The organism is Secundilactobacillus mixtipabuli (assembly GCF_002217925.1).
Taxonomy (GTDB): Bacteria; Bacillota; Bacilli; order Lactobacillales; family Lactobacillaceae; genus Secundilactobacillus; species Secundilactobacillus mixtipabuli.
This window is the reverse complement of record NZ_BCMF01000004.1, coordinates 114,650-172,320: the sequence shown is the minus strand read 5'-3', so window position 1 is coordinate 172,320 and position 57,671 is coordinate 114,650. Positions and strand designations below refer to the sequence as shown.

The 57,671-nt window shown below is 44.1% G+C and carries 60 protein-coding genes and 1 riboswitch (2 of these 61 running past the window's edge); of the genes, 41 read left to right on the top strand and 19 right to left on the bottom strand.

Translation table 11 applies throughout. The annotated features are described in order from the left end of the window. From IWT5_RS04725 to IWT5_RS04705, 5 genes are all read right to left on the bottom strand, one after another. Positions 1–191 carry the beginning of a GNAT family N-acetyltransferase gene (locus tag IWT5_RS04725; RefSeq protein ID WP_089108810.1) on the bottom strand. Its footprint begins 295 nt before the window's first position, so the window shows 191 of its 486 coding nt (coding positions 1–191); its start codon is at positions 189–191; the stop codon falls past the left edge of the window. Between the two features lie 144 nt (positions 192–335). Beyond that, positions 336–965, bottom strand: a complete 630-nt coding sequence (locus tag IWT5_RS04720; RefSeq protein ID WP_089108809.1) for a BglG family transcription antiterminator — start codon at positions 963–965, stop codon at positions 336–338. Between the two features lie 236 nt (positions 966–1,201). After that, complete coding sequence (carB, locus tag IWT5_RS04715) at positions 1,202–4,282, bottom strand: carbamoyl-phosphate synthase large subunit (protein ID WP_089108808.1); 3,081 nt, start codon at positions 4,280–4,282, stop codon at positions 1,202–1,204. Next, entirely contained in the window at positions 4,275–5,345 is a 1,071-nt protein-coding gene (locus tag IWT5_RS04710) for a carbamoyl phosphate synthase small subunit (RefSeq protein ID WP_089108807.1), read from the bottom strand. Before IWT5_RS04710 ends, carB begins: the two co-directional genes overlap by 8 nt. Positions 5,346–5,891: 546 nt before the next feature. Continuing rightward, positions 5,892–6,122, bottom strand: a complete 231-nt coding sequence (locus IWT5_RS04705) for a P8 family protein (protein ID WP_089108806.1) — start codon at positions 6,120–6,122, stop codon at positions 5,892–5,894. Positions 6,123–6,319: 197 nt separating this feature from the next. On the opposite strand from IWT5_RS04705, the gene IWT5_RS12305 reads away from it, so the two are divergent. Continuing rightward, positions 6,320–6,466, top strand: coding sequence for a hypothetical protein (locus IWT5_RS12305; RefSeq protein ID WP_089108805.1), 147 nt, complete (start codon positions 6,320–6,322; stop codon positions 6,464–6,466). An 86-nt stretch (positions 6,467–6,552) separates the two neighbouring features. On the opposite strand, the gene IWT5_RS04695 is transcribed toward IWT5_RS12305, so the two are convergent. After that, complete coding sequence (locus tag IWT5_RS04695; protein ID WP_089108804.1) at positions 6,553–6,957, bottom strand: glycine cleavage system H family protein; 405 nt, start codon at positions 6,955–6,957, stop codon at positions 6,553–6,555. A gap of 111 nt (positions 6,958–7,068) precedes the next feature. Between IWT5_RS04695 and lplA the strand changes: the two genes are divergently transcribed. Next, positions 7,069–8,109 carry a lipoate--protein ligase gene (gene lplA / locus IWT5_RS04690; RefSeq protein ID WP_089108803.1) on the top strand — a complete coding sequence of 347 codons (1,041 nt, stop codon included), beginning with the start codon at positions 7,069–7,071 and terminating at the stop codon, positions 8,107–8,109. Between the two features lie 7 nt (positions 8,110–8,116). Next, complete coding sequence (locus IWT5_RS04685; RefSeq protein WP_089108802.1) at positions 8,117–8,425, top strand: DUF7671 family protein; 309 nt, start codon at positions 8,117–8,119, stop codon at positions 8,423–8,425. Between the two features lie 64 nt (positions 8,426–8,489). Here the strand turns inward: IWT5_RS04685 and dapF are convergent, their stop codons facing one another. Together dapF and IWT5_RS04675 are read right to left on the bottom strand one after the other, a co-directional pair. Further along, on the bottom strand, positions 8,490–9,503 hold the full coding sequence (gene dapF / locus IWT5_RS04680) for a diaminopimelate epimerase (protein ID WP_089108801.1): 1,014 nt from the start codon (positions 9,501–9,503) through the stop codon (positions 8,490–8,492). Between the two features lie 83 nt (positions 9,504–9,586). Further along, on the bottom strand, positions 9,587–10,951 hold the full coding sequence (locus IWT5_RS04675; protein WP_089108800.1) for an aspartate kinase: 1,365 nt from the start codon (positions 10,949–10,951) through the stop codon (positions 9,587–9,589). A 361-nt stretch (positions 10,952–11,312) separates the two neighbouring features. Beyond that, positions 11,313–11,492, top strand: a riboswitch (Lysine riboswitch). Positions 11,493–11,598: 106 nt separating this feature from the next. On the opposite strand from IWT5_RS04675, the gene lysA reads away from it, so the two are divergent. From lysA to recQ, 8 genes are all read left to right on the top strand, one after another. Beyond that, on the top strand, positions 11,599–12,915 hold the full coding sequence (gene lysA, locus IWT5_RS04670; RefSeq protein WP_089108799.1) for a diaminopimelate decarboxylase: 1,317 nt from the start codon (positions 11,599–11,601) through the stop codon (positions 12,913–12,915). A gap of 47 nt (positions 12,916–12,962) precedes the next feature. After that, positions 12,963–13,673, top strand: a complete 711-nt coding sequence (gene dapD / locus IWT5_RS04665) for a 2,3,4,5-tetrahydropyridine-2,6-dicarboxylate N-acetyltransferase (RefSeq protein ID WP_089108798.1) — start codon at positions 12,963–12,965, stop codon at positions 13,671–13,673. 4 nt (positions 13,674–13,677) lie between these two features. Beyond that, positions 13,678–14,829: an N-acetyldiaminopimelate deacetylase gene (locus IWT5_RS04660; RefSeq protein WP_089108797.1), complete on the top strand. Its 1,152-nt coding sequence runs from the start codon at positions 13,678–13,680 to the stop codon at positions 14,827–14,829. Between the two features lie 42 nt (positions 14,830–14,871). Further along, positions 14,872–15,780, top strand: coding sequence for a 4-hydroxy-tetrahydrodipicolinate synthase (dapA, locus tag IWT5_RS04655; RefSeq protein ID WP_089108796.1), 909 nt, complete (start codon positions 14,872–14,874; stop codon positions 15,778–15,780). Between the two features lie 18 nt (positions 15,781–15,798). Further along, a complete protein-coding gene (gene dapB / locus IWT5_RS04650; RefSeq protein WP_089108795.1) occupies positions 15,799–16,578 on the top strand; it encodes a 4-hydroxy-tetrahydrodipicolinate reductase in 780 nt (259 codons plus the stop codon). A gap of 55 nt (positions 16,579–16,633) precedes the next feature. After that, the gene (locus IWT5_RS04645; protein WP_089108794.1) at positions 16,634–17,818 is read left to right on the top strand and encodes an aminotransferase class I/II-fold pyridoxal phosphate-dependent enzyme; all 1,185 of its coding nucleotides are present in this window, start codon (positions 16,634–16,636) and stop codon (positions 17,816–17,818) included. 88 nt (positions 17,819–17,906) lie between these two features. Further along, positions 17,907–18,998: an aspartate-semialdehyde dehydrogenase gene (gene asd, locus IWT5_RS04640; RefSeq protein WP_089108793.1), complete on the top strand. Its 1,092-nt coding sequence runs from the start codon at positions 17,907–17,909 to the stop codon at positions 18,996–18,998. A gap of 173 nt (positions 18,999–19,171) precedes the next feature. Continuing rightward, the gene (gene recQ / locus IWT5_RS04630) at positions 19,172–20,935 is read left to right on the top strand and encodes a DNA helicase RecQ (protein ID WP_089108791.1); all 1,764 of its coding nucleotides are present in this window, start codon (positions 19,172–19,174) and stop codon (positions 20,933–20,935) included. Between the two features lie 118 nt (positions 20,936–21,053). Here the strand turns inward: recQ and IWT5_RS04625 are convergent, their stop codons facing one another. Continuing rightward, positions 21,054–22,715, bottom strand: a complete 1,662-nt coding sequence (locus IWT5_RS04625; protein ID WP_089108790.1) for a peptide ABC transporter substrate-binding protein — start codon at positions 22,713–22,715, stop codon at positions 21,054–21,056. 96 nt (positions 22,716–22,811) lie between these two features. Between IWT5_RS04625 and IWT5_RS04620 the strand changes: the two genes are divergently transcribed. The 6 genes from IWT5_RS04620 (at position 22,812) to IWT5_RS04595 (ending at position 27,687) form a co-directional block, all read left to right on the top strand. Next, positions 22,812–23,633 (top strand): MerR family transcriptional regulator, encoded by an 822-nt coding sequence (locus IWT5_RS04620; protein ID WP_089108789.1) that lies wholly within the window; start codon positions 22,812–22,814, stop codon positions 23,631–23,633. Next, a complete protein-coding gene (gene mutY / locus IWT5_RS04615) occupies positions 23,630–24,736 on the top strand; it encodes an A/G-specific adenine glycosylase (protein ID WP_089108788.1) in 1,107 nt (368 codons plus the stop codon). Before IWT5_RS04620 ends, mutY begins: the two co-directional genes overlap by 4 nt. A 55-nt stretch (positions 24,737–24,791) precedes the next feature. Then, the gene (locus tag IWT5_RS04610; RefSeq protein ID WP_225360223.1) at positions 24,792–26,258 is read left to right on the top strand and encodes an MDR family MFS transporter; all 1,467 of its coding nucleotides are present in this window, start codon (positions 24,792–24,794) and stop codon (positions 26,256–26,258) included. Next, a complete protein-coding gene (locus tag IWT5_RS04605; protein ID WP_089108787.1) occupies positions 26,259–26,762 on the top strand; it encodes a DUF4811 domain-containing protein in 504 nt (167 codons plus the stop codon). Between the two features lie 86 nt (positions 26,763–26,848). Then, positions 26,849–27,166, top strand: a complete 318-nt coding sequence (locus tag IWT5_RS04600; protein ID WP_089108786.1) for a hypothetical protein — start codon at positions 26,849–26,851, stop codon at positions 27,164–27,166. A 320-nt stretch (positions 27,167–27,486) separates the two neighbouring features. After that, a complete protein-coding gene (locus IWT5_RS04595) occupies positions 27,487–27,687 on the top strand; it encodes a cold-shock protein (RefSeq protein ID WP_054736490.1) in 201 nt (66 codons plus the stop codon). A gap of 78 nt (positions 27,688–27,765) precedes the next feature. Here IWT5_RS04595 and IWT5_RS04590 read toward each other — a convergent pair whose 3' ends face one another. Both IWT5_RS04590 and IWT5_RS04585 read right to left on the bottom strand, forming a co-directional pair. Beyond that, positions 27,766–29,178, bottom strand: a complete 1,413-nt coding sequence (locus IWT5_RS04590) for a PH domain-containing protein (RefSeq protein ID WP_089108785.1) — start codon at positions 29,176–29,178, stop codon at positions 27,766–27,768. Then, on the bottom strand, positions 29,168–29,641 hold the full coding sequence (locus tag IWT5_RS04585; RefSeq protein ID WP_089108784.1) for a PH domain-containing protein: 474 nt from the start codon (positions 29,639–29,641) through the stop codon (positions 29,168–29,170). Before IWT5_RS04585 ends, IWT5_RS04590 begins: the two co-directional genes overlap by 11 nt. A 394-nt stretch (positions 29,642–30,035) precedes the next feature. Here IWT5_RS04585 and IWT5_RS04580 point away from each other — a divergent pair, with 394 nt between their 5' ends. Genes IWT5_RS04580 through IWT5_RS04570 form a run of 4 tightly spaced genes read left to right on the top strand, consistent with a single transcriptional unit; the run spans position 30,036 to position 31,707 of the window. After that, the gene (locus tag IWT5_RS04580; RefSeq protein WP_089108783.1) at positions 30,036–30,740 is read left to right on the top strand and encodes an NAD(P)H-dependent oxidoreductase; all 705 of its coding nucleotides are present in this window, start codon (positions 30,036–30,038) and stop codon (positions 30,738–30,740) included. A gap of 3 nt (positions 30,741–30,743) precedes the next feature. Next, positions 30,744–30,920, top strand: coding sequence for a hypothetical protein (locus IWT5_RS12300; RefSeq protein ID WP_191981281.1), 177 nt, complete (start codon positions 30,744–30,746; stop codon positions 30,918–30,920). A gap of 56 nt (positions 30,921–30,976) precedes the next feature. Further along, positions 30,977–31,312 (top strand): DMT family transporter, encoded by a 336-nt coding sequence (locus IWT5_RS04575; RefSeq protein WP_089108782.1) that lies wholly within the window; start codon positions 30,977–30,979, stop codon positions 31,310–31,312. 11 nt (positions 31,313–31,323) lie between these two features. Then, positions 31,324–31,707, top strand: a complete 384-nt coding sequence (locus IWT5_RS04570; RefSeq protein ID WP_089108781.1) for a DMT family transporter — start codon at positions 31,324–31,326, stop codon at positions 31,705–31,707. Positions 31,708–31,796: 89 nt separating this feature from the next. Here the strand turns inward: IWT5_RS04570 and IWT5_RS04565 are convergent, their stop codons facing one another. Both IWT5_RS04565 and IWT5_RS04560 read right to left on the bottom strand, forming a co-directional pair. Then, on the bottom strand, positions 31,797–32,474 hold the full coding sequence (locus IWT5_RS04565; RefSeq protein WP_089108780.1) for a potassium channel family protein: 678 nt from the start codon (positions 32,472–32,474) through the stop codon (positions 31,797–31,799). After that, a complete protein-coding gene (locus tag IWT5_RS04560; protein WP_089108779.1) occupies positions 32,467–33,810 on the bottom strand; it encodes a TrkH family potassium uptake protein in 1,344 nt (447 codons plus the stop codon). Before IWT5_RS04560 ends, IWT5_RS04565 begins: the two co-directional genes overlap by 8 nt. A 183-nt stretch (positions 33,811–33,993) precedes the next feature. Here IWT5_RS04560 and codA point away from each other — a divergent pair, with 183 nt between their 5' ends. Continuing rightward, positions 33,994–35,250, top strand: coding sequence for a cytosine deaminase (codA, locus tag IWT5_RS04555; protein WP_089108778.1), 1,257 nt, complete (start codon positions 33,994–33,996; stop codon positions 35,248–35,250). A 138-nt stretch (positions 35,251–35,388) separates the two neighbouring features. Here the strand turns inward: codA and IWT5_RS04550 are convergent, their stop codons facing one another. Further along, complete coding sequence (locus IWT5_RS04550) at positions 35,389–35,844, bottom strand: hypothetical protein (protein ID WP_191981280.1); 456 nt, start codon at positions 35,842–35,844, stop codon at positions 35,389–35,391. Between the two features lie 185 nt (positions 35,845–36,029). Between IWT5_RS04550 and IWT5_RS04545 the strand changes: the two genes are divergently transcribed. Further along, positions 36,030–36,878 (top strand): ribonuclease H family protein, encoded by an 849-nt coding sequence (locus IWT5_RS04545; protein ID WP_225360222.1) that lies wholly within the window; start codon positions 36,030–36,032, stop codon positions 36,876–36,878. Between the two features lie 21 nt (positions 36,879–36,899). On the opposite strand, the gene IWT5_RS04540 is transcribed toward IWT5_RS04545, so the two are convergent. After that, on the bottom strand, positions 36,900–37,493 hold the full coding sequence (locus IWT5_RS04540; RefSeq protein WP_089108776.1) for a DUF2179 domain-containing protein: 594 nt from the start codon (positions 37,491–37,493) through the stop codon (positions 36,900–36,902). A gap of 102 nt (positions 37,494–37,595) precedes the next feature. Between IWT5_RS04540 and IWT5_RS04535 the strand changes: the two genes are divergently transcribed. The 5 genes from IWT5_RS04535 (at position 37,596) to IWT5_RS04510 (ending at position 43,160) form a co-directional block, all read left to right on the top strand. Then, positions 37,596–38,147 (top strand): sugar O-acetyltransferase, encoded by a 552-nt coding sequence (locus tag IWT5_RS04535; protein WP_089108775.1) that lies wholly within the window; start codon positions 37,596–37,598, stop codon positions 38,145–38,147. A gap of 442 nt (positions 38,148–38,589) precedes the next feature. Then, the gene (locus IWT5_RS04525; RefSeq protein ID WP_369688568.1) at positions 38,590–40,212 is read left to right on the top strand and encodes a BCCT family transporter; all 1,623 of its coding nucleotides are present in this window, start codon (positions 38,590–38,592) and stop codon (positions 40,210–40,212) included. A 232-nt stretch (positions 40,213–40,444) separates the two neighbouring features. Then, positions 40,445–41,548, top strand: a complete 1,104-nt coding sequence (locus IWT5_RS04520) for a GGDEF domain-containing protein (RefSeq protein ID WP_159459286.1) — start codon at positions 40,445–40,447, stop codon at positions 41,546–41,548. A gap of 75 nt (positions 41,549–41,623) precedes the next feature. Further along, entirely contained in the window at positions 41,624–42,565 is a 942-nt protein-coding gene (locus IWT5_RS04515) for a phosphoglycerate dehydrogenase (protein ID WP_089108771.1), read from the top strand. Positions 42,566–42,734: 169 nt separating this feature from the next. Then, entirely contained in the window at positions 42,735–43,160 is a 426-nt protein-coding gene (locus tag IWT5_RS04510; protein WP_089108770.1) for an OsmC family protein, read from the top strand. A gap of 58 nt (positions 43,161–43,218) precedes the next feature. Here the strand turns inward: IWT5_RS04510 and IWT5_RS04505 are convergent, their stop codons facing one another. Then, positions 43,219–43,881: a DUF6198 family protein gene (locus IWT5_RS04505; RefSeq protein ID WP_191981279.1), complete on the bottom strand. Its 663-nt coding sequence runs from the start codon at positions 43,879–43,881 to the stop codon at positions 43,219–43,221. A gap of 84 nt (positions 43,882–43,965) precedes the next feature. Between IWT5_RS04505 and pgmB the strand changes: the two genes are divergently transcribed. Beyond that, positions 43,966–44,658: a beta-phosphoglucomutase gene (pgmB, locus tag IWT5_RS04500; RefSeq protein ID WP_089108769.1), complete on the top strand. Its 693-nt coding sequence runs from the start codon at positions 43,966–43,968 to the stop codon at positions 44,656–44,658. Between the two features lie 15 nt (positions 44,659–44,673). On the opposite strand, the gene IWT5_RS04495 is transcribed toward pgmB, so the two are convergent. Continuing rightward, a complete protein-coding gene (locus IWT5_RS04495) occupies positions 44,674–45,033 on the bottom strand; it encodes a DUF488 domain-containing protein (RefSeq protein WP_089108768.1) in 360 nt (119 codons plus the stop codon). Between the two features lie 54 nt (positions 45,034–45,087). Between IWT5_RS04495 and IWT5_RS04490 the strand changes: the two genes are divergently transcribed. Beyond that, a complete protein-coding gene (locus IWT5_RS04490) occupies positions 45,088–45,729 on the top strand; it encodes a DNA-3-methyladenine glycosylase (RefSeq protein ID WP_439959081.1) in 642 nt (213 codons plus the stop codon). On the opposite strand, the gene IWT5_RS04485 is transcribed toward IWT5_RS04490, so the two are convergent. Beyond that, a complete protein-coding gene (locus IWT5_RS04485) occupies positions 45,726–46,451 on the bottom strand; it encodes a demethylmenaquinone methyltransferase (RefSeq protein WP_089108766.1) in 726 nt (241 codons plus the stop codon). The two genes, IWT5_RS04490 and IWT5_RS04485, sit on opposite strands and share 4 nt — an antisense overlap. Before the next feature lie 97 nt (positions 46,452–46,548). After that, positions 46,549–47,340, bottom strand: coding sequence for a type I methionyl aminopeptidase (map, locus tag IWT5_RS04480; protein WP_089108765.1), 792 nt, complete (start codon positions 47,338–47,340; stop codon positions 46,549–46,551). A gap of 557 nt (positions 47,341–47,897) precedes the next feature. Here map and IWT5_RS04475 point away from each other — a divergent pair. The 11 genes from IWT5_RS04475 to IWT5_RS04430 all read left to right on the top strand — a co-directional run. Further along, positions 47,898–48,605 (top strand): zinc metallopeptidase, encoded by a 708-nt coding sequence (locus tag IWT5_RS04475; protein WP_089108764.1) that lies wholly within the window; start codon positions 47,898–47,900, stop codon positions 48,603–48,605. A 48-nt stretch (positions 48,606–48,653) separates the two neighbouring features. Continuing rightward, positions 48,654–48,824 carry a hypothetical protein gene (locus IWT5_RS12295; RefSeq protein WP_179211618.1) on the top strand — a complete coding sequence of 57 codons (171 nt, stop codon included), beginning with the start codon at positions 48,654–48,656 and terminating at the stop codon, positions 48,822–48,824. A gap of 216 nt (positions 48,825–49,040) precedes the next feature. Beyond that, complete coding sequence (locus tag IWT5_RS04470) at positions 49,041–50,417, top strand: MFS transporter (RefSeq protein ID WP_089108763.1); 1,377 nt, start codon at positions 49,041–49,043, stop codon at positions 50,415–50,417. A gap of 194 nt (positions 50,418–50,611) precedes the next feature. Then, positions 50,612–52,309 (top strand): phosphoenolpyruvate carboxykinase, encoded by a 1,698-nt coding sequence (locus tag IWT5_RS04465; protein ID WP_089108762.1) that lies wholly within the window; start codon positions 50,612–50,614, stop codon positions 52,307–52,309. 283 nt (positions 52,310–52,592) lie between these two features. Further along, complete coding sequence (locus IWT5_RS04460) at positions 52,593–52,823, top strand: YbaN family protein (RefSeq protein WP_089108761.1); 231 nt, start codon at positions 52,593–52,595, stop codon at positions 52,821–52,823. 231 nt (positions 52,824–53,054) lie between these two features. Continuing rightward, the gene (locus IWT5_RS04455; RefSeq protein ID WP_089108760.1) at positions 53,055–53,858 is read left to right on the top strand and encodes a transporter substrate-binding domain-containing protein; all 804 of its coding nucleotides are present in this window, start codon (positions 53,055–53,057) and stop codon (positions 53,856–53,858) included. A 26-nt stretch (positions 53,859–53,884) separates the two neighbouring features. Then, the gene (locus IWT5_RS04450) at positions 53,885–54,553 is read left to right on the top strand and encodes an amino acid ABC transporter permease (RefSeq protein WP_089108759.1); all 669 of its coding nucleotides are present in this window, start codon (positions 53,885–53,887) and stop codon (positions 54,551–54,553) included. Continuing rightward, positions 54,537–55,271, top strand: coding sequence for an amino acid ABC transporter ATP-binding protein (locus IWT5_RS04445; protein WP_089108758.1), 735 nt, complete (start codon positions 54,537–54,539; stop codon positions 55,269–55,271). The genes IWT5_RS04450 and IWT5_RS04445 overlap by 17 nt, the downstream gene beginning before the upstream one ends. A 38-nt stretch (positions 55,272–55,309) precedes the next feature. Continuing rightward, positions 55,310–56,038, top strand: a complete 729-nt coding sequence (locus IWT5_RS04440; protein ID WP_159459285.1) for a UTRA domain-containing protein — start codon at positions 55,310–55,312, stop codon at positions 56,036–56,038. A 2-nt stretch (positions 56,039–56,040) separates the two neighbouring features. Beyond that, on the top strand, positions 56,041–56,877 hold the full coding sequence (locus tag IWT5_RS04435) for a PfkB family carbohydrate kinase (RefSeq protein WP_089108756.1): 837 nt from the start codon (positions 56,041–56,043) through the stop codon (positions 56,875–56,877). A 23-nt stretch (positions 56,878–56,900) separates the two neighbouring features. Next, a protein-coding gene (locus IWT5_RS04430) for an SIS domain-containing protein (protein ID WP_089108755.1) crosses the window boundary here: on the top strand, positions 56,901–57,671 show its 5' portion. It continues 219 nt past the right edge of the window; 771 of the gene's 990 nt are visible here — the first part of the coding sequence; it begins with the start codon at positions 56,901–56,903; the stop codon falls past the right edge of the window.

Here is a 57,671-nt window from a genome sequence, read left to right as displayed (position 1 = left end):
TTCGATGCTGGCCCCACGATGTAGCCTAGTACGCGTTGATGCCGCGAGGCCACAATAAAGGTGTCACTGATGCAGGTGATTCGTTGGGCCATACTCTTTCGGGTTGCAGCCTCGTCAGGATTGAATCCCTGATTTTCAATTGTCATAATGGCATCAAGTTGGTCTGGTTCAGCAGGTTGAAAGGTTAGCATAAGTATCCTCCGGTTAGTCGTGATTAAAACAATGGTCCCATTATAGCCGGAGTTTTGACGAAAGAAAAGAAGCAGTGACGCAGTCTAAAAACAAGCGCTGTCCCGTGAAATCGGCGAGACGGCGCTTGTTTGCGTTCAATGTGTCTAGTTCGCGTAAAGCCAGACTCTTAAGGTCAATAGATAAGCCTCTACCAGAGGCAGGTCTTCGTTAGATGGCAGGTCATCTTCTAAGATTTCAATCGTTTTTTGTGACCATGGATGGATGACTTTTTCGTTTGAAATGAGGGCAAGTTGACCGGGCGTGAAGAGTTCAGCCAGCCCTAACCGCTTAACTCGGCCGTATCGGTAGCGCATCGCAACGGTCCATAGGTAATCGTAAATCGACTGTTGCGCGGTGATATCTAGTGGCGTTGTCTTAACTAATGCTGCAACCTGGGTTTTTAATTGATCCTCTAATTTTGCATCCCCAACCGGGAAGGTCGTCACAAGTTCTCCTGACTTTGAAAATGATTTTAAAAGATCAATGGTGGCACGAAAGAGGTTGTTTTCCTGACCATAAACGGCTACCGCTTGGTCAACTGTGGGGTCGACAACTAAGTCGTAATGTGCGAGAAAATCAGAGACCCAGTTCAGATCATGACGGACGGTATCAACGTCAGAATTTAAGGCTTGAGTCAGATCTTCTAAGGGGACGTGTTTAGGAGCATGAATCACTAATAAAAGGGTCAAATGGGTGAGCCTTTCAATTGTTTGCGGATCTTGATCTTTGATCATTTTCAATCCCTCCAGTGTAGGTGTCGTCTATCGGTTTGATATCTTTAATTCAATCATCGCAGGTTAAAAGGTGAGTGTCAATCAGAAAGTAAACGGTTTCACCAAATAAAACTGTCAGCTAAATCTGTCGCTCAATTTAGGCCGTTTAACGCAAAAATGCCTATTCCGCAAAATCGCAAAATAGGCATTTTTCACATTCCAGAATCTAGCACGTTTTGTCGCAGTTTGTTGATAACTTAACCCGCTTGTTTGGCACGGGTAATTTGGACGTTTTTTACCAGTGAAGCAACAGTATCAACGGCCGTAAATAGGGTGACTTCATGACTAAGTGCACGAGTCGTCAGCTGTTTAGCAAGACGGCTTTCATCCTCTGTTGCTAGTACGAAAGCTAAGCATTTAGGCCATTTTTGACCCATTTTGTAGACCTGGTGCGGGTAACCGCCGGCATCAAGTGCTGCCATTAAATCGGTGTTCTTAGCGTCAGTTGGCGTGACCAGAACTGGCCCAGTTTTGTTACTATCGAAATGGTAACTGTCAAAGAAGGCTTTGTGCAGTGCCTCAGCCAAAGTATGACCATGACCAAGGTCTTCACCAGTTGATTTCATTTCTGGACTCAGCGCGGTTGGCGCTCCTGGTAACTTAGCAAATGAGAAGACTGGCGCTTTGACGTAAACGCTGTCCGGTTCAGGATGCATTCCCGAATGCAGACCAATTTCTGTTAAGGATTTGCCAATGATCAGCTGAGTGGCTAACTGGGCTAAATGCAAGTGGGTGATTTTACTCATGAACGGAACGGTCCGAGAGGCTCTTGGGTTCACTTCGATGACATACACTTGATCGGCAACGATAAACTGAATGTTCATCATCCCTATACAGTGAACAGATTTACCGATCTTAGTGGCGATTTGAATGATTGCTGATTTTTGTGAAGCCGTTAATGTTTGCGGCGGATACATCGCAATGGAATCACCCGAATGCACGCCGGCGCCTTCCAGATGCTCCATAATTCCTGGAATAAAGACCTGCTTGCCGTCGCTAAGAATGTCGACTTCACATTCGGTTCCCTTGATGTACTTATCGATTAAGATGGGTTCACCATGACTATGCTTGAGTGCTGGAACAAGATAAGCATTGAGCTCATTTTGATCATGCACGATGGCCATTCCCTTACCACCGAGAACAAAGCTTGGCCGTACCAAGACGGGATAGCCAAGTTTGCTGGCAATTTCGTGGGCACCGGGAATATCAGTAGCTGTATCACCAGCTGGGTGTTCAATTCCCTGATTGATCAGCAACTCTTCAAAGTCGTGCCGGTTTTCGGTTTGTTCGATTCCTGCCATGTTGGTCCCAAGGATCTTGACCCCACGATCGGTTAATTGCTGAGTCAAATTAATGGCTGTTTGACCACCAAATTGAACAATCACACCAATTGGTTTTTCTAGATTGACAATGTTCATCACCGAGTCAATTGTGAGCGGTTCAAAGTACAGTTTATCGGAAATCGAGAAGTCCGTTGAAACAGTTTCCGGATTATTATTAATAATAATGGCATTATAACCGGCTGCTTGAAGGGCCTTCACTGAGTGAACGGTAGTGTAATCAAACTCAACGCCTTGACCGATCCGGATTGGACCAGCACCAAGAACGATGACACTGTTGCCCAGCGGCTTACTTTCATTTTCATTGCCAACTGTACTGTAGAAATAAGGTGTGAAACTTTCAAATTCAGCCGCGCAGGTATCGACCATTTTATAGACGAGATGCTGATTTGTCATACTATGCAATTTAGCAAGTTCTTCGTCAGTAATTGTGGCCACTGCTTTGATCATATCATCATCAAAGCCAAGTTTCTGAGCTTTTAAGATGGTTTCAGCAGTGAGCATACTGGTCATCAGTTCTTTTTGCATGGCAATAATGTTCATTAATTTTGCTAAGAAGAATTTGTCGATCTTAGTTGAATCGTGCAGCTGATCGATTGTTGCCCCTTTACAAATGGCAGCAAAAATTTCAAATAAACGGATGTCCGTCGGGGTTTTGATGGTTTCCAGCAGGTCATTCAGTGATTGTTTTTTGGCACCTTCAGGTAAAAGGGTGGTCTGCATTTGAGTATCAAGTTCCAGTGATTGTACAGCTTTTAGTAAAGCTTCTTCAATGTTGCTCCCAATGGCCATCACTTCGCCAGTGGCTTTCATCTGGGTGCCTAACTTACGGTCAGCATGGTAGAACTTGTCAAAGGCAAAACGTGGAATTTTAGCGACCACGTAATCCAAGGCGGGTTCAAACAATGCATAAGTTGTTTGGGTAATTGGGTTGATGATTTCATCAAGGTTTAAGCCAACCGCAATTTTAGCGGCGATTTTGGCGATTGGATACCCGGTGGCCTTTGAAGCCAACGCGGAAGAACGGCTGACCCGAGGGTTAACTTCAATCACATAATAGTGCTCACTGTATGGATCCTGAGCTAACTGAACGTTACAGCCACCCTCAATTTTAAGGGCGTTAACAATCGTCAATGAGGCATCCCGTAAACGCTGATATTCTTTATCTGTCAATGTTTGCGTTGGGGTGAAGACAATGGAGTCGCCAGTGTGAATCCCAACTGGATCGAAGTTTTCCATGCCGGCGACAATAATTGAAGAACCATTATGGTCCCGCATGACTTCAAATTCAATTTCTTTGTAGCCGGCGATACTCTTTTCGACTAAGCATTCGGTTTCTGGTGACATGGTTAACCCACGGCTAAGGACGGTTTGCATTTCGTCATCATTATGGGCGAAGCCGCCGCCAGTGCCGCCAAGCGTGTAGGCTGGTCTGATAATGACCGGATAGCCAATTTCATGGGCAAAATCGAGCCCAGATTGAAGATCGTAAACCGTCTTCGAAGGCGGAATCGGCTGGTTGAGATCGTTCATTAAATCTTTGAAAGCTTCACGGTCTTCTGCTTGGTTGATCGTGTGCAGGTTAGTTCCCAGCAGTTCAATGCCAAGGTCGGCTAAGATGCCTTTCTTTGCCAGTTCAACGGCTAAGTTAAGACCGGTTTGACCACCCAAAGTTGGTAAAATGGCATCTGGCTTTTCCTTCTTTAAAATAGCGGTGACACTTTCTAAGGTTAACGGCTCTAGGTAGACCTTATCGGCAATTTCGTCGTCAGTCATGATCGTGGCAGGGTTGGAATTGATCAGAACGGTGTCGTAGCCTTCCTCCTTTAAGCTTAAGCAAGCTTGGCTACCAGCATAATCAAATTCAGCTGCTTGACCAATGACGATCGGACCGGAGCCAATGATGACGATCTTATTTAAATCTGTTCTTTTAGGCATGCTGTACTCCCCCATTCGTATTCATTAAACCAACAAACTTGCTAAATAAGCGCGTTGCTTCGTGAGGTCCCGGTGCGGCTTCTGGGTGATACTGGACCGAGAAGACCGGTTTGCCAGGATAGCGCAGGCCTTCGCAAGTTTGATCGTTAATTTCGATGGCTGTCACTTCAAGGGGTGTTTCAGAGACGGAATCGATATCGACAGCGTAACCATGATTCTGGGAGGTGATGACCACTTCTCCGGTAAGTAAATTCTTAACCGGATGATTGATGCCACGGTGGCCGAACACCATCTTATAGGTACGGGCGCCGTTTGCTAACGCTAACAGTTGGTGTCCTAAACAGATACCAAATAGTGGGTAGTGATCTTGCAGTTCCCGAATAACGGGGAGAAAATCAGCGTAATCTTCAGGATCGCCAGGACCGTTAGATATTAGGACACCATCCGGATTTAAAGCAGCGATGGCTTCAAAATTAGCTTCTGGCGTCACAACCGTTACGTTGGCACCAAAGTTTTTGAGCGATTTTACGATGTTCGCTTTGACACCGAAATCGACAAGGACAACGTGATTCGGATGTTCATCTAAAGCGTGGGCGAACGTGGCTGATTTGACCACCATTTCCACGGCCTTTGCCTGGTTAAAGCTGCTGTTAGCTAGTGGCTGATTAGTTAAGCTAGCCTTCATCGTCCCGTGCTTTCTAATAATCTTAGTTAATTTACGCGTATCAATGCCTGCAATACCAGGAACGCCAGACTTTTTTAAGAATTCGTCCAAAGTCATGACACTCTGGTAATGAAAAACCGTCGTTGCAATTTCTTGCATAACAACGGCTGATGCGGCAATTGTCGGTGATTGATTAGCATGAAGGGAAATCCCGTAATTACCAATGAGTGGGTAGGTAAAGGTGATGATCTGGTTAGTGTAGGAAGGATCGGTTAGGGTTTCTTGATAACCCACCATACTCGTAGTAAAAACCAGTTCGCCCTTAATTTCCTTGGTCAAATCGCCAACTGCAGTGCCAATAAATTGTTCTCCGTTTTCGAGTGTTAAATATTTTTTCATATCTGATAGCCTCCTCAATGACCGCCTCGATGGACGGCTTTAATTGCTTTTTGTATAAGATAAGAGTTTTACTAATAAATGTCAAGGAACTTTATACACAAAAACCGCTATTTTCAGTTAAATATAAGTTATTTAGTAAGTATATGAATACTTATAGAACTTAAACGTAAAATTATTTTATGCATTTAACTTTTTAATCATCCTGCCATTTTTCTCTTAAACCTTGATACAAAAGGGTTTCAAATAAACAGTGGGAAAATCAGTGAACCGCAAGCAGGAAACTGATATACATTAAAATGAATATACAAAAGTTTTTTATGAATATTGAAGATTTTTCACTGCTGGCGATGACGTGACTTTCATTGATTTTAAACTATTTTAACGAACAAATCCAGTGTATGGCGCATATTTAATTCGTGTTTATTTGATAATATCAGATATGTTATTGAACATATCACTTTGAGTGTAGTAAATAACAAACAATAAAAATAGGGTGGCCTGTCAATCAATGACAGGTCACCCTATTTAAAAGTTTATTATGCTAAGTTACTTTGCAGCTGCAGTCTTCAAGTTGTCTTCGACATACTTGCGGATGTCAGCTTCGGATTTGGTCATGAATGGTTTCATTTGCTCTTCGGTCTTCATTGTATCGTGACCGTTGTGCTCCATGAGGTAATCCCAAATGGCGTCGCGAACTGGCATTTCTTCATCGCTCCAGTCAAAAGCGTCATTCATATTGTAATCTAAGAATAAAGTCTTATCTACTGATTCTGCCATATTGAATTCCTCCTTATAGTTATATTCTAGTCCTTTATTTCTGAGTGTTAAATTATTAGCTTATGGATTTCATCAAATCTGCCAGCAAGTGCATAACGGTGGTCATTACATTTAACATTGGCTATGATTAGTGCTAGCATAAAGATGTTAGGAAATCCTAACAATTAAGCTAAGACAATAAAGGGAGCGCGATTTAAATGGCTAACAAGTTAAGTAAAGAACAGCGTAAGGCATTGATCGAAAAGGCAGAGGAAGACCGTGCTAAGCACCCAAAGGCTAAGAACGCTAAGTCAGGTTTCGCTACAATTGACGAAGCTGCCGAAAAGCTAGAAAACCAAAACTAATCAAAAACGGCTTTGGCTGTTTCCAATAGATGAAAAAGAACGTGATCGCAGTTTTCTTAAACTGTTGGTCACGTTCTTTTTTAAGTTTAGGCGGTTTTAACATCGACGAGCCAATTCTCCTGAGTCGTATGTTTAGCCAGTTGATCGCTTTGCTTGAGTAAATCGTTATTGCGGGCAATAATGGTTCCCTTAACGGGGGACTTTAACGTTTCAACGGCTTTGGCGCCCTCCATTTCAAGCAGATCATCATCGATGTCCAGCTGATTATCGGGTGACGAAAAATCCATGAAAGTAATATCGCCTAAATCTTCATAAACTTGATCCGTCATGCCAATTCGCACGACACCGGGTTTTGTTTCTTGGTACCAAACGCCATCTTTTTCTTTGGGGTCAAATTTGGCCGTTTTACCACTGAATAATTGCTTAATACGATTAATTAACTTGTTCCAAAATGACATGCCTAACCACTCCTCTTCGTTCGTTTCATACATTCAGTATACCGAGCTTTGTGAAAGAAAGAAAGCGTTTCACGTTAGGCTGGTATCGACAGTGGAAAAACCGTAAAATAGAGGTATCAAAACTCAGAGTAAAGGGGCTGCAACATGTTCTTAATCGATACTAGCCGAGATGGCCAACCAGTTTACGATCCAATTGTGAATCAATCACTGGATAATTATCTGATCAATGATCTTAAATTACCCGGGCATGGGCTGATCATGTATATTAACGAACCGTCCGTTATCGTCGGGGTCAATCAAAACGTTTTTGCTGAGGTCAATGTGCCTTATTTACGTGAGAACAACATTGCGCTAGTTCGCCGCACGTCTGGTGGTGGCGCTGTTTATCATGATATGGGCAACTTAATCTTTGAAAATATTGTGGTGGGTGACACTGATGACGGCGCAGAGTGGGGGAACTATCACGTCTTTGCACAACCCATCCTCGATGCACTGCACGAACTGGGTGCGACGGATGCCGTTTTACGGGGCCATTCTGATTTAGTGGTTAATGACCATAAATTTACTGGCATGACGATGGTCAAGTCAGGAGATGCCTATGCAGCAGGCGGAACCCTGATGTATGATATGAATCTGGATGCTGCCAGTCAGGCACTTCATCCGGTTGAAACGCGGATTAACGGGTCGTGGGTTAAATCCAATCGTAGTCAGATTGAAAACATTAAGCATCATTTAGCGCCAAAATACCAAGGATTAAACAGTGAACAGTTTAAAGAACAACTTTTAAAGGCGCTTTTTCACGTTGAGCGGCTTGAAGACATTGAGACCTATCATTTAACTGATCACGACTGGCAGATCATCGATGAACGATTGGCTGAGCAATACCGGACAGATGATTGGAACTTCGGTGCTAATCCTGGCTTTAACCGGTACCGGTTTAAACAGTTTGACGCGGGTTCAGTGGCTTTGAACTTGATGGTGACAGGTCAGCAGATCACGAAAGTTGCAGTTTACGGCAACCTTTTGGAGGATAAATTGGCGCGCAAATTAGAGGCTCAGCTGACGAATGCCAATTTAGACAAAAAAGAGTTGCAAAAAAAGCTTAGCAAACACTGGTTACGCAAGCTACTAAGCGATGCAGATATTGAAGCATTAGTCAACGAATTATTAATTGAAAAGCAGTAGGTGAATCATGGCAAAAGCAAAGTATCCGGTACAAGAATACATTGGTGTACCAGTTGAACAAGATGATAGCGGACAGTATATTATTCGCGATAAGCAAAATTTTCAGCTGCATTCCTGGCGAACAGGTCGGCATACAAAGGGCAAATTAAAGAAAATCGGGCAGGTTTTTCTGACTGAAAACCATCTAACGGTTGCGGTGGTTGCAACGCAACCAGTAGCCTATAAAGATCGCCATTCAATTACGCCGATGCAGCGGTTTACCAGTGAATATGTCAGTGATGAACTGATTCAACTGGCAAAAGCAAAATTAAAATAAAAGAGCTGCTTGCTCGACCCATTTTGCGGGTTGAGCAAGCAGCTATTTTGAATACATATGCAATTTATTTTTTAACAGCAATGGCTGAAACCTTAGGCAACTGATCAACAAATTTAAGATAAGCTGCTTCCTCAGTCGTTTCTTGAATCGATGCGGTTGCATTGGTGACGTTAGCATTGTGGAGTTCTGTCTCATCTACGTCAATCAAATGCGTTTCGGTTGCATTACCAATTAAGTCGATCCAGTAATGATCAGCCGTTTGGTGGACGCGAGTTTTGACCATCCCACCCGGATTGTAAACGGTAATGGTGTGGTCGAATTCCCCAAGGTTAGGATGAGTCATGGCAAAGGCTAGACTCGTTGCTGACATCCCTGTTCCGCAGGCGTTTGTAAAGCCAACGCCGCGTTCGTATGTCCGCACAAAGAGTTGATTTTTGCCTAAAATCTGAGCAAAACTGACGTTAACCCCATCGGGGAAATATTCGTTGACGCCATTTAGACTGGCTCCTAATTCGCCGAGGGCATTGCCATTCATGGTCGCTTCATCCACGAAACTGATCAGGTGCGGATTGGGAACGGCAATTGCGGTGAAGTTTAATCCAGCTACGAAAGCTGGGACCGGTTGGTCGATTAAAGCATCGTCACCAAGCAGGTTAGTGAACGGAAAGTCCGCTGGCTGAAACCGTACGGGTGAGATTTCTACGCTGAATGCGGGCACTTCAGGTGCGAGATCATTTTGACGGCTGACCTGTAAATCGGCTGTCAGCGTTTCAACTTTAAATTGGTTGGTGTGATACTTTTCAGCTAAATAGCGCGAAACGGTTCGCAGGCCGTTACCGCACATTGAAGCTTCACTACCATCAGCGTTGATCACGCGCATTTGCCCAAGGACGTTTTCGTGTTCAGAAGCGTTGACGACTAAGACGCCGTCAGCACCGTCTAAAATACCAGTTTGTGGGTTGGTCACCTGCTGAGCTAAAGCGGACAATTCGCTGTCGTTTAACGGTTCATCAAGGGTTGTTTGGTCCAGTAGGAAAAAGTGGTTTTCGGACCCGTGTACTTTACGTAATTGCACCATTTTGTTAACTCCTTATTATTCAGAATAATCGTGTTGCTATTCTAGCAGTCTTTTAGAGAAATGTCTCTTATTTGAATCAAGTCTTAAACAAGTTCATTGCTGAAGAAGGCGTTGTAAATACTCTTCACAGCTTCACCAGCGTCTGCACGGCGGGTTCCAAGCATGATTGAAATTCGTGAAGCACCTTGGTTGATCATGTGAACGCCGATGTTGTGCTGAACCAGTGGCTGAATAATCCGTTCAATCACGCCGACTTTGTTACGCATACCTTCACCAACCACCATGATAATGGCGTAATCATCGATCCATTCCAGTGTATCTGGTTCGAGAACATCGCGAATGTCGTGGCACATATTATGCACGGTATCGTCATCAAATTGCGTTTTATCAAAGATCACGGTTAAATCGTCAATCCCAGAAGGCATGTGTTCGTATGAAACATTGTATTTTTTAAAGACCTGCAGTAGTTTCAATGTAAACCCAACTTCTTTGTTCAGCAGGTAGCGGTGCAGGTATAGTGCAGCGAAGCGAGTGGAACTGGCAACGCCGGTAATGGTTTGTGTAGGTTTGAAGCCCTTCTCGGGAACAATTAGCGTTCCGGGAAGTTCCGGCCGATTGGTGTTCTTAACGTTGATTGGAATTTCACCCTGAATTGCTGGAATAATAGCTTCATCATGAAACACGGAGAAACCGGCGTATGAAAGTTCTCGCATTTCACGGTAAGTCATGCGATGAATGGCGATTGGCTGGTCAACGAGCTTCGGATTAGCGGCGTAGATCGCGTCCACGTCGGTGAAGTTTTCGTAAAGATCAGCCTTCAACCCACGAGCGACAATAGCACCAGTGATATCGGAACCGCCACGTGAAAAGGTGGCGATTTGACCTTCAGGTGTAAAACCAAAGAAACCAGGAAAAACAAGGATGGCATCGTCAACGTCGATTTGTGCCAAGTGATCGTAAGTGGCTGGTAAAACTGTTGCGTTGTTGGGCTCGTCGCTCACAACAATGCCTGCCTCTTTAGGGTCAACGAAGCGGGCGTTCATGCCTAAATGAGTCATAACGGTTGCCATTAAGCGTGCGTTAAGCCGTTCGCCATGAGCTTTAAAAGCCGCCATTAGATAGTCATCATCTGGATAATCAGTGGTTGGTAATTCACTTAATGCTTGCCAGATGGGTGCTAGAGCGTCCTCATCTAAACCAAAGTAATCACCAATGGCTTGATAACGGTCGAAAATCTGGTTAAAGATCTCGCTGGTGTCTGAATGTTTAATTGTTAATTCTGCATATTTAATCAGCAGATCCGTTACTTTAATGTCACCATCATGGCGCTTTCCTGGTGCGGAAGTAATAATGACCTGGCGCTCAGAATCAGCTTTCATAATCGAGATGACCTTTTCAAATTGGGGTCCGTCAGCTAACGAACTCCCACCAAACTTAACGACTTTCACAGCTAACACTCCTTATCCGTCTGACTTTTGCCAGAAACGGTTAATAATTACATTGAATTCTAACAGTTTATTTTTCTTTGGCAACCGGTTTAGTAACGGAAAAGGGGCGTGATTTTGGGGGCAATAGTAGGATATAACTTTTTTTGAAATTAAGTTTGCGGGGTGCGGGGAAGTTGTGTTACTGCTACGTTTCCTAATCAGGCTACACCGAGCAGAGACTTGCACCTAAGGACACTGGGACATAAATCCAAGCCCAGGATTTTTGCCCCAGTGTCCTTAGGCTCCAGTCTCTAAACGCTCGTCTCCGCACCTTTATTAAAAATCCCCTTGACTATCTTAGAAAACAATTATAGAATTTGATTAAATCGAAGAGGTTGCAACCGACATTAGTCAGTTCACTCAGTCACTGTTATGACTAAGAGGTGAACCAAAAGGGGACGTTGCCGAAGCGCTGACTATAACAGTAGCCAGTTTGCTGGGACATGATTCAATAAATCATGGACTGTCGCAGATATAACGTCTGCGGAGCGCTATCGAAAATGAGTCCATCATAAATGAGTTATTTAAGTGGGGTCCTTTTGTTTAGCGTGTTAGCGTAAACAAAAGGACCTTTTTCGTACAATCTATTAATTACCGGAGGGCATAACATGAGCGAGCAACTAACAAACGAACAGATCAACGAGGCAGGACATTTAACCATTGGCGGGGTCGACGCGGATGAGCTTGCGGCCAAATACCAAACGCCATTGGCAGTCTATGATGTTTCTAAAATTCGTGATCAAATTCGGCGGTTTAAATCAGTTTTTGAAGCAAACGGCGTCGATTACGCAGTGAGTTATGCTAGTAAAGCGTTCGCGGCAGTTGCCATGTTTCAAGTAATTGATCAGGAACAGGGTCACATCGACGTCGTTTCTGGCGGCGAACTTTATACGGCGATTCAAGCCGGCTTTCCAATGGCTCGGGTTAGTTTTCATGGTAACAACAAATCCCGTGAAGAGTTGACGATGGCCGTTAAACACCATGTTGGTGTCATTGTTTTAGATAACTTCCATGAAATCGAATTGCTGGACCAAGTTCTGAAGGAACAAGACGCCAGTTCAGCGGTCATGTTAAGAATCACGCCAGGTATTTCAGCCCACACGCACGAATACATTTCTACCGGACAGGAAGATAGTAAGTTTGGTTTTGATTTGAAGACTGGTCAAGCAGATGAAGTTCTCCAAAAAGTATTGGCTAATAGCCGGATGAACATGTTAGGCATTCACGCTCATATTGGTTCTCAAATATTTGAACTGAATGGCTTTCAAATGGCTGCTAAAAAATTAGTTGAGATTGCTGCTAACTGGCACGATCAATATCAGTATCAACCAGAAGTCATTAACGTTGGCGGTGGTTTTGGTATTCAATACACCAAAGATGACCATCCGCTGGCACCAGAAGATTTCGTTGATGCGATCGTCAAGACGATTAAGCAAAGTGCCGCCGATTCGCATCTCGATATGCCAGCCGTTTGGATCGAACCTGGCCGTTCAATTGCCGGGCCTGCCGGTTACAATCTTTATACGATTGGTTCCCGTAAAGACGTTCCAGGCCTGACCTCATACGTCACCGTTGATGGTGGTATGGGAGATAACATTCGGCCAGCACTGTATCAAGCAGAGTATGAAGCTGTTTTGGTTGACCAGCCCACCGCAGTTCCAACGGAAACGGTTCATATCGCTGGTAAGTATTGCGAATCCGGTGATATTCTAATCGATCAGCAGCCATTACCAGCCAGCAAGCCCGGCGATGTCCTCGCTATCTTAGATACTGGAGCTTATGGTTATTCCATGGCATCTAACTATAACCGGAATCCTAGACCAGCAGTGGTCTTTGTGGAAAACGGCGAGTCGGCGCTGGTTATTAAACGCGAAACATACGCTGATTTGACGCGGTTAGATCAGCATTTACCTGAATCATTTTAAATAAAAACTTCCTATTATATTTAATTTAAGAGAGATGAGGTTATCACATGGCAAAATTAGACGCACAAGCAATTATTGATTACATTGGCAATGCACCAAAAAAGACGCCGGTTAAGGTTTATATCAAGGGTGATTTAGCGAACTTAGAGGTCCCAACCAGTATCAAGGCTTTTATTGAGACTAAAACGGGCGTTTTGTTCGGCGATTGGTCGGATGTTAAAACTTTTCTTGACCAACACCAAGCAGAAATAACGGACACTGAAGTTGAAAACCAAACCCGTAATTCCGCCGTACCACTATTAGATATGAAAGAAATTAATGCGCGGATCGAACCAGGCGCCATCATTCGCGATCAAGTCCTGATTGGCAATAACGCTGTGATCATGATGGGGGCTACCATCAATATTGGTGCTGAAATTGGCGATGATACCATGATTGATATGGGTGCCGTTCTTGGTGGCCGTGCCATTGTGGGTAAGCATTCCCATATTGGTGCTGGTACCGTTCTTGCAGGTGTCGTTGAGCCCGCATCCGCCGAACCAGTTCGCGTTGACGATAACGTCTTGATTGGTGCCAATGCGGTTGTTATTGAAGGTGTCCATGTCGGCGAAGGCGCGGTAGTTGCTGCTGGAGCAGTCGTTACGCAAGACGTTGCACCACACACGATGGTCGCTGGGGTACCCGCTCGGTTCATTAAAAACGTGGATGAGAAGACCGAATCCAAAACTGGCCTTGAAGACGATTTAAGAAAGTTGTGATGAAATGGCAGTTTTAACTGAAGAAGCGCTGATTAAAATTCGTCGCGATCTGCACCAGATTCCAGAGCTGGCGTTAAATGAAGTAAAGACTTCAACCTACCTCGAAAAAGTGATTGCTGGATTTGATCAGATCCATTTGCAAATTAAAAAAATTCCGGACTTACCAACGGCTTTACTGGTCAGAATTGCAGGCCGAGCACCCAAACGTACCATCGGTTATCGAACTGATATTGATGCTTTGCCCGTTACTGAAGCAACTGGATTACCATTTGCTTCGAAGAATCCGGGTGTGATGCATGCTTGTGGTCATGACATTCACATGACGGTTGCACTAGGTGTTCTTAATTATTTCGCTGAACATCAGCCAACTGATAACATGGTATTTTTCTTCCAGCCCGCTGAAGAAAGTGAAAATGGTGGGAAATTGGCTTATGAACTTGGTGTTTTCAAGGGCCAGTGGCGACCAGATGAATTTTATGGGTTACACGACAATCCAGATTTACCAGCCGGCGCTATCGGCTGTCGGATGGGCACGCTGTTTGCCGGTACCACGGAAGTCAACATTGACTTGGAAGGCAAGGGCGGTCACGCCGCTTATCCGCAAGATGCGAATGATATGGTGGTGGCTGCAGCTGCGCTGATCAGTCAGGTGCAGACCATCATTTCCCGCAGTATTGATCCGATTGAAGGCGGCGTCATCACTCTCGGCAAGTTAGAGGCCGGTACGATCCGAAATGTCATCGCGGGTCACGCCCATATTGAAGGAACGATTCGCGGCCTCACGCAGGTCATGATTAAGCGAATTGACCAGCGGCTTCAAGACGTTGGTGAAGGCATTGCTCGAAGCTTTAACGCTAAAGTCACGGTTGGCTTGAATCAGGGCGGTTATTTACCGGTTGAAAATAATCCGGCGCTGACCAAACGTTTTATTCGTTTTATGAAGACTGATTCGAACGTCAATTTTATTGAGACCGAACCTGCTATGACGGGTGAGGATTTCGGTTACTTACTTTCAAAGATTCCGGGAACCATGTTTTGGCTCGGGGTTGAAGACGATTCACAACTTCACTCGGCCACTTTAAATCCTAAGGAATCATCGATTAAAGCAGGAATCAATGCCATTACCGGCTTCATGACGGCTAGAATGGCGGAATAATTAACTGTAAACGATAGTTGCTAACTAAAAAGGAGAACGATTATGACAACACTAGAAAACGTAGATTTGATGACGGCAATCATCACCCCATTTGATGAAAATGACAACATTAACTATGACGCTTTAGAAAAGCTGACCAACCACTTGATCGATACCGGTAGCAAGGGCTTTGTTATTGGCGGGACCACTGGCGAAACGCCAACGCTGACACACGATGAAAAGATTGAATTATACACCCGCTTTGGTCAAATTATTGGCGGTCGGGTACCAGTCATTGCGGGGACTGGTAGTAATAATACCCGTGAAACGGTAGCTTTAACGCAAGAAGTCAGTGAAATTCCAGGGGTCGATTACGAGCTCGTGGTTGTGCCATACTACAACAAGCCAAGCCAACGTGGGATGATTGCTCACTTTACGGCGGTTGCGGATGCAGCTGAAAAGCCAATTATCATTTATAACATTCCTGGCCGTACAGGAGTGACGATGGCAAACGAAACCGTTGTTGAATTAGCACAGAACCCCAAAATTGTCGGTGTTAAGCAATGTACGTCAATTGAAGACATCGAGTTTTTAGTTGAACACACCCCAGAAGACTTCTACGTTTACAGCGGTGAAGATGCCCAAGCACTCTCCGCTAGAGTTGTTGGTGGCGCGGGTGTTATCTCCGTTGCGTCACATATTTATGGTGATCAGATTCGGGCCATGTATGACGCCCTCTATGCTGGTGATTTAGTTAAGGCGGGTGGCCTCAAGCGTCAACTGACGCCTAAGATGGCCGCACTGTTCATGTTCCCATCACCATCACCCGTTAAGGCAGTCTTAAATGCCCAAGGCTACGGTGTCGGCGATTGCCGGTTGCCTATTCAGTCACTGAATGAAGCAGAATCCCGTCAATTGGCTGTTGCCTTAGGGATGGATACCGACGCGTTGTCCAGTAGCTTAGTGAAGTAAAACGGGGAGTTAGATAAGATGACAAAAGTATTAGTTGCCGGATTTACCGGTGCAATGGGTCAAAAAGCAATTCGGTTAGTTCAGGAAAGCGAAGGCTATGAACTGGTTACTGGTTTTGCTGCAGGCATCACTTCTAAGGACCCTAAAGATTATGATCTGCCAGCCGGGGTTGCCATTTATGGTGACTTGAACGAGATTCAAACTGATGCTGACATTTGGATCGATTTTACGTTGCCCAGTGCCGTTTATGCGAACACCAAATTCGCAATTGAACACGGCATTCACCCTGTGATTGGAACAACGGGGCTAACCGACGAACAGGAAAGCGAACTGCAAAAAATGGCCTCAGCTAAACAGTTAGGCGGCTTGATTGCACCGAACTTTGGGATGTCAGCTGTGTTGCTGATGAAGTTTGCTAAAGAAGCGGCTAAGTATTTCCCAGACGTGGAAATCATTGAAATGCATCACGATAATAAAGCGGACGCCCCATCGGGAACAGCATTAAGCACGGCTAAGCTGATCGATGAAGTTCGGCCTGAACATGAACAGGGGAATCCTGACGAAACAGAGAGTTTGTCAGGTGTCCGCGGTGGTGATTACCACGGTATCCATATTCATGCCGTTCGATTACCGGGTTACGTTGCTCACGAACAAGTTTTGTTTGGTGGGCCAGGTGAGGCGTTAACGCTTCGTCAGGATTCATTTGACCGTCAGTCCTTTATGTCAGGTGTTAAAGTGGCCATGGATCACGTTCTTGATTTAAAAGAATTAGTGATTGGCCTCGAAAACGTTCTTTAATTGATTTATAATTTTATTATTGATTATTAATTTTAACTGAAAATGGAGTGACAACATGCCTCAATTAGCCAGTGATTTAAGTCAGCAAGTCAATCAACGATTGAACCAAGTGGGACCTTCCGGTATTCGTGAAGTTGCCCAAAAGTTTTCAACGATTCCAGGGCTCATTCAGTTGACCCTAGGTGAACCTGATATGAATGTTCCCGAGCACGTCAAAGCTGCTGCTATTAAAAGCATCCAAGACAATGACTCGCATTACTCACCGCAGAAGGGAACCATGTATTTGCGGGAGGGAATCCACCATTATTTGATGGCCAGTCAGGGCTTGGACTATGATCCGAAAACCGAAATTATTGCTACGGTAGGTGCTACTGAAGCGATTTGTGCTTCATTATTCACCATTTTGAATCCCGGTGATAAAGTGGTTATTCCTACGCCAGCTTTCGCACTTTACTTCCCCTTGGTTACCATTGCGGGGGCAACGACCGTTCAAGTTGATACGTCAAACAGTGATTTTATTTTGACGCCGGAGCGGCTGGAAAAAGTGCTGGCTGAAGAAGGCGATTCAGTCAAAGCTGTTTTGCTGAACTATCCTGGTAATCCTACGGGAGTTGAGTATCCGCAAGCGATGATTGAAGGCTTAGCTAAAGTCATTGCGGACCATCATTTATTCGTGATCGCTGATGAAATTTATAGCGAACTGACCTATGGCGTGAAGCATTACTCAATTGCTAACGTTATTCCTGAACGGACGATCCTAATTAATGGGCTGTCTAAATCCCACGCGATGACCGGTTATCGAATGGGCTACATGGCGGGGCCCGCTGAATTGATTGCCAGCGCAACGAAGATGCATGGCTTCATGGTGACTTCACCTTCTAACCCAGCACAAGCAGCTGCTGCTGAAGCTCTGCACAATGGGCTTCATGACCCAGAGGCAATGCGCAAAGTCTACGAAAAACGGCGTGATTTTGTTCAGCAGTCTATGGATGAAATGGGCTTATCAATGGCCACCCCATCTGGTGCGTTCTACGCCTTTGTGAAGATTCCTGATAGTTATGGGCAAGACGATGTCAAATTTGCTTATGACTTAGCGGAACAGGGCAAAGTCGGTGGCGTGCCAGGCAGTGCCTTTGGGGCTGGTGGCGAAGGTTACATCCGCTTCTCTTACGCTGCATCGGATGACGATTTGGCAGAGGCAATGAAACGGATGAAGGCATTTGTCGCTAAAAAGGCTTAAGGCTTGACTAATTGTGCAAAATAAAGTTTAATGCTAATTATTAAAAAAAGATTTGAAATCTATGTGATACGAAAACGAGGGATATCTGATGAGTGAGAAACTACGTGTCGGTATTATTGGTGCAACGGGTATGGTGGGTCAGCGATTCATTAAAATCTTGGCTGATCATCCCTGGTTTGAAATTGCCTTAGTGGCGGCCAGTGCGCACAGTGCTGGTAAAACATACGCAGAGGCTGTTAAGGGCCGCTGGAAAATGGAGGGTGACGTTCCTGAACAAGTTAAGGGAATGGTCCTTTATGACGCAGCCAAAGTTGATGAAATTGCACCTCAAGTTGATTTCATCTTTAGTGCCATCAAGCTGGATAAGGCGGATACACGTAAACTGGAAGAGGCTTACGCAAAGGCCGAAACACCAGTTGTTTCCAATAACAGTGCTCATCGTTGGACGCCTGACGTCCCAATGGTGATTCCCGAAGTTAACCCAGATCATACAGAGGTAATCAAGTATCAACGGGAACGGTTGGGAACGACTCGCGGATTCATCGCTGTTAAGCCGAACTGTTCGATTCAAAGCTACACGCCAGCACTGTCTGCTTGGCGCCAATTTGAACCCACTCAGGTGATTGCAACCACTTATCAAGCTATTTCTGGTGCTGGTAAGACCTTTAAAGACTGGCCAGAAATGGAAGGCAATGTGATTCCTTATATTGCTGGTGAAGAAGCTAAATCAGAGGGTGAGCCACTGAAGATTTGGGGCCATGTTGATGACGAAAAGAAGGCAATTGTACCAGCAGATGATACGGTGATTACGTCTCAATGTATCAGAATCCCGGTACTTTATGGGCACACTGCTGCCGCCTTCGTTAACTTCCGCAAGAATCCTTCAAAGCAAGACTTGATCGATGCGTTAGAAAACTATACGGGTGAACCTCAACGATTAGGCTTGCCAAGTGCGCCTAAGCAGTTTATTCGCTACATGACTGAAGACGACCGCCCTCAAGTTCGTCTTGACGTGAACTTTGAACACGGGATGGGTGTCTCGATTGGCCGGCTTCGTGAAGATAAAATCTTTGACTGGAAGTTTGTTGGTCTGTCACACAACACTGCCCGTGGTGCCGCTGGCGGTGCCGTTGAATGTGCCGAATTGCTGAAGGCTCAAGGTTATATCACAGCTAAATAAGTTCTCCAAACCAGTTAAACTTTTCGTTTGACTGTTCACCGCTAGGTCCTGTTGCATGCAGGCTTAGCGGTTTTTTATTCTTTTGAAAGTTAAACGGCTTAATGCCCGTCATTAACATTAAGACCAGTATTCTGTTAAACTGGAAGAAGATTATTTTGAAGGGACAGAAATCGATGAAGCCGCAGACCATTTTAAAATCTCAGTTCGGTTATGATCACTTTCGGACGGGGCAAGAAGAAGCGATTAACGATGTTTTGAACCATCAAAACGTCCTGGCAATTATGCCTACAGGTGGTGGGAAATCGCTTTGTTACCAGATTCCAGCACTGATGCTGACTGGTGTTACCTTAGTGGTTTCACCATTGATTTCTCTCATGAAGGACCAAGTGGACGCACTCAACGAGAATGGCATTGCGGCGACTTTCATTAATAGTTCGCTGGACTATGAGGCCATTAATCAGCGATTTCGTGATGCTGAAAACGGTGCTATTAAATTACTGTATGTTTCCCCCGAACGGCTGGATTCGGGGTATTTAAACCGGTTAGCAGAATTGCCGATCGATTTGGTTGCCATTGATGAAGCACACTGTATTTCTCAATGGGGGCATGATTTTCGGCCTAGTTATTTGAATTTGGCTCAAACCATTCAGCGGTTACCTAGCCACCCGACGATTATTGCGTTAACTGCGACGGCCACCCCAATCGTTGCCAAAGATATTTGTCAGCGGCTGGGCTTAGAAGCTGAAGTTAAAACTGGTTTTTCGCGACCTAATTTAGCGTTTAAAGTGATCAAGCATCAGGACAATGATAAGTACTTGGTCGATTATTTAAAGCAAAACGCTGGTCAGTCGGGAATTGTTTATGCAAGTACGCGTAAAGAAGTTGAACGGCTGACGAAGTTACTGAATAAAAAGCATATTGATGCGACGATGTATCATGGTGGACTGTCAAAGGATGTTCGCCGTGAAAATCAAGAAGATTTTTTGTACGACCGGGTACCTATCATGGTTGCCACGAATGCCTTTGGGATGGGCATTGATAAGAGTAACGTCCGCTTTGTGATCCACGCGCAAGTTCCTGGCAGTTTGGAGTCTTATTACCAAGAAGCTGGCCGTGCCGGTCGTGATGGGCTGCCTAGCGAAGCTATTCTCCTGTTCAGGCAGTCCGACGTTTCGATTCAGCACTTTTTGATTGATCAATCTGAACGGGATGACGCGGGTAAAAAACGGGAATACGAAAAGTTACAGGACATGACGCAATATGCGAATACGCAAGAATGCCTGCAGACCTTCATCCTGAATTATTTTGGTGAAGAAGGCACTGACTGCGGCCAGTGTTCGAATTGCTTGGATGATCGTGAACAGCAAGACATTACGGTGGATGCACAAAAGGTACTCTCGTGCGTCAAACGGATGAATGAAAGCTTTGGCAAAATATTGGTGGCGCAAGTCTTAACGGGCTCCAGTGTGGCACGAATCAAGCAGCTTCATTTTGATGAACTGACAACTTACGGAATCATGAAAGGTTCGTCACAAAAATCGGTTGCCGAACTGATTGATTTTTTGAGTGCTTCAGGCTACTTAATGGCTGAAGGCGGCCAATACCCAGTGCTGCGGGTCAGCGATAGCGGCGTGGCAGTTTTGCAGGGTAAAGAACAGGTCTATCGTAAGGTAGCGATGAAAGCCACTCATGTTTTACCGCAGAACGATGATCTGTTTGAGCGTTTGCGCGCGCTTCGACGTGAATTTGCCAAGCAACAAGGTGTGCCACCGTTTGTGATCTTTTCAGATAAAACGTTGCGAGACATGTGTGCGGTCATGCCTAAGAACGAAGAGGAGATGCTGACGGTTAGCGGGGTTGGTGAAAGTAAGCTCGCTAAGTACGGCGATGCCTTCCTCAAAGCATTAAACGCGGCTGATGAAACGGCTGTTGAGTAGGTTAAAAAATTGAAAATGCCATAAAAATAAGCACTGTCCAGTTTTGCCGGACGGTGCTTATTTTTATGGCTACAGCCAGAATTTGAGCTGTTGCAGGACTTAGATTAATTTGCGGGTGTTATTCAACCCAGTAGGCACTTTTATAATCTTCAACCACGCCGCTAATATTATGGACCACACCATTTAACTTAGGATTGGTCAAGAAACTGTCGGCCTGCTGGTACAAAGGTGTGACCCCTTGCTGTTCAGTCAGCTGTTTTTCAGCGGCCAGCATCCGTTCCCAGCGTAACTGGGCATCGGTACTCTGATTGCTGCTGATGGTCCTTACTAACCGGTCGTAATCAGCGTCATGCCAGTGCCCGTAGTTATGCCGGCTGTTGCTCGTCATCGCTTGTAGGAATGACAGTGGGTCTGGATAATCAGCTCCCCAGCCAGTGAGCAGCAGGTCAAACTGACCGTTGCTGACGTGCTGGGCTAGCGGGTTTGAATCCAATGAACTGATGTGCACGCTCAGACCTTGCAGCTGGTTTTCTAGTTGCGTCTTAACGTTGTCAGCGACTCGACGGCTGATCATATCATTTGGGGTAAGTAAAGTGAGCGTAGCTGATTTGATCCCCAGTTGCCGCTTGGCCGCTGTCCATTCTTTAACGGCTAATTTAGCGTTGCGTTTAACGTAGGAGGAAGCTTCTTGCTGATCCGCAAAGTCGGAATGGTTCAGGCGATTTTTGCTGAGACCGGCAGTGACGAATCCCTTAGGTGGCAGCGAGGCGTTTTTTAACGCACTGTTAATGAGCCGGCGACGACTAATTGCGTGCGAAATGGCTAAGCGTGCGTTACGATTATTAATGAGTTTTTTATTAGAACGGTTGCTTGTGTTAAAATTATAAGCGATTATGCGCATTAATGAGAAGGGCCGGACAACGTAGTCACGGTTGTTTTTATTTTCAGGAATTTGCTTGCCAATCAGCTGAATTTCGGCAACTTTGCCACTTCGGTAATCTTTTAAATCTTGAGCGGGTGATTTGGAAGTTACGATGGTCAGTTGCTTCAAGTAGACGTGATCCTTATCCCAGTAATAGGGGTTGGGGACCAATGTCCGTGAAGCACTGCCGGCGTGCCATTTGACTAGCTTAAAGGGGCCACTGTAGATTTGCTGGTTTGCACGAGTGCCATATTGGGCGCCATATTTTTGCACCGTTGCTTGATGCTGTGGTGCAAATAACGGGTAGGCTAAGAGGCTTTCAAAGTAAACCATCGGGTGGTCGAGTTTGACCTGTAACTGATGGCTTGAGAGGGCTTTAATACCGAGCTGATCGACTGGCAGTTCTCCTTTGCGGATTTTTTCAGCGTTTTTAATGCCATCAAATAAATTAGAATTAACGGATTTAGTTTGCGGCTTCACACTGCGCTGCCACGAATAAACAAAGTCAGCTGTGGTGATGGGCTGGCCGTTGCTCCAGCGGGCGTTATTTCGTAGCTTAAACGTATAGGTTTTGGCGTCTTTACTCATTTGATAGCTCTGGGCTAAGCCGTTTACGACCCGGCCATTTTTACCCAGTCTAAAGAGGCCCTCCGTTGAACTACGCAACTTATTAAAACTGTTGACCTTTGAAATATCAACGGTGTTTAGTCGCGTTTGCTCAACCACGGTAACGTTTTGATTTCGAGACATTACGCCCTTGCTGTCTGAATCTCGGTTTGAATGAGACAGCTTTTGCTGACAGCCTCCCAGAAATAGGACGGTCACAAGTATCCCAATAAGGCTTAATTTTAATTTCATGATCGATTCCTCTCAATCCCGTTAACTCTAGTTTGATAATAATGAAGCAGTTTCTTAACGTCAAGTGACGATAGATACTTTACGAGGTGAACAATATTGATAGAAGGGCAACAACTATCTGCTGGGCAGTTTGCACAGTTGATGCGAATAGATCGGCACGAGCTTAATCGATACGATGAGCTAGGATTATTCAAACCCGCAAGTCGGGATAAAAACGGCCGCCGTTCGTATGATATTGATCAAATTAACCAGTGGCTGTCACTACGAACGACTGTCAAACTGGAAAATGATTTAAATCAGACTAAAGCAACCTTACAGTCAAGTCAAAATGATCACGTGGCGATGCTGAAATATCAGCAGCAGTTGATTGAAAGCCAGCTTAACCAGCTGAGTGCAGCGCACCGACAAATTGCACAAGAAATCACCAATCAGGAAACTGCTCGTCAGGCAATGCCTGAAGTGGTAACGGTGGTCGATCGCGCCCCAGTTAATTTACTGACCACCGAAGTTTCAGAGGAGGTACCAGTAACGGGCCAGCAGGTGCAGCAGCAGGTGAATCATGTGTTATCAACTTTAAAAACGCCACCAGTCAATCTGGTGATTGGCCGGGTGCACCCGCGTCATGCAATTGAAGCTGGAGCAGCTATCCAAGTGTCGGCACTTTATACACCGTTGATCCCCGACAGTAAAGTGAAGGCTGATATGACGCAGCCCGGTGGCCGAGTGGTGATTACTTATCACCATTTAGATCAGCCCTTAATCGAGGGCTTTAACCATTTACGCGAATATGCAGCCAAACAGCACCTGACGCTAGGGGCCAATTATTTCGAAGAACCAATGATTGACAGCTGGCAAACGACTGATCCAGCTCAGCAAGTTGTTCGGCTATCAGCTGAAGTGAAGGGGGTGATGGCATGATTGAGTGGTCAGCAAGTCAAATCCGTGACTTTCAACAGACATTACTTACTTGGTATGACAATAACGGGCGTGACCTGCCGTGGCGTCGGGATCATGATCCTTACCATGTTTGGGTTTCAGAGATTATGCTGCAGCAGACGCAGGTTAATACGGTCATTCCGTATTACGAGCGGTTTATGGCCCTATTCCCAACGGTTGAGGCACTGGCAGCAACGCCTGAGGCTAAGCTCATGAAGGCCTGGGAAGGCTTAGGCTATTACTCTAGAGCCCGTAATTTACAAAAAGCGGCTCGGCAAATCGTCAATGACAATAGCGGTCAATGGCCTCAAACGGTTGAAGGCCTAAAAGATTTGGCGGGCGTCGGGCCGTATACCGCTGGCGCCATAGCTAGCATTGCATTTAATCAGCCCGTTCCAGCAGTGGATGGCAACGCTTTTCGGGTTTTTGCCCGCTTGCTGGAAATTGACTTGGATATTGCCAAACCCCAAACCCGGTCAGCGTTTGAAAAAATTATTGCCCGGATTATCCCGCAAGACCGCCCAGGGGACTTTAACCAAGCCATCATGGATCTCGGTTCCAGCTACATGACGGCAAAGAATCCTGATTCCAAGCACTCACCAGTGAAGGCTTTTAATCAGGCTTATTTAGATGGGGTTGAATTGCAGTACCCCGTGAAATCGAAGAAGCCTAAGCCCGTTAAAGTGGCTTACTTTGGGCTGGTGATGCGCCATGGTGATCAATTCTTAATGCAGCAACGCCCAAGCGGTGGGCTGCTAGCTAATTTCTGGACGTTTCCGTTGGTTGCTGAAGATGATGTTTTAGCTTTAAGCGAGACGCCGGAACTGGTGACGGATGAAGAACGCCTGACGTTACTAGAACAATATGTTCGGCAGGAGTTCGGGCTGACGGTTCACGTTGTACCGATGGGTGGCAAGCCCGTTAAACATACGTTTACACACCGTCAGTGGGTCATTACACTGTTGGCTGCTCAAGTGACGGCTGATACGGACCTCAGTTATTTTCCTGGTAAGTGGCTGTCAACGGCAGCACTCGACAAAATTGCGTTACCAAAAGTGCAGGAAAAGTTATTTGCGCGGATTTGACACACAGCGTCATTTCTCAAAATGAATGAGATAGAACAGAAAGAAAGTGAGACCCTTGTCAGAGAAAAAACGGCGAACGGATCAACCGATTGATCAAAATGGTCGGCCGTATAATCGCCTTTTATTGGTTTTTACAATGCTTGTGGGAACGTTTAGCACGTTTTTGACGTCAACGATGCTGACGACTGCGTTTCCAACTTTAATGACGTCGTTTAATATTTCGGCTAATACCGTCCAATGGCTTACCACCGGTTTTATGCTGGTGATGGGTATCGTTATCCCAATTACCGGTTTTTTCCTCCAGCGATTCAATTCCAAAAACCTTTATTTATCAGCTATTTTAATTTTTAGTACAGGAACGGTAATGTGTCTTTTTGCCACTAATTTTGGGATGATTCTCGCTGGCCGGCTGATTCAAGGTGCTGGTGTGGGAATCACGGCACCCGTTTATCAGACAATCATGACGTCGATTTTTCCGCCCTCTAAACGGGGTGCGGCGATGGGAACAGCTGGGATGGTCATTGGCCTTGCACCCGCCATTGGACCGACACTTGCCGGCTGGATTTTAATGCATTATTCTTGGCGGATGCTGTTTTTGTCGATTTTACCGATTTCATTGGTGGTGCTTATTATGGGCTGGTTCACCTTACGTAAGGTATTGCCAACTCAAAAAGCACCCATTGACTGGTTGTCGGTACTGCTATCAGTTCTCGGCTTTGGTTCGATGCTGTTTGCTTTTTCGTCCGTTGGGGATTATCAGTGGACGGATCCCATTGTCTACGTCACGCTGACGGTGGGGGTAATCGTCGTTGGTTTGTTTATCTGGCGGTCACTGAAAATTAACAATCCGCTGCTGCAGCTTAAAGTGTTTAAACAGCGCGAGTTTACGCTTTCAGCAGCACTCGTTGCGGTTTCCTTTATGTCCATGAACGGTTTCACCCTCATTTTGCCACTTTATTTACAAACAATTCGTGGGGAAACGCCGTTGGCTTCAGGATTGACACTTTTGCCAGGAGCTATCGTGATTGGCCTCATGAACCCGATTACCGGTCGGATATTTGATCGGTTGGGTGCTCGAAACATGTCAATTGCTGGGATGTTTTTACTGACAGTCATCACAGGGTCATTCATTCCAATTACGGCAACGACGCCAGTCATCGATATTGTTTGCCTGTACACTGTTCGGATGCTAGGAATTTCAATGGTGATGATGCCGGTCACAACGACTGGGATGAATGCTTTACCGCTGAATTTGATTAGTGATGGCACCGTTGTAAACAATACTGCTCGACAAGTTTTTGCCTCAATGGGAACAGCGGTATTGGTTTCAGTCATGTCTAACGTCACGATGAACAATGTGCCGAATCAGGCGGTCGCAAAAGCAACACCGATCTTATTTAAAAAATTAGCGTTACATGCGAATGTGGTGGGCTTCCGCTATGCATTTGGGATTGCCACCTTGTTCGCCTTTATTGGGTTAGTCATGGCCTTCTTCTTGAAGCCTCATAAGGGGGCGGCCTAAATGTTGGCGTTTACTTTATTTGGCGGTGCGTTATTGTTCGCCGGAAGTATGATTTTTGCAGCTAAAGGGCCACGAAAAATGGTTTGGGTAAGCTTAGGGCTGATCTTAACTTTAGGCAGTATTCTTTTGATGATCCTGAATTATAATCAGTATCTGGGAATGAAAAAAGTAACGATCACGCACAGCTACCCACTGACCTCAAGTGTGGTTTCAAAAAGACAAGTCCTGCTTTATCGCCAGGTTGGGACCAAAAACGAACGGGTCTATTTATTTAGAAGTAACCCACTAGACCACCGTTTGCAGCACACTAATCCGATGCAAGGACCAGTGAAGGTGACTCAAAATGCCCAGTCTAATCGGGTGAGAGTGACTAAAACTTACCGGGTTTATCGAAATGAGGAATTGCGATTACTATTCAGTGTGGGTGTTAAAAATCACGACTATGTCATGACACAATGGCAGTTTAACCTGAAACCTGGATGGCAGGTTGTCCGAGCTAAGTAAATTGGGTAAAACTGAATCGCTTTCACAGTATCCAAACAACGTGTATAATGAGCACAATGCCATTAATAGATTTGGGGGAGCCAAGTATGAATAACGTTTTTGATGTTTTAAAAATGATTACGATCAATCATCAAGGAGTTGACGGCGCACAAATTGTAGTCACCGACTTGGAAGGCAAACCTAACAGTCTGCTGACCGATTTGCTACGGGATACAGTTGGTAATATGCGGTTATTCATTGATATGGAAAAAGTGGATTCTCCCGATGACGTGTTAGCTGAATTAAGCAATACCACGCCACTTCCAGATGACGTCTTGGATGAGTACGGCAAGATCCTTAAAGAACGCGTTGCGGGGCTTAATTTTGCGCCTCAAAAAGACACGATTGAATTGCTGATTCGTTAAAAATAATAACCAATAGCTAAATGATAAATAACCAAATAAATATAGTTGATAATTTAAGTTGGTGGTTGATTTAAAACTTGAAAAGTCATGGGAATCCTTTTATACCGGCGATGTGATAAAGCCGGCTTGAATTTGAATTATCAAATTAAGTTTGATTTTTAGGAAGTTAGATGTTGCAATTTTCCGAATTTCCTGTTATTGTATTGGTAATGTATTTATGCTTCGGAATTAAGGTACAACGTTCTCTTTAGAATGGCTCCTTATTCAAAAGTTTCAAATGCAAAATTTATTTGCGCATGGCGCATGGAGGTTTCATTCTAATGGAACAAGGTACTGTTAAATGGTTCAACGCTGACAAAGGTTACGGTTTTATCACTCTTGAAAACGGCTCAGATGTATTCGTACATTTCTCAGCTATCAATGCTGACGGCTTCAAGACTCTTGAAGAAGGCCAAAAGGTTACTTTAGACGTTGAAGACGGCGACCGCGGCCCACAAGCTGCTAACGTTACTGTTGCTTAATTCTTATTAAGCCCATAAAAAGCCACTGATCATTATGATCAGTGGCTTTTTTGTGTCTGCAGACAAATGGTATTTCAACTAACTTTGATACCACTCATAAAGGGATTGGGCGACTTGCACGGGCAGGTAACGCACCTCAATTTGCTGCGAGGAGTCGCCATGACGAAGTTGCAGGCGTAAGTGCGCAAGATGAGTGCGTTTCATCCAAACGGACTGAGAAATGGTCATGGCCTGAACACGTCGCTTAGGAATCAAGTAAGTCGAGCGCTTAAAAAGGTGACCATCCTGAACAGTGAGTAATTGTGGGCTTAGGACTGCGACTCCCATATTATGGCCGGCATAGAGGCCTAAACCAACCGCAATTGGTAGTAACAACAGGCCAAGCCAGCCCCAAGGCCGAAAGAAAATGGCTAAAGCAACGACGGGTATGGCGGCTAATGCCACTGCATTTCGAATCAGTAACCATTTCGCCTTTTGGCTGATTCGGATATACGTTGGGTCCGACAGCGGTAACCACGGGATAAAAGGACGAATCTGATCATAATGGTGCTGGCTGATGACTGGCATCATCACCAAATTATTCTGGTCTTCTTTATCAGCAGCCGAGGAAGCGAGAATAACTTGCACTGATGCTAACTTTAACCATTGTCGGATGATGGTTTGCTGAATGACGATAGCTTGAATTCGGTTCAGTGAGGCGGTAATTGTATTATGTTGGAAGAATCCCTTTTCCGTTACTAACTGGTCATCGCGTTTTTCCAACTGAAAGTGAAAATAGCGCTGAATGATAATCAGATAGCTAATCAGCATGCCAAAGATTAAGATCCCGATTGAGGCACTGATGATGAAAATCAGATTCAAACGGGAGGCCTGGCTAAATACTTGGTCCAGCCATTTCTGCGGAATCATATCGTCTAACTGATTGTATAGCCAGCCTAAGCCGACAAGTAGCGGAATAATTCCTAGAGAAGTGAGCGCATAGGTGTTCAGATCAGCCCAGTCGATGTGATAAATGGCGTTGGGCTTGTTCGATGAGGTTGAAGTGTCTTGCTCGTTTCGATGGCTGGTTACACGTTGCTGTAACTGCTCAACAATCCGTTTAGCGATCACAGGTAATTGGCCCTCAGCTTCGGAGCCCGATTGACCAGCTGTTTCAATACTGACAGCGAGCACGTTAAAGGGCTTCATGTAGAACCACTGTTTTAACTGCAACGTCTGAATGCGGTTATACGGAATATGAATTTGCTGTCGAAAGATAATGCCAGAGTGGATCGTGATCGCTTGTTCATCCAGCTCATAGGTAAACCACCAGTATTTAATGACGGCTGTGATAATGGCTAAGAAGATGATGATTCCTAAAATCGCCTGATACTGCCACTGATCGAGTTCTTTAAACAGTCCAATCATGATCAAGGTTAAGATCAGAGTGTTAATCAGGTTCTGCCAGATCATCTGGATCAGTGCTAATGGATGGAGATGTTTAACCGTCATAAGGTGTCGCCTCCAATGCCAAGGTCATGATCTGCTGCTTTAACTGCGCGGCGGTTTCGGGTAACACTGATTTTATTTTGTGTGTCGTTGCTGCCGTTTCAATGCTCACTGTCTGAAGCTGCTGCCACTGAAGAATTGGTCCTGCTTCTAAGGTGACGTTTTGAATCCGGTTGATGGGGATCGCAGTTTGCTGATGAAAGAAAAAGCCCGATTCAATCTCAACATCTTGGGCTGAGATCTGGTAGCGCCAAAACCGATAGCGGTACGGGATCAATGCTAGTTCTATGACAACGTCTAACACCGTCAGAACCGCAAAGATCAGCCAGAATTTGGGAGACCACTGCCACCATTTAGTGGTTGCCATAAGGCCAGCTGTAATGACCGCGCCAACTACAAATGAACATCCTGCGCTCATCCGCCAAACCGTTTTAATTTTTGCTGGTAAAGCCTGGCCCTTTTCCATAGTGTGACCCCTCCCTTTGCTGACTGAGTGACTTTTACAAGTTAAGAATACCTTATTGAGCAGCGTTTATCCATGCTGAAAATTCACTGATTTGGTTGAAATGAAATTTTACGTTCTTGATACATAATTGACAGCAATTCATTACAAATAAACGGTAAACTGGTTTCGAATAGTAAGAGTTTAGCTGATCGGTTAGCTTATAAATCTCGGCACTATTCCCAGTAGTACGGTCGCTACTGTGCTCTCCCTATAAAATGTTGCATAAAACGGTTTTGAGACGCCTACTCTCAAAGCCGTTTTATTATCAAAAAATGGCATTATTTTGAGCCATGGGGTCACCAGTCAATAATCGGTGTGATAAGATGAGCTTAATTGGAAAAATCGAAACGAAGAAGTGAATGGGGGCGTTTTTATCAAAACATTAGTCGTTGTGGGACACCCACAAATTGAGGATTCAAGTACCCAGCAATTTTTAAAAGTAGCAGCTGATTTACCCCAGGTAACTTGGCATCCATTAACCACGTTTGATTTGTCAGTGGCTAATGAACAAAAATTGATTGGTCAGGCAGACCGAATCGTTCTGCAGTTTCCATTGTACTGGTACAGCGCGCCCGCTATTTTAAAGAATTGGCTGGATCTGGTTCTTACTCGGCACTTTGCTTATCCGGAGGCAATGGGCAGTTTGGTAGATAAAGAACTGGGGATTGCGGTTAGTTTAGGGTCACCGGCACGTCATTTTACAGCGGGTGCCAGCGAAAATGTCAGTATTTCTCAGCTGATGGTGCCGTTTCAGGCACTGGCACATAAGCTGCAAATGACGTTTTTGCCGACGTTTGTCGTTGATCAATTCGGCTACCAGACGGATGAGCAAAAGGCCAAGTTGCTCATTAGCTATCAGCAATATCTCACGCAAAAGCGGTTAGACCATTTTGACGACCAGACTAATTGGCTCACAGCTAAACTCACTGAATTAATGGCCACGGTTTCTGACGATCGCAGGGAGCAGTTAGCGTTGATTTTGGAACAGATCAAGAGTAATCAATCAACATTAGAAGACTTGCAGATGAATCTTAAACTGATTCACGATATGGAGGAATGATGGATGGCTGAACAGACTTGGGCCACGCAACAACTGTTGACATTAGCTGCACAAACACCGCAATTTAAAGAAAAAGCGCTGTATTTAGCTTTAGCAGAACTGACTGAAGAGCAGCAACGGCGTATCGATCTCGCACAGGGCGAACTCGATGGTCGGACTTGGAATCCATCACGGTGGTAGTCAGCCCAATTATCTTGTTAATTTAATTAGCGTTAGAATAAAGATATTGAAGTTCGTTGAAATGGGATGATGGTTTGTTATTGGGATATGGTTTTCTATGCGCAGCAATTGTTTTCGAAATTATTAGCAGTTCATTATTGAAGGAGTCTGATGGTTTTCACCGACTGATACCAACAATTTGTTTGGTCATTGGGTATACGATTACGTTATTTCTTTTTTCTAAATCGCTTCGATGGCTGGACCTTGGGATTGCTTATGCGCTTTGGGGTGCGATTGGGACGCTGTTTACGACGATCATCGGGATCATCTTTTTCAAGGAACAGGTTAACCGGTCCAAACTGGTTGGTGTTGCCTGTATTATTATTGGTACGGTGATGTTAAATATATTGTGAGGTGAGTGCGGATGTTTAAATACTATGCAGCACTGGGGATTTCAATTATCACGGAAATCATTGGCGCAATTGCATTAAAGCTGTCGAAGGAGTTTACGCAAGCATCTTGGACCCTCTTAAGCATTGCCGTCTTTTTGATCATGCTTTATTGCTTATCGTACGCCATGCGAGTTGTTCCACTAAGCGTTGCCTACGGGTTATGGTCCGGCGCGGGGACAGTGTTAACTGCAGCACTGGACGTGACATTGTTTCACGTCTCGTTTTCAATTGGCGAGATTCTTGGCTTAGTTTTGATTGTCGTTGGCATCATTTCGCTGAACTGGTCTGGTGAAGCCGAAGAAGAAGTGGATTACGAAGCGTTGCAGGTAGAAGAAAAGATGAACGTGAAGGGCTGAGTGCAAACGAGACTCCTTTTTTTATACGAATAAGCCCCATTCCAAAAAAAATTGGAATGGGGCTTATTCATCTTCAATGCTGCTTCCTATCATGAAGACTGTGCATCTGAATTAAATTGGTTAACGTCGGTTGTGTAACCAACGACCGAAATTAAATCGTTCAATTTTAATTTATCGTTGGCATCAGGGGAGAGATTGACCTTGCCATCGGTTTTAATGGCAATGATGTTGATATGGTATTTATTTCGGACGGCTAACTCGTTGAGCGATTTGCCGATAAAGGCTGGGTTATCAACTTTAACTTCAGCCATGGTCACTTGGTCATTTAACATCAGGTAGTTTACGATGTTGGGTTGCAGCTGATGAAAGACGATTCGGCGAGCCATGTCACGTTCTGGCCGGACGATTTGATCCGCACCAATTTTCTCGAGGACGCGCGCGTGATTTTCATTTTCGGCTTTGCAGATGACGTCCTTAGCGCCAAGTTCTTTTGTCAGTAACGTTGCCATGATGCTGGCTTGGATGTTTTGACCAATCGAGATAAAAACGTGATCGAAACTACCGAGTTCCAGTTCTTTCATCGTGTCTTCATCCTGAGCATCGGCGATGACGGCACGGGTCACAATGTTGGTGAATTCATTGACCTTTTCTTCGTCAATGTCGATTGCTAAGACCTCTTGTTTGGCCTCTACCAGCGATTGGCAAATGGCACTGCCAAATTGACCTAAGCCAATAACGGCGTAATTTTCATGCTTTTGTTTAACCAATTAAAACACTCTCCTCTGGGTAACGGTACTTGGGTTGTTTGCGGTTTGCGTTCAGCAGTGAAAACATGACGGTATAAATACCAACCCGGCCAATGAACATCAAAAACATGATGATCACTTTGCCAAGAACGTTCAGGTGGGGTGTCAGCCCTAATGAAATCCCCGTTGTTCCAAAAGCGGCCAGGACTTCGAAAGTGACGGTTTGCAGACCGTCATTTTTGGGAATCGGCTGGGTGGCACATAAAATTAAAGTTGCTACCGCAAGAATGGTTAACGCAACGAAGATCAACGTCAGAGCCCGAAAAACGTTATCCTGAGTAAAGCGCCGGTGGCCAAAAGTGGCATCTCGTTTGCCGCGAAGCGTTGCGATACTTTGCACGGTGAGCAGCCCAATCGTGGTTGTTTTAACCCCACCTGCAGTTGATCCCGGTGTCCCGCCGATAAACATCAGCAACATGGTGAACGCAATGCTGGAAATTGACAATTGCTGATAGGGCAGCGTGACTAAGCCGGCAGTTCTGGGAGTGATCGCCATAAAGACGGTGTTCAGGAGGCGCTCACTGTAAGAAATGTGCGGACCAAGAATGGCTAAATTATTTTCACTGAGTAGGTAAACGATAATCGAAAGCAGCACTAGCACGGAGCCAGTTCCCAATGCCAGCTTTGTATGCAGGGTCAGGTGGTGGCGTCGCGGATATAACAGCAGGTCCTGCCACACTAGGAAACCAAAGGAACCAGCAATGATCAGAATCGACATCACACTGAGCACGTAAGGGTCATTCACAAACCCCTCTAGACTGTTGCCAAATAAATCAAAGCCAGCGTTACAAAAGGCCGAAACAGCGTGGAACACACTGAACCAGAGACCTTTGATGAGACCATAACGGGGATAGAAGTCGACCATCAGTAAGCCAGCGCCAGTTAGTTGAATAATTAATGAAAGCAATAAAATGAGTTTAATGACGTTCAGCTGAGATAAATTATCCAGATTGAGCGATTCCTGAGCTAACAGGCGGGTTGAAAGCCGCATTTGCCGACGCATAAATAAAAAGAGCATGACGGTGAAAGTCATGAAGCCTAAACCGCCAATTTCCATGAGGAATAAAATCACGACTTGGCCAAAAAGGGACCAGTGAAACGCCGTACTGACCAGCGTCAGCCCGGTAACGCAAGTGGCACTGGTTGCTGTGAAGAGGGCATCCAAGATGGAAGTCGTCTGGGCGCCACGGGTTGCAATCGGCAGGCTGAGCAGAATCGTGCCGATTAGAATGATCATTAAAAAGCCGAGGGTCAGCGCTTTTGGTAACGAAAGCCGCTGACGGTTAGGGACTGACATAGCCATTCCTCCTTCGTTTTCCTTTAATCCCACTATAGCGAAATTAAAGCGCGTTTAAAAGTAATATGTTAATGCGCAATCAACGGATTATGAGAGAAATTAATAGTGAAATCAATAATTGATAGGCCACGTGGTATAATTTAATTGTATGCGTTAACTAAATATGCTGGAGGTTGTAATAAGATGCTGATACAACAGGTATCAATTGAGAATAGTGAAACCTTAAAAGACGTTCGAATCGAGAATGGAAAGTTTGTTCAGATCGCTAACCACATCGCACCAAAGGACAACGAAGGCTTGATTGATGGTCGGGGTAAATTATTACTGCCGCCATTTGTTGATCCCCACGTTCACTTGGATTCAACTTTAACCGCTGGGGATCCAGAATGGAACCAGAGTGGGACGCTGTTTGATGGGATTAGAATCTGGTCAGCACGGAAGCAAAAACTGACCATTGAAGACGTGAAGACGCGGGCGACCCAAACGCTTAAGAAGCAAGCTAGTCACGGGACACAATTCGTGCGGTCACACGTTGACGTAACGGATCCTAACTTAACAGCTTTAAAGGCCTTACTTCAGGTTCGAGATGAAGTTAAAGACTTTATTGAATTACAGTTAGTTGCCTTTCCTCAAGAAGGGATTTTATCCTTCCCTCATGGAAAGAAATTAATGACCAAGGCTGCCGAAATGGGTGTTGACGTTATCGGTGGGATTCCCCACTTTGAATTTAACCGTGAATACGGCGTTCAATCTTTGCATTTTGTCAGCGATTTAGCCGAAAAATATGATAAATTGATCGATGTCCATTGTGATGAGATTGATGACCCAGCAGCACGCGGACTGGAAACCTTAGCGACGTTGGCCTACGAAACTGGCATGCGTGACCAAGTGACTGCCAGCCATACAACTGCGTTAGGTTCATACAATGACGCTTATGCTTACAAATTATTCCGGTTGTTGAAGATGTCTGGTATCAACATGATCGCTAATCCGTTGGTCAACACTTTCCTTGGCGGCCGATTTGATACTTATCCAAAGCGTCGGGGGATGACTCGAGTTAAGGAATTAACCGAAGACGGCATCAACGTTGCATTCGGTGAAGATGATATCAAAGATCCTTGGTATCCAATGGGTGACGGCAACATGCTGGATCCATTGCACCTGGGCCTTCATGTGGCACAAACTATGGGTTATGATCAAATCATGAATTCATACAAGTATGTCACTCAAAATGGTGCTCGCGCCATGCATATTTTGGACCACTACGGGATTGAAGTTGGCAAACAAGCAAACTGCATTATTTTAAACCGTGATAATTTCTACGATGCATTGAATGAACGGGCTGAAGTTTTGTATGCCATTCACCATGGTGTCGTGACCGTTAAGACACAACCACAAGAAGTCAAAACTTACTTTGGACAAAGCAGCATTACCAAGTAGGTGTTAAAACTTAAACAACGTAAAAATCCCTTAGAGCAGCGATGAGTTTACACTGTCCTAAGGGATTTTGGTTTATGATTTAGAAAAACTGATGTCTTAAAGATCAAAAAAGTTCTGAATCAATCCAGAACTAGTTGATTACGCGTGTTTCTTAGGCTTATGTGCCCGAGATTCAGTGGCTTTCTTTTTAGCAACAGCCTGCTTGTGAAGCGAGCGAAGCTGTTCTTTGTAGCCTTCAATTTCGTCAGCGTGGTTTTCGTGCCATTCTTTGAACGAAAATTCGCTGTCTGTATCGCCAGGTTTAAGCCCTGTTTGAAGCCAAAATAACGCTTGGGTCAGACTTGAGAAATTACGCATCCAAAGGGTTTGACCGTTTTCAGAGTCAAAAGCCACATAGGATTTGTAATGGCGCTTCAAGAAAGTATGTTTACGAATTTTGAACGCTTCCCGTTTACGAGTTAGCCGGTAATCTGGTAGGATATATTGGCCGGTAAGTGTAAGTTCCGGGAAAAGTTCGTTGGCTTGATTATGTTGCTCTTTCAACAAGGCGTGGGCTTGATCGATGTTGATGAGCTGAGCGTGGATTTCAGACATCAGAGTTCCTCCTCTTGAACAACTGGTTAATAACAAAGTTTTGGTTTAAACGTCAAATTTTACATCAAATGTGTACACTAATAACCTTAGCATAATTTTCACAGAATTAGTATGATTGACTACCGGAAAATTGGGATTGTAATAAGAATTTACTAAACTTTAACAACATTTAAACTGATAGGAAGGTGACTGTTTTGGGCAAATATTATGCTGTACGAAAGGGCCAGCACCCAGGAATTTATACCAGCTGGCCAGAAGCTCAAAAAGAAGTTTCGGGGTTTTCGGGCGCTGAGTTCAAGGGCTTTAATACGGAAGCAGAGGCTCAGCAATTTATGGGTCAAGCGAAAACAGCGCGCCCTAATACTGCTGGTATGATCTTTGGTTATACGGATGGCGGAACGCGCAACTCTGGTAATGTTAAGGGGGGGCATGTGAAAGCCTCTGATCCGGCTGCTTGGGCTTATCGATTAGAATTACCTGATAAAGTGCTAAGTGATTCTGACGGCGAGTGGGGCGCTACCAATAACCGGATGGAAATTATGGCGTTTATCAAGGCGTTGGAAGCTTTGATCGATCAAAATCAGCAAACTGCTGATATTACGCTGGTGCTGGATTCGAAGTACGTTTTGGATGCCATTAATAAGGGCTGGCTGAAAGGCTGGCAAAAACGGGGTTGGCGTCGCTCTGGCGGGGAGTTAATGAATGCTGAACTGTGGCAAAAAGTCAGTCAATTACTGCCAAAATTCCCCAAACTGTCCCTCGTTTGGACAAAGGGACACGCGGACAATCAGGGCAACATCTTTGTGGATGGTTTATTAAACAAAACCATGGATGAGATGGTGAAAGCTGGACGACCGATTCAGAGCCACTCAACAACAACCAAACAACCGTTGCAAACTAAAAAAGTTAAGCCAGCTGGGACGGTTAAGAAGAATTATCCCAAACAGGCACCCAAGCAGCAAAAACAGGTTGATCAATCCGTTTCTGATATTCAAAAAGCACTGGAACAACTGGATTTATTCAAAAATCCATAGCCCAGTGCTTGATGAAATGGTTTAGTTTTGCTTTTCTTTATGGGTCACTTTTCTAAAGCGACGTTCAACTTCTTTGCTCCAAAAGCCACCGGACATCTGGGTGGGCTCATTGACCATCACAAACGCTTCAGGCGCCAGTTCATGGATGAGTTCCATTAACCGGCGGTCGGCTTTTCTGGGTGCTAAGATATTCAAAATCAGGCGTGACCCATCACGGCCGTATCCCCAAGTTTCCGTGACCCCGTAACCATTGTTACGCAGGTCTTCCGGAAGCTTTTTATTTTGCTGGTACTTTGGGTCATCATTATCGATTTTAACGGTTACTTGAAAGTTGACGTAGCCCAGTGCAACATGGTCTTCAATAATGATGCCAAGGTAAATGCCTAGCCCAAAACCAACGGTGTAAGCAATCACGTTAACTGGCGAGTTGATGTTTTTCAGGGCAATTGCCAGTGCGATAACGTAGACAAATTCTTCAAGAACGGCCAGTAGTGGGGCCCATAACCGCTGGCGACGGACAACTAGCATCGTTCGAAACGTATTTAATGTAATATAACAAGCATTTAGCAGAAAAATAGTCAGTGCAAGTTTCAAATCGATCGCCTCTTCTTTCATTTTTCCTACCACTACAGTTTAGTGCAAATAACGGCTGATGAAAGCAATTAAGCTTGAATCAACCACATGTGATATGCTTAATAGTAAAGGAGTGTTCAATTTATGACGACAGAACGCGAAAAAATGACGGCGGGGGAACCTTATAATCAATTTGACCCAGAATTGATCAACCGCCGAGTATATATGAGACAGCAACTAGAAGAAATCAATCATCTGACGGATAATGATGCCCGAAATAATCGCTTTAAAGCACTATTAGCAGATGTTGGCGACGATTTTTTTGTGGAAGCCTCGTTTAAATTCGATTATGGTTTCAATATCCATATTGGTAATCATTTTTATGGCAATTACGATATGACTTTCTTGGATACCTGCCCAATCACGATCGGGGAGCACTGCTACTTCGGCCCCAACATTGGCCTTTACACGCCGATTCACCCATTAGATCCAGTGAAGCGCAATGCGGACGTTGAGTTAGGCGCGCCCATTACAATTGGTGATAATGCCTGGCTTGGTGGCCGGGTGACAATCTTGCCTGGGGTGACCTTGGGTGATAATGTGGTTGTCGGTGCTGGTTCCGTAGTGACCAAGTCATTTGGCGATAACGTTGTCATAGCAGGCAATCCCGCAAGAGTGATCAAGACAGTCAAATAGTAATAATTACTTATTGTTGCTGCTTATTTTACTTATTCTTTCAAACGTGTATAATGAAAATGTAAATTCATTCGGGTTACATTTGGAAGTGGCAATTTGTTGCAGAGAAAGCTGTTGCAAGTGGTCTTTGACCGTTTTCGACAGCTTTTTTGTGTTTTGTACTTTGCTGACCTGTTTGAAAATACGTCGGAGTTTTCAGAGTTGAAAGGTAACAATTTCATAGGTGGTTTCAAGTATATCTTAGCTAATAAAAAGTCATGGTGTACTTCACGAATCAAGGTAGTTACGCAAGGTAGAGGTTCAAGCTGGCTGATGAAAGATCTAAATTCGATAACGGGATTTATTTCAGACATCGGTTAAGGGCGGCCTTTTACAGCCTTGCCGAACGCTTTGATTTGCGCCACACTCTGTCTTCGGTATGTACAATTATTAGAGGAGGAATATTATTTTAAGAAGCAAGTTAATCAACAAGTGGGTCTTTGTACCAACTGTGGGATTATTCTTACTGGCAACTTTAGTGTTAATGATCGGTGGAAAGGGTCTTCAAACACCGCTATCTGGCCTATTGAGTTGGATGAACCTAAAGTTAGGGTGGATGTACCTTGGTATTTATATCATCAACTTTGTCTTCTTAATCGGATTGGCATTTAGCCGATATGGGAAAATTAAAATTGGAAAACCTGATGACAAGCCGGTTTACAGTGGTTTCAAGTGGGGCGCAATGGTGTTTGCCACTGCGATTGATGCCAGCATTATGATGCTGTCGATCACTGATCCACTGACGGTTATTCAAAATCCACCTTTTCACATCAAAGCCTATTCTCACGCCGCCTATATTTCTGCCACAATGATGGGACAGTTTAACTGGGGGCCAATGGCTTGGATGATGTTTGCACCCGCTGCAGTTTTGATTGGTTACCTGATGTATCGTAAGGGTCAGCCCGTTCAAAAGCTCAGTGATGGGATCGGCATGTTAGATGGTGATAAGCATCAATCAACTAAAAAGTTTTTTGGTGGCTTGATCAACGTTCTTGTCGTGATTGGTATTATTGGTGGTGTTGGTTCATCAATTGGGATGGAAGTCCCAATTACAGCCAAAGCATTTTCAAGTGCAACCGGTGTTAAATACGGTTTGCCACTGGAAATGGGCTTATTCTTTGTCTTATTCTGTCTGTTTGCTGTGACGGTCTTTAAAGGCCTGAACGGTGGGATTGACCGATTAAGCATGGCGCATATTTGGTTAGCCATCGGTTTTCTGGTCTTAATTTTATTCTTTGGTCCAACGCGCTACATTATTACGAACGAAGCACGCAGTTTAGGTATGTTGGCACAAAAGTTTGTGCCAATGGCTACGAATACGCAGCCAAGTGCTACTCAGCAGGATACGATCTTCTACTGGGGCTGGTGGTTGTCATACATGCCAGTGATGGGCTTGTTCATTGCGAAGATCTCTAGAGGTAAGACGATCCGTCAGATGCTGATGGGCATGTTGCTGTACGGCTTTACTGGCTGTGCATTATTCTATGCTGTCATGGGTGGTTACGCACTCTGGCTGCAACAAAATGGGGTCATTAACTTGGTCCACATTTTGAACACTCAGGGTCAGGCTGCTGTGATTGCAACCGTCATTGGGACATTGCCAATGAAGCAAGTGATGACACTGCTTTACTGCCTGTCATGCTTCATCTTCTTGGCAACGACCATTTCCGGTTCAGCGTACATTCTGTCATCGTTTACAAGTACGCCGCTGAATCGCCGCGAACCAACCCGTTTCAACCGGATGACATGGGTCATTATCTTTATGATTTTTGCCTTCTCATTAGTCTTAGTGGGTGGTTTCAAAGTGATTCAGACGATTTCAGTCTTGGCTGGGTTCCCGTTGATTGGGGTTTGTGCGGTCATACTGCTATCGATTCGTCGGTTGGTTCAACACGACCACGAGCTGGTCTTTACACCATCTCCGGAAATCAACGAAGTACCTGCACACCGTCCAGTTACGGTGGAACGCAAATCTGCTATTCACGGTAAGCTGATTTTATCGCCTACCCAAGCAGTAAATTCATAAAAATAACCTTTAATTGAAGTTTTGAAAAGATTGTCTAGTCAATCTTTTCAAAACTTTTTTGTGCTTTTAGAGTTAGCTAACCTGCTTTGTTAGGGGGTTAACTAACGTTATACTTTATGAGTTATAAAATTCCCCTTTACAAGGACAAATCCATGAGGGAAACTGAGAGTAATTATTTACAAAATCGATTTAAAAACGGGGGAACGACCATGTTGGGATGGGGGTCACTTTTGTGATCAACTTACTGCTATTAACGGGGTTTGCGTTGTTGTATTCATGGCTGCAGCAGACAAGGTTTCAATTTCCAATCTTAGAGCGCCTTCGGGGAGCGCTGCAGATTATTTTGACGATTAGTTTTTTAGGGCTCTTTCATTTAGCATCAATACTTCGGATCATGGCTTCCAATAATCGAAAGGGCCTTGGCTGGGGCTATTTGGCGTTTCAAATTGGGGTGCTGATTTTCGCTTTGACCTTTTGCAAAAGCCGCTGGCTATTCTTATCTTTATCGCTAGTTTTGATGGTTTGGTATTGGTGGCTGCCTAACGTGCAATGGTCGGGGTATTTTTTCCTTGCTAATGTGGGCTTAATGGCGATTACTGAGAAATACGGCCAAAAAATTATTGATCGGCCGTTACTCTATTACCCATTTTGTTTTCTATTTAGTGCGCCCTTTATATGGGCTAATTACCTTTCGCTGGATGGCATTGAAGCTGGCTGGCTGTGGGAAGTTATGGCGAGTTTGATTGTTTTTTATCTTATTTGGCTGATTTATTATCGGTTAAAAGAACGGGCAGCTTGGCAAGCGCGGTTGATTCAACAAGCTAGTCAAGATAATCTGACCCAATTAAGCAATTTTGGGGTCTTTAGTGCGGACCTGCATCAGGCTTTCAGAGACTATCAAAACAATGGCACAGAATATTTGCTGTATACCTTTGATGTGGATCATTTTAAATGGGTGAACGATCATTTTGGCCACCTTGAGGGCAATGAAGTGTTAAAACGGGTGGCGATGGAATTATCGTTATTACTGCCGAAAATTAGCAGTACAGCCAAAGCCTACCGGGTTGGTGGTGAAGAGTTTTCCTTTATCGTTTTTGATCGTCAAACACAGATCGATTCAGTTGATACGGTAGCTAACGAAGTTCGTGAGGCCATTAGTCAGTTAAGGTTCACAACCAAGAAGGGCGAACAGTTTCAAATCACGATCTCCCTGGGTGAAGATCAGGTCAATGCGGAATATCAAAACTATCTAGACGTTTATCGGCGCGCTGACCAACGTCTTTACCATTCAAAGGAAACGGGTCGAAATAGGGTAACGACGGTTAGTGAAGTCTAAAGTACCAGCACCCGAACAGAATCATGTTAAAATTTGAATGAGTAAGACAAATCTGACTAGAAAGGAATTTTCGTTATGCAAAAAGTAATTATACCCGAGATTGCCGATAAGCAGACTGATCACTACTTAACTAAAAAAGGCTATGAGGTACTAACCGTTACCAATCCCGACGAAGCAACTATTTTGGCTACTGCACCAGATGTTGCTGGTATTATGATGTTTGTTTCACCCTTTCCTAATGAACTGTACGCAAAGTTACCACGTTTGAAAGTATTAGCCCGATACGGCGTGGGGTATGACAGTATCGATGTCGATTACGCGGCAACTCAAGGTGTTTGGGTCACTAACACTCCGGGTGCTAACGCCATTAGTGTAGCCGAAAATGCTGTTACAGACATCATGATGCTGTCCAAGCGCTCATTCGAAGTTTCAACACTGATGCGTCAGGGAAAATTAAGCAAAGCTAAGGGGATTTTTGGGCATGAACTTGCTGGTGCAACGGTTGGTATTGTGGGCTATGGTCACATTGGCCAAGCTGTAGCTAAAATGTTAAGCGGGTTTGGCGTTAAGACGTTAATCTATAACCGAACGAAACGGCCAACTGAATTTGGTGAATATGTCGATTTGGATACTTTGTTGAAGCAGTCAGATTACGTTACACTTCACATTGCCGCTACTGAGCAAACAACTCATTTGATTGGTGAGAAGGAATTAAACATGATGAAGCCGGGAGCGTCGTTAATTAATTTGGCCCGGGGATCCGTCGTTGACGAACCTGCCCTGATTAGTGCACTCAAGAGCCACCAGATTGCTAGTGCTGCCCTTGATGTCTTTGATACTGAGCCACTACCAGCTGACAGTCCATTTTATCAACTAGATAACGTTTTTTTAACACCGCACACTGCATCGAATACAGTGGAAGCTGGTCAAAATATGGCCTTCGGTGCTGCCAAGATGATCGACGCAGTATTGTCAGGACAAACGCCAAAATGGGCAGTGAATTCCCCACAACTTTAAACTATTGGTTATTTATTAGTCCCCATTTACCTGCCTTATAAGAATCCCCAGACTTTCAGCGATTATTTTTAATGGTCTTAGTTTGCCGGGCTTAAACAAGCTAAATGCTTTGGAATCGCTTTCTTAGGTGCTACACTACAAGCACAAAAAACAAAAGGGGGATCCGACAATGACTATTGATGGATCGTTATATCATACCGAGGCAGTAAATGAAAAAGGATTAAGCGGTGTCAGTTTTATTCGTGGCAATGAAGGATTAGCACTTGGGGTCAGCAGCTCTTTAGTTAAAGGCTCTGGGACCAATCCGGAACAATTAGTCGGTTTAGCCATTAGTACGTGCTTTAACGCAACGATTGAAATCATTGAACAGCTGCATAAGTTACCGCACACCAGTGTTGTGCATACTGGTGTTGATCAATTAAAAGATGATACAGGTTATAAGTTTGTGGTGCGCGTTGAAGTCTTGATGGCTGGCGTTGACCATGATCAGGCACAGGCCTTAGTTGACGAAGCTAAGAACTATTGCCCAGTAGCCAAAATGATCAAGCAAAATGCTAACGTGTCATTTGAAGTTGTCGATGAGTTTTCGTTCTAAATTAAAATGATTCAAAAAGCCCGCCACACAGGATTTGTGTCGGCGAGCTTTTTCGATTTTAAAGACGTTGATGTTTTAATTTTTTGAAGACGAAACGGTCGCTCAAGGCAATGAATGTCCCTTGAAAGAGCAACGCAACCACGGTACCAATATTGACCGCCCATATCTGATGTTGAATCAATACGCAGATGAGGATGATCAGAATTGGTGTGAGAAAGGCGGTTAAAGAAGCCAGGACGGCATTCCCATGCAGAAACCTGAATCGTAAAATCTGCATGAGATCATCGTTTGGGTGGAGAATTAAATTAATCCGCTGGTAAATTGAAATACCGCAGCCAATCATCATGACGCCCACAATGTCTAAAATCACAGCAGGAACGACTGATAGCTGCTGGATGTGAAAGACAGTCAGGACGTGGGCAAGCCCACTAACTAAATAACTGAACGGAATCATAAAAATGAGATTGCCCAGCATCCGGTGCCAGTCAAATTGACGCAGTAACAAAGCGTTAGCCAGAATCACGGCAATCCCTTCCAGCAGCAAAATGTTGCCTAGATTCATTTTGAACAAATGGGACATATTGACAGCCGAAGCGGTCCATAAAGCACTGCCTAAGTTAAGCGAAACGGTTAGTGCGTTTCCCAATGAATTGATTATAATAGAAATGATAAGTAAAATAAAATCTCCCGCAATAGTTGGTTTTCCGTTATCCTGATACACGCGCCGATCGCCTCCATAACGATTCTATTATACGGGAGTTTTTTCAAAATGAAAGGGCTTTTGTCCTTAAATGAGGTGGCACACATGGCTAAATTAAAGCAATACTCTGGGGTTCTCTTTGATCTTCACGGGGTGATTGCCGATTCCTCTCAGTACCATTTGCAGGCTTGGCGGCAGTTAGCCGATAAGCTTGGCATTAACTGGACCACAGCCCTGACTGAGACGGTTCTCGGAATGAACCGGCAGGATGCGGTGACAGCGATTCTGAAAGCCGACGATCAGCTTTCCCGGTATACGGCCATAGAGCAGCAACGGCTGGGTGAGCAAAAGAATCAAATGTATCTAAAATTAATTGAACACATGTCACCGGCGGATGTTTTACCTGGTGTCATTTCATTTTTAGATGAGCTCAAAGCCCAGCATTACGGTATCGTATTAGCATCAGCTTCGGTGAACGCACCGTTAGAGATAAGCAAAATGCAGCTGACGGATTACTTTCCGTTGATCGTTGATCCTGCCAAGCTGACGCACAATAAACCAGACCCGGAGATTTACGTGCGGGCAGCGGCATTACTGAACTTAGCGCCAAATGAATGTATGGGTGTTGAGGATTCGAAAACGGGTCTGACGGCACTGAATGGTTCTGGGGCATTATCGATTGGCGTTGGTGATGCAGCGGAAATTGATAGCGCGGATATTAAATTTTCGAGTACCACTGAACTGAGTTTGGCTGGTATCAAAGCACAGATAGCAGCATTAAAAAAGATCACTGATTAGAGTGATCCTTTTTGCTTATAAAATTTTATCCAGATAATCCTTTAACACCACTGCTTGGTTATGGGTTTCGTCCTTTGCACCATAAAGCATGATAACGTTGCCTTCAGCAAGGTGGGACTTAATTAATTCGAGAAATTTTTCCCGTTCTGGGTTGGCATCCAACTCAGCGATATAACGGGTTTTAAACTCATCGTATTTTGCGGGATCGTGGCCAAACCACTGACGGAGCTCTTTGGTTGGTGCGATGGTTTTAAACCACTCATCCAGTGCCGCTTTTTCTTTAGAAATTCCCCGTGGCCATAGGCGGTCAACCAGGATACGGTAACCGTCCATATCAGCGGGTTTAGTATAAATCCGTTCAATTTTAAGTGCCATTTTGAATCACCTCTTCTATAATAACTATATAGCAAATTGACGTTAGGGGAAAAGATAATGACAACGATGGCAGAATTTTTTAGTGGCCGACCGACTGAAACCATTACTCGTGACTTACTGGGTAAACTATTGCGCTATGATTCACCGAAGGGCTTAGTCAGCGGCTACATTGTAGAAGCAGAAGCGTATCTGGGAGTTGCCGATTCAGCCGCCCACGCGTATGAGGGTCGCCGGACAAAAGCCAATGGTGCCTTGTATGGTGCGCCGGGCAACGTCTACATCTACACGTCTCGCGGCTACTATGCGTTTGATATTGCTGTTCAGCAAGCGGGAGAGCCTCAAGGAATTTTGATCCGGGGCGTCGAACCCAAGGATGGCTTGGCGATTATGATGGCCAATCGGCCGAAAACCGGTTCAGAATTGACTAACGGCCCCGGCAAGCTAATGCAGGCGTTTGGTGTGACTGATTTGCACTGGAACAACATCTTGATTGATGATACGCCTTTTGAAGTTGATCTAGAAGATACACTGACCCCGGCGAAGATTGCTACCTCTGCTCGAATTGGTGTCAGCAAGCGTGGCGGTCAAACCAACGCACCCTACCGGTACTATGTGGCAGGTAATCCTTATGTTTCGGGGATGCGCAAACGGGATATGGACCTAGAAACACACGGCTGGACTGAAAAAATGAATTAAGCTTTCGTGTATGCTTTTTGAGCGCTGTGAAAAGCGGCGGCACCCATGTCAAAAGTTTGGTAATCAACCTTGTCAAAACCAGCATTTGCATACATGTCAGCTAATTTTTTAGCGTCCACAAACTGTGCGGCAGTTCGCTGTAGGTAGACGTAATCCTTATAATTATGAACGGCAAGGCGAGTCATCATTGGGATCAGTTTGAAGTAAACTTTCCAGCCTAGTTTGACGATGGGCTGAGTGGGCTGTGAGGTTTCCAGAGAAGCAACTTGGCCGCCTGGACGAACCACCCGGTGCATTTCACGCAGCACTTGGTTGGCATCTGGCACGTTACGTAAACCAAAGCCAATGGTGATCACGTCAAAATGGTTATCTTCGTATGGCAGCGCCATTGCGTCGCCTTGAACAAGAGTAACACGATCTTCGATACCAGCTGCGGCAATCTTTTTCTTCGCAACAGCCAGCATGTCTTCACTGAAGTCTAAACCAACCACTTGACCGGATGGCCCAACAGCTTTCGCTAAGGCAATTGTCCAGTCACCGGTACCGCAGCATAGATCTAGTACGAAGCTGCCGGGCTTGACGTTTAATTTGGCCATTGCGACCTTCCGCCAGTGTTTATGCGTGCCGAGTGAAATTAAGTTATTCATGCGATCATAGTTACCGGCAATCCGTTTAAAAAGGGATTGGACTTGTGGTTCTGGTGTTTTATTAGTCAATGACATTTGCGTTCCTCCTGAGTCAATTCAATAATTTAATTATAGCGAAAAACGTCCCGCAAGTCTGTTTCCACCTGCGGGACGTTTTGATTGGTTCATCTAATTAAAGATACTTAGCATCTTCAACTGGATCTTGAGAAGTTAAGATCTTAGGACCATCTTTTGTGATGACCAAGGTGTGTTCATATTGAGCTGAAGGGGTACCATCAGCTGAAACGTAGTATTCCCAAGTATCGCCAGGAACTTGCTTAGAAGCAATCTCCCAGGTACCGAGGTTAACCATTGGTTCGATGGTGATGGTCATGCCCTCACGCAAACGCAAGCCTTTGCCCGGTTCACCATAGTGAGGGACGTTTGGTTCTTCGTGCATTGTCGGTCCAATACCGTGGCCAATCAGTTCACGCACGTCGCCCATGTGGTTTTCGTCTTCAACGTAGTGTTGAATAGCGTAACCAATATCACCGATTCGGTTACCAACAACGGCTTGGTCGATACCCAAGTAAAGGGCTTTTTTGGTAACGTCCATCAAGTGCTGTTTTTCTTCGCTGATTTCACCAACGGCGTAGGTCCAGCAAGAATCGCTCATGAAGCCATCCAAGTTGACCACCATGTCAACGGCAACGATGTCACCGTTTTTGAGTAAGAGGTCCTTACGAGGGATAGCGTGGGCAACTTCATCGTTAACACTCACGCAGGTCGCGTATTTGTAACCTTCAAAGCCTTTTTCTTCAGCCTTGGCGTGGTGTTCTTCAATGTATTTGTTGGCAAACTTTTCGATGTCCCAACTAGAAATACCAGGTTTGATAATATCGCGCAGACCCAAGTGAACACCAGCCAAAACGGCACCGGATTTACGCATCATTTCAATTTCACGTTCTGATTTTATAGTAATCAAGAATTTGAGCTCCTTTGTTCTTTTATAAATTCAACAGTTATAATGGTACACCAAAAAGCGATGGTGTGGAAGCAAGCGTTTTGAGACTGGAGCATAAGACGCTTTCGGCAGAAATCCATGGGTTTGGGATTTATGCCGAAAGTGACTTATGTGCAAGTCTCAGCTTGCTGGAACCCGAATAAGGGATGGTGTGGAAGCAAGCGTTTAGAGACTGGAGCCTAAGTTACTTCTGGCAGGAATCCCTGGGCCTGGGATTTTTGCCGGAAGTGGCTTAGGTGCAAGTCTCTGCTTGCTGGAACCCGAATAAGGGATGGTGTGGAAGCGGACGTTTTGAGAGCGGTGTGTAAGGGAGTAACGTTATAAGTCCTGGGCTTTGGGCTTGTAACGTTACTCCCTTACATGCAGCTCTCAGTCCGCTGGAACCCAAATAGGCTACGTTGCAGATATGCGCCCCTTCAACAATAACCTTAAGCATTCATTAAAATTCTTGTCCCCGTCCCAATTCCTTGCTACAATGTTCTGCAACGATATGACTGACAATAAATAGGAGGGGTTCAATGACATCACCAATATTCGCCTTTTTTGACCCAACTTACATCTTAGTGATTGCTGGCCTGTTGCTGTCCATGGCAGCTTCTGGCTACGTGAATTCAACTTATGCTAAATATGATCGCTATCGTGCCCAGAGCGGCATTACTGGAACCGTTACTGCCCAGTACATTTTGCAGCAGTCAGGTATCAGCAACGTTTCGGTGCATCCAATCGCTGGTCAGTTGACTGATAATTATAACGGCGGCAATAAAACGTTGAATTTATCCGAATCAACGGCTAACTCATCTTCAGTCGCCGCTATTGGTGTGGCTGCTCACGAGTGCGGTCACGCGGTTCAGGATGCTCAGAACTATTTCCCGATGAGATTACGAACAGCCATTGTACCAATTGCTAATATTGGCTCTACGGTCTCGTTTCCACTGATTTTAATTGGTGTGCTAATGGGAATGAACCAGACGTTGATTCATATTGGGATTCTCTTGTTCTCGCTGGCGCTGCTTTTTCAACTGGTGACGCTGCCGGTGGAATTTAATGCGTCTCACCGCGCACTGCGAATCCTTAGCGACGGCGGCTTACTCACGGCAGATGAAGTTCCCATGGTCAGAAGGGTATTAACAGCCGCTGCGCTCACCTATGTTGCGGCCGCTTTAGCCACATTTTTACAACTTTTACGACTAATTATTCTCTTCGGCGGAAATCGTGACGACAATTAAGCATGTTTGACTTATAATGATGGTAGATGAAAAAGGTTGGTGGAGAAGATGGACTTAATTTCATATTTAAAAGATCAAATCGAATTTTTAACGGAACAATTTAATCAGGCTGAAACCGATAAAGACGTGACGATGAAGTATATTACTGAGTCACGTTTGGATGAAGCAAAGAAGATCAAAAAAGCGATTGATGACGGGACAATTAATAGTTTGAGTTAATTTTTAGCACGGCCATTTTGGTCGTGTTTTTCTTTTAGAGTCGTTTAAGCTGCGAATACAGCAATTGGCTAAACTAGTGTCCTATTGTTAGGTGACTAAAACTTAAAAGTAGCTAAATAAGTATTTTAAATTACGAACCAGTTTAATCTGAATTTGACACAATTGATTTTAGCCCCGTGAACGCTTATGATTATGTTATTAAGGGGGAATCTGAAGATGAGTCAATCAACTACTCTATCTGGCCGCGCACGCTTATGGTTCGTGGCGACTTTGCTGATGGGGACCTTTACCATGTCAATTAGTCAATCAGCAGTGTCGACTGCTTACCCAACGTTGATGCGGTATTTTTCAATTTCGGCTTCAACAGTTCAATGGCTAACGACGGGGTTCATGCTTATTATGTGTATTATGATGCCAGTAAGCCCATGGCTGTTGAGCAATATTGGTTTTAAGTCATTATTCCTATCCGTTTTAACGATGTTTGACGTGGGGACACTATTGATTATTTTGGCACCCAACTTTCCGTTAGTCCTATTAGGACGAGCGCTGGAAGCAATTGGGGTCGGTATTTTGTTTCCATCTTATCAAACGGTCCTGCTGACGATTACACCTCGTGATGAACGTGGCGGTGCGATGGGCCTGGCAGGATTAGTCATGGGTTCAGCCTTAGCAGTAGGTCCCATTATTTCTGGGATCGTGTTGCGGTTTACGACTTGGCAGGGACTGTTCATTGTCTTTATGATCGTCATCAGTTTGGTGATTTTACTGTCGCTAAAGACGATCATTAACGTGATGTCAAAAGTGCCGTCACACCTCGACTGGCTATCAGTTATCAGCTTAGTCGGCTTTATCGGTGTGCTTTACGTGGTGAACCTGGTCGGCAAACCTGGTGTGAACTGGGGGACTGCCAGCGTCATTTTGATTGTTAGTCTAATTTTGCTGCTGTTCTTTGGTATCAGACAATTACGGCTATCAGAACCCCTGCTTGATTTACGGGTTTTCAAGGTGATTCAATTCAACAAGTCAGTGTGGTTAACGGGTCTTTCGTACATTGCGTTGATTGTTGTCACGATTGTTTTTCCGCTCTACTACCAAATTATCCTAGGAGTTAGCCCATTCATTTCCGGGATGGCCTTAGTACCTGGCGCTCTATTTTTAAGTATTTTGAACCCAATTACGGGACGGCTGGCCGATAGGATTGGCTTTAAAAAGGTTCTTTTGATTGGAATGGTGATGATCCTTGTTGGCTGGGGAATTTTAGCATTGATTCCAGGTAAGTTTTCACTTTGGATCATGATGCCGATTGCCATGCTGATTGAAGGTGGGAACGCCTTTGTTATGATGCCTGCGGTGACTCTAGGAGCTGATGCATTGCCGAATGAGAAAGTTTCTCACGGGACGGCGGTTATCACAACCATGCGTCAATTGCTTGGATCGACGGGTGTTGCTGTGGCGACGATATTGTTATCACTAGGTGGGGTGGCTACAGCTACTCTTGGTAACTTCCATATCGTCTTTATGACCTTCTTCATTCTGGAAATCATCGGGTTAGGCTTAGCACTGAGTTTAAAGGAAAAGAAAGTTAAGGGATAATGAAACGAGCGGGTGACAATAGTTGCTCGCTTTTTCAATATATTCTCTCATTTTTATAATATAAAACGCGATAGTAGCCTGTTGTAACGGTTTTATCACTTTTATTAAATTCTCATTTTTCTATTTTCGTTCGGGTTGATTTAGGCTACAATAGAAGTATGCAATTTATTTGCACTGGAAGGAGAATTGTCCACATGACTGAGTCAGGAAAAGTTGAAACATCTGCGTTATATATGAATCCAGACCGAGAAGTCGCTGTCCTTAACTACACGAATAAGTATATTTCTGATATCTTTACGCTGATTAATAGCAAAGAAGCCGAGGAAGTTGTCCGCTTATTTTTAGAGGACCGTCGGCATACTGCTGAGAGTCAGCGAAGTGATTTTGAAGATACAGATCCAAAGACGTACATTGATGTATTGAAGGCGGTTCTGCTTGATCGTCCTGATGCTTATGATACTTATACGCGTGAGGAAATCCTGTATAGCGTTGAAGAATTGTATTCATATTATCGTTCATACCTTAGAATTGGTGTTGTCAATCTACATGGTAGCGAAGCAACTGCAAAGAACTTTATGCAGATGGATAATAAATTCAATGAACTTGTGATTGAAGCTTATCGAACGGTTGAAGAAAAACTGCAGGGCTTTCGAAATAAGACCTATCGTCAGGTTAGTGCCGGAACTTCAGCATGTGTTCTGACTCAGTCGCTTGATTGGCCAATTCCACAAGGTTACGAAGCTCTGAAACCGATTCGCTTCCTGAATACGTTGATGTTACGGCCACCAATGATGATGAAGACCCCTTCAAACAAACGTGAAGGAACATTCACGGCGGTGCCTGATAACCCAATTGATAAATTCCATGGGTCACGCAGCGAGTGGTACTGCTTCCCAGCTAAGATTGGTGAAAGCCTTTGCTACATTTACTTCCATCGTGACTACTTCGTCAGTGGTATCTCATTAGCTAACTTGTTTGAAGTTGCGAGTGCCAAAGACGTTGCTGGTCATAAGCCAGATGAAATTTTACTGTTCGGTCTACCAAAGACTGAAGGTGACGTTTGCCACTACCACCACGATGAAGAAAACGACATCTGGGTTGGCGAAGTGCCATACAACGACAAGACCACTTACTTCGGTTATATGAAGAAGATGTGCCTGACGCTTCATAACCTGCACATGATCTACGAAAACCGGCTGCCAATTCATGGTTCAATGGTCCGCATTAAGTTTGCTAACGGTAAAAACAAGAACGTGGTCTTCTTTGGTGATTCAGGTGCCGGGAAGTCAGAATCTTTGGAAGCCCTGCAGGAAATCGCGGATGACAAGATTTTGAGCTTGGAAACGATTTTTGATGATATGGGGAGCTTTACGCTAACTGATAATGATTTGTACGCACAAGGGACCGAAATTGGAGCCTTTGTCCGACTGGATGATTTAAGTTCAGCCGTTGCCTTTAACAACATGGACCGTGGGGTTTACTTAAACCCAGACCGGAAGAATGCTCGGGTTATTATCCCGGCTGATCCGTATAACCGGGTTGTCGGCCACCACGGGATTGATATGTGGGTATATGCGAATAACTACGATAAGAACATCGGTATTCACCGCTTCGATACTGAAGAAGAGGCCAAAGCAACCTTCATTGAAGGTAAGCGGTTTGCCTTGGGGACAACGGATGAAGTCGGTATGAGTACGACCTTCTTTGCTAACCCATTTGGCCCAGTACAAGAAGAAGCCAAGACGCGTCCAATTATTGACAAGGTCTTTAATCGTCTCTTTGATCAAGGTGTTTACGTGGGTGAGATTTATACTCATCTTGGTACGGATAAGAGTAAGGATAGCTTGAACGAAAGTGCAAAAGAATTATTGGATGTGCTGTGGAATAGCTAGAGCGTGAACCACGGCGTTTAGATAGCGGCGTGTAAGACAAGGACCACCTAAATCCCCGAACTTGGGAATTAGGTGGTCCTTGTCTTACACATAGCTGTCTGCCGTGGTGAACGCGTTTCAGCAAGGTGGCAGGCAACCAGCCCGAACTGAGATTTGGGTGGCTCTTGTTTCTTTCATCCAAAGCAGAAAGGTTTCGAAATGATTAAATCCACAGCGTTTCTCTTGCCAGCTACTTGATTTGTCGCTATACTAGCTTAAAATTAAAACTAAGAGGGATGATAACGTGCAATTTATTTTTACAAAACTACTCTGGTCAACGTTAATGGTCACGGGGCTAATTGGGTCAATTGTTGGCTTTGTGCTACCAATCATCCCGGGATTTCCATTTTTAATATTAATGATTTATAGCTTAAAAAAGTTATCGCCGACATTTCATCAATGGTTGAGCCGAACTTGGCTTGCAGAATGGCTGAAAAAGCATCAACCAATGTTAGCAAAATGGTTGGTTAGTTAAGCAAATTTAAAGTTTGAACAATGATTGTTGTTCAAACTTTTTTTGTGCCTTCAAACGGGTTTGAGAGTATTTGTAATCGAAATAATGTGAATAGACCTGGTCAAATTCTAAAGAGAATAAAATATTAAAAATTAAAAAATGATGTTTACATTGCAAATAAGTTAGAATATAATGTGAATCAACATAACGTTATATAACGTTATAGAAAGTGTTGAAAAGGAGTAGATCTTTATGAAACATAATTTTATTAAGAAACTTTTATACATAGTAACTTTAGTTGGTGCGCTCCTCTTAGTATTAAGTGGATGTGGTAACAGTAATAATTCGTCACTACAAGGTATTAAGAAGAAGGGCACTTTAACTGTGGGAATGATCAGCTCAAACCCACCTTATGAATTTCAAACGAGTAAAAACGGTAAAACCGTCATGTCTGGTTCTGATGTCCGACTGGTTAAAAAAGTTGCTAAGAGTCTAGGCGTTAAATACAAAATAAAAACGATGGACTTAGATGGTATGCTACCTGCCATGCAAGCACACAAAGTAGATATGTTAATTACGTCTATGAGCCCGACTCCCGAACGGAAACAAGGTGCTAAGTTTAGCGATGTTTATTACAAAAGTACTAATACGTTAGTTGTTCGGAAGAGTGATGCTCACAAGTATCAGGATACTAATAATTTTAAGGATGCCAGTATTGCGGTTGTCAATAATTCGACGCAAGAGCCAATGATCAAAAAAGCTTTTCCAAATGCGCCGATGAAGAAACTCGGTAAAGTAACGGATCTAGCCTTAGCTGTTAATAATGGCAAAGCAGATGCTTTTTCGATTGATATACCAACTGCCACGATTCTCTTAAAACAAAATCCGAACCTAACAATAACCTCATGGCGTCATCATGATTCAAGCGCTGGTGCTGCAGTGGCATTGCCTAAAAATGCGGATAAGGATTTAATCAAAGCAATTAATAAAGTAATTGCACAAAACAAGACGGACTATGCAAAATGGGTTCTTGAATACGCAAAACAGGTTAATTAAATTAAGTATCGTTTGGAGGTGGTGGTATGTTTCAAAGTTATTCTTTTGTTGGTAAATACTGGGACCTGTTTCTTAAAGGAATGGGAATCACGATTGAACTTGCAGTCATCTCGATTGTATTGGGTTTGATTTTGGGTATTATCCTATCGCTCATGAAACGTTCCAAAATTAAAGTGATTTCATTAATTGCTAAAATGTATATCGGATTCATTCGTGATACACCTTTACTGGTTCAAATATATATTGTGTACATTGGCCTACCAATGGTTCTGGGAATCGATGTTCCAGACTTCGTAACGGGCGTAGTAGCACTGACACTTTATTCAGCTGCTTATATTGCTGAAATCATTAGATCCGGAATTGATTCACTCCCTATGGGACAAAGTGAGGCTGCAATTAGTCTTGGGATGTCAAAACGAAGAGTGATGACCGATATTATTTTGCCTCAAGCGTTTAAAAACATCTTACCGGCACTTGGCAACCAGTTTATCGGTAACGTAAAAGACTCATCACTAGTATCAGTACTGGGTATTTCAGATTTGATGTTTAGTGCACAGACCGTTCGAGGTTCAACAGCTTTGGGATTACAACCGATGCTTGTTGCATCACTGTTGTATTTGGTCATGACGTGGTTATTGAATAGTGTATTAGCGTATATTGAAAGGAGGATGAAGGCCAGTGATCGAGTTGCGTAACGTTGTTAAAAAGTACGGTAATAACACCGTTCTTAAAAAGATTAATATGAAAGTTCATGATGGTGAAGTCGATGTCATTATCGGTCCTTCTGGATCAGGTAAGAGTACTTTGTTGCGACAAATGAATCTATTAGAGCAACCTACCAGTGGAGAGGTACTAGTAGACGGGGATGTGGTTTCTGGTAAAGTTAAGTCAGAAGTGACACGGAAAACACACGAAAAAATAGGTATGGTATTTCAAAAATTTAATTTATTTCCGCATTACACGGTGTTAGAAAATATTATCCACGCACCGCAAGTTGTCAGGCATGAGAGCAAAGCACAAGCAACTGAGGAAGCTCTTTCATTATTGAGTCAAATCGGTTTGACGGAAAAGAAGGATAGTTACCCAGCATCCTTAAGCGGGGGACAGCAGCAACGGATTGCAATTATTCGTTCGCTAGCGATGCATCCAAATGTTCTTTTATTCGATGAACCAACATCAGCACTTGACCCTGAAATGGTTGAAGAAGTGCTAAAAGTAATGAAAAATCTGGCGAAGAGCGGTATGACCATGGTTGTTGTCACCCATGAGATGGGTTTTGCTAAGCAGGTAGGAGATCGAGTTTTATTTGTTGATGACGGTCAGATTCTCGAGGAAGATACGCCTGAAAAGATTTTTGAGCATGCCCAGCATGAACGAACACGAGATTTCATTTCTAAGATTCTATATACATAGCCCAGAATATAAAATTTAAATGAATGGGGAGACGACTGATGCTTAGTAAGCAAAGCGCTATACCGTTATACAAGCAAGTTAAGTCCGAAATTTTAAGTGATATTCGATCTTCAGTTTATAAAGTGGGTGAAACAATTCCAACTGAAATACAACTAGAGAAACGCTATAACACAAGCCGAATTACCATTAGAAAGGCGATTAATCAGCTTGTAAGCGAAGGTGTTCTGTTAAAGAAACAGGGCAAAGGAACGTTTGTACAACCACAAAAGGTTAAGCGTAACCTCTTGGATTTGGTGAGTTATACATCATATATGAAAGAAACTGGGCAGAAACCTGATGCAGTGATTAGAGTTCTCGAGGTTAAGCCGGCAGATGCCGGCTGGAGTAAAATCCTCCATATAATTGAGGGAGACCCGATAATCAGATTGGCTAGAACCATGGACCTCGGTCAAAATAATTCAGGATATGAAGTTAGTTATTACAGCCTTGAACGATTCCCTGATTTAGACAAGCGGATTACTGAAGGTGCATCAGTTACCAAAATTTTAAACGAACAGTACGATACTTTTGGCAATTCCAGCGAGCAAACACTCAATGTTATCTCGGCTTCACAACAAATTGCAGATTATCTTAAGCTTGAGATTGGTTCACCAATTTATCAACTGGATCGGACAGTTTACGAAGACAATGGCAGCGTGATGTATAGTGCTGTAATGTATTACGATGTCAATAAAGTAAGCTTCTCGGTAAATACAAAGGAGCGCTGAGTATGAAAGTTGCTGCTATTGGGGATAATGTGGTTGATATTTACTTAGATCAACAACGGATGTATTTAGGTGGTAATGCATTGAACTTTGCCAACTTTGCCACAGAATTCCCTGATGTTCAATCTATGTATATTGGTAATTTTGGTAATGATGAATTAAGTGTTTATATTCAACAAGTCCTGAGTAATCTGTCAGTTGATTATCAATTTTCTCGGATCCTGAAGGGTGAAAGTGGCTATTCAAAAGTGACGCTTCAAAATGGTGATCGCGTTTTTGTAACCAGTAATCGCGGTGGCGTTTTAAAAAAGGGCATTAAGTTGTCAGAGCAAGCATTGGAACGAATCAATCAGTGTGACTTAGTTCACTTTAATATTAATGGCAATGCTGATGATTATTTAAGCAAGGTGCAGGGTCCTAAAATCATTTATGATTACTCGGATTTCAGTTCACTAGAACACATCCAACAGACTATTAATCAAGTTGATATTGCTTGTTTTTCAATGGGAGATGCTGATGAAGAAAAGATTCAACATTTAATTAATGAGTTACATAAACTAACGACAAACAAACAGTTGGTTATACTGATAACTCGTGGTAATCATGGCGCTTTGGCTTCCGCTGCTGGAGAAATTTATCAGCAGGACGCCATAGCAGTCGATTCCGTTAAAGATACAATGGGTGCTGGCGATGCCTTTATCACAGCGTTCAGTATTAATTTGAAACGGGTGGAATCAATTCCTCAGGCACTTAAAGCTGCTGGTAATTACAGTGCGAAACAAATTCAAAGAAATGGTTCGTTCGATCATGGTGTAGCAGCACCAAGCAGATTTTTACAATAAATGACAAATTGGAGTGATTAACAATGGAACAAGAAACTAGTTTAGATGAAATCAAGAAAGTTGTTAACAAAATAACCGAAAAACGCGATGTTCGTAACTTAGTTTTTATCGGTTGCGGTGCTTCATATTCAGAATTATTTGCAGCTTACTATTATGTCAAACAAAACGCAGAAACGTTTAAGACAGATTTAATTCAAGCCAATGAATTTAATTATGCTGCGCCAGCGTATTTTGGCGAACATTCAGTTGCTGTTGTTGCTTCACTGGGCGGAACAACCAAAGAATCTATTGAAGCGGTAGGTAACGCAAAAAAGCGAGGTGCATTCGTTTTAACACTGACTTATAAGCCTGATTCTCCTTTAACTAAGAATGCTGACTTTGTTCTTCAGCATAAATTCTTTGAAAGTTACGCAACTAAGGCTTCAAAACAAAAGGTATTACTGACGTTTGCTGTGGAATTATTACACCATGTAGAAAACACTAAAAATTATGATGCAATGATTCAAGGTTTATCTGTTGTCGATACAATTGCTAATCAAGCAGCGGATGGAGCAGATGAAGATGCAGAAAAATTTGCTCAAAGTTATAAGGACGAGCCGCATATCTTTACTTTGGCAAGTGGTGCCAATCAAGGTGTTGCTTATTCTACGGGTAATTTTATTTTTATGGAAATGCAATGGATTAAAGGAACCGTTTTAGATAGTGCCGAACTTTTCCACGGGCCGTTTGAATTGGCTGTCAAAGATGCGCCATTTTTACTCTTCATGAACGACGGTCGAACGCGTCATTTGGAC

Bases quoted from the DNA above. Each gene is read 5' to 3' on its own strand.
- IWT5_RS04720 (WP_089108809.1), bottom strand. From the start codon at position 965: ATGATCAAAGATCAAGATCCGCAAACAATTGAAAGGCTCACCCATTTG.
- carB (WP_089108808.1), bottom strand. From the start codon at position 4,282: ATGCCTAAAAGAACAGATTTAAATAAGATCGTCATCATTGGCTCCGGT.
- IWT5_RS04710 (WP_089108807.1), bottom strand. From the start codon at position 5,345: ATGAAAAAATATTTAACACTCGAAAACGGAGAACAATTTATTGGCACT.
- IWT5_RS04705 (WP_089108806.1), bottom strand. From the start codon at position 6,122: ATGGCAGAATCAGTAGATAAGACTTTATTCTTAGATTACAATATGAAT.
- IWT5_RS12305 (WP_089108805.1), top strand. From the start codon at position 6,320: ATGGCTAACAAGTTAAGTAAAGAACAGCGTAAGGCATTGATCGAAAAG.
- IWT5_RS04695 (WP_089108804.1), bottom strand. From the start codon at position 6,957: ATGTATGAAACGAACGAAGAGGAGTGGTTAGGCATGTCATTTTGGAAC.
- lplA (WP_089108803.1), top strand. From the start codon at position 7,069: ATGTTCTTAATCGATACTAGCCGAGATGGCCAACCAGTTTACGATCCA.
- IWT5_RS04685 (WP_089108802.1), top strand. From the start codon at position 8,117: ATGGCAAAAGCAAAGTATCCGGTACAAGAATACATTGGTGTACCAGTT.
- dapF (WP_089108801.1), bottom strand. From the start codon at position 9,503: ATGGTGCAATTACGTAAAGTACACGGGTCCGAAAACCACTTTTTCCTA.
- lysA (WP_089108799.1), top strand. From the start codon at position 11,599: ATGAGCGAGCAACTAACAAACGAACAGATCAACGAGGCAGGACATTTA.
- dapD (WP_089108798.1), top strand. From the start codon at position 12,963: ATGGCAAAATTAGACGCACAAGCAATTATTGATTACATTGGCAATGCA.
- IWT5_RS04660 (WP_089108797.1), top strand. From the start codon at position 13,678: ATGGCAGTTTTAACTGAAGAAGCGCTGATTAAAATTCGTCGCGATCTG.
- dapA (WP_089108796.1), top strand. From the start codon at position 14,872: ATGACAACACTAGAAAACGTAGATTTGATGACGGCAATCATCACCCCA.
- dapB (WP_089108795.1), top strand. From the start codon at position 15,799: ATGACAAAAGTATTAGTTGCCGGATTTACCGGTGCAATGGGTCAAAAA.
- IWT5_RS04645 (WP_089108794.1), top strand. From the start codon at position 16,634: ATGCCTCAATTAGCCAGTGATTTAAGTCAGCAAGTCAATCAACGATTG.
- asd (WP_089108793.1), top strand. From the start codon at position 17,907: ATGAGTGAGAAACTACGTGTCGGTATTATTGGTGCAACGGGTATGGTG.
- recQ (WP_089108791.1), top strand. From the start codon at position 19,172: ATGAAGCCGCAGACCATTTTAAAATCTCAGTTCGGTTATGATCACTTT.
- IWT5_RS04625 (WP_089108790.1), bottom strand. From the start codon at position 22,715: ATGAAATTAAAATTAAGCCTTATTGGGATACTTGTGACCGTCCTATTT.
- mutY (WP_089108788.1), top strand. From the start codon at position 23,630: ATGATTGAGTGGTCAGCAAGTCAAATCCGTGACTTTCAACAGACATTA.
- IWT5_RS04605 (WP_089108787.1), top strand. From the start codon at position 26,259: ATGTTGGCGTTTACTTTATTTGGCGGTGCGTTATTGTTCGCCGGAAGT.
- IWT5_RS04600 (WP_089108786.1), top strand. From the start codon at position 26,849: ATGAATAACGTTTTTGATGTTTTAAAAATGATTACGATCAATCATCAA.
- IWT5_RS04595 (WP_054736490.1), top strand. From the start codon at position 27,487: ATGGAACAAGGTACTGTTAAATGGTTCAACGCTGACAAAGGTTACGGT.
- IWT5_RS04590 (WP_089108785.1), bottom strand. From the start codon at position 29,178: ATGACGGTTAAACATCTCCATCCATTAGCACTGATCCAGATGATCTGG.
- IWT5_RS04585 (WP_089108784.1), bottom strand. From the start codon at position 29,641: ATGGAAAAGGGCCAGGCTTTACCAGCAAAAATTAAAACGGTTTGGCGG.
- IWT5_RS12300 (WP_191981281.1), top strand. From the start codon at position 30,744: ATGGCTGAACAGACTTGGGCCACGCAACAACTGTTGACATTAGCTGCA.
- IWT5_RS04570 (WP_089108781.1), top strand. From the start codon at position 31,324: ATGTTTAAATACTATGCAGCACTGGGGATTTCAATTATCACGGAAATC.
- IWT5_RS04560 (WP_089108779.1), bottom strand. From the start codon at position 33,810: ATGTCAGTCCCTAACCGTCAGCGGCTTTCGTTACCAAAAGCGCTGACC.
- codA (WP_089108778.1), top strand. From the start codon at position 33,994: ATGCTGATACAACAGGTATCAATTGAGAATAGTGAAACCTTAAAAGAC.
- IWT5_RS04550 (WP_191981280.1), bottom strand. From the start codon at position 35,844: ATGTCTGAAATCCACGCTCAGCTCATCAACATCGATCAAGCCCACGCC.
- IWT5_RS04540 (WP_089108776.1), bottom strand. From the start codon at position 37,493: ATGAAAGAAGAGGCGATCGATTTGAAACTTGCACTGACTATTTTTCTG.
- IWT5_RS04535 (WP_089108775.1), top strand. From the start codon at position 37,596: ATGACGACAGAACGCGAAAAAATGACGGCGGGGGAACCTTATAATCAA.
- IWT5_RS04515 (WP_089108771.1), top strand. From the start codon at position 41,624: ATGCAAAAAGTAATTATACCCGAGATTGCCGATAAGCAGACTGATCAC.
- IWT5_RS04510 (WP_089108770.1), top strand. From the start codon at position 42,735: ATGACTATTGATGGATCGTTATATCATACCGAGGCAGTAAATGAAAAA.
- pgmB (WP_089108769.1), top strand. From the start codon at position 43,966: ATGGCTAAATTAAAGCAATACTCTGGGGTTCTCTTTGATCTTCACGGG.
- IWT5_RS04495 (WP_089108768.1), bottom strand. From the start codon at position 45,033: ATGGCACTTAAAATTGAACGGATTTATACTAAACCCGCTGATATGGAC.
- IWT5_RS04485 (WP_089108766.1), bottom strand. From the start codon at position 46,451: ATGTCATTGACTAATAAAACACCAGAACCACAAGTCCAATCCCTTTTT.
- IWT5_RS04475 (WP_089108764.1), top strand. From the start codon at position 47,898: ATGACATCACCAATATTCGCCTTTTTTGACCCAACTTACATCTTAGTG.
- IWT5_RS12295 (WP_179211618.1), top strand. From the start codon at position 48,654: ATGGACTTAATTTCATATTTAAAAGATCAAATCGAATTTTTAACGGAA.
- IWT5_RS04470 (WP_089108763.1), top strand. From the start codon at position 49,041: ATGAGTCAATCAACTACTCTATCTGGCCGCGCACGCTTATGGTTCGTG.
- IWT5_RS04465 (WP_089108762.1), top strand. From the start codon at position 50,612: ATGACTGAGTCAGGAAAAGTTGAAACATCTGCGTTATATATGAATCCA.
- IWT5_RS04455 (WP_089108760.1), top strand. From the start codon at position 53,055: ATGAAACATAATTTTATTAAGAAACTTTTATACATAGTAACTTTAGTT.
- IWT5_RS04450 (WP_089108759.1), top strand. From the start codon at position 53,885: ATGTTTCAAAGTTATTCTTTTGTTGGTAAATACTGGGACCTGTTTCTT.
- IWT5_RS04440 (WP_159459285.1), top strand. From the start codon at position 55,310: ATGCTTAGTAAGCAAAGCGCTATACCGTTATACAAGCAAGTTAAGTCC.
- IWT5_RS04435 (WP_089108756.1), top strand. From the start codon at position 56,041: ATGAAAGTTGCTGCTATTGGGGATAATGTGGTTGATATTTACTTAGAT.